The following is a 56,651-nucleotide window of genomic DNA, read 5'->3' as shown; positions in this document are numbered from 1 at the left end:
AACAGCGTGATGGCGATCCCCAGGTCAGCGCACATCTGCCTGATTTCCCGCGGACTGCCGTCGTAATACAGAAGATCGTTCTCGAAAATCTCGACGCCGTCGAACCCGGCGGCGGCAATGGCTTCGAGCTTTTCCGGCAGGGTGCCGCTCAGGGAAACGGTGGCAATGGAACGCTGCATGTTGCTACTCCCGGACTTCGCCGCGCTTATCTTTAAGGTAGGAGCTGCCGAAGGCTGCGATCTTTTGATCCTGGTCCTGAAAAGCAAATTCAAAAGATCGCAGCCTTCGGCAGCTCCTACACAGGATGTTTTTTATCGTTGGGAAATTATTGGCTGCATGACTGCGCACAGCAATTTAAAGTGTACCAGCCGGTTAGTTTTGCGTGCGATTATCGAACACTATGGCGTTTCGACGAATTGACGATTTTTCGTCCACTGCCCACCATCGACTCCACATTGAGTCCGGATATGAACCTTCGGTCGCAGTGCGTGCAAACAACACCACATAACAAATTCAAAAACGGGTGGAACAATGATTCCTTCACAGACTTCCCGCATGGCTCCGGCCATGAGCACTGCCACGGGTGGCATCGGCGACAAGATCCGCGGCGCCATGGCCGTCGGCAAGACCCGTTGGGGCATGCTGGCGCTGGTGTTTTTCGCCACGACCCTGAACTACATCGACCGCGCCGCCCTCGGCGTCATGCAGCCCATTCTTGCCAAGGAAATGAGCTGGACGGCGATGGATTACGCCAACATCAACTTCTGGTTTCAGGTCGGCTACGCGATCGGCTTCGTCCTGCAGGGACGCCTGATCGACCGGGTCGGCGTGAAACGCGTGTTCTTCTGCGCGGTGCTGCTCTGGAGCCTGGCCACCGGCGCCCACGGTCTGGCGACGTCGGCCGTCGGCTTCATGGTCTGCCGGTTTATCCTCGGCCTGACCGAAGCGGCCAACTACCCGGCCTGCGTGAAAACCACGCGCCTGTGGTTCCCGGCCGGCGAACGCGCGGTGGCCACCGGCATCTTCAACGCCGGGACCAACGTCGGCGCCATGTTCACGCCGATGCTGCTGCCGCTGATTCTCCACGTCTGGGGCTGGCAGGCAGCGTTCCTGTGCATGTCGGCACTGGGCGGGATCTGGCTGCTGTTCTGGGGCTTGAAATACTTCAACCCGGAAGACCATCCGAGCGTCAAACAGTCGGAGCTGGAATACATCCAGAAAGAAGTCGAACCGGAACAGGCCCGCGTCCCGTTCTCACGCATCCTGCGCATGCGCGGCACCTGGGCGTTCGCCCTCGCCTATTCGCTGACCGCGCCGGTGTTCTGGTTCTACCTGTATTGGTTGCCGCCGTTTCTCAACCAGCAATACAACCTGGGCATCAACGTCACCCAAATGGGTATTCCGCTGATCATCATCTACGTGACGGCCGACTTCGGCAGCGTCGGTGGCGGCATTCTGTCTTCGTTCCTGATCGGTCGCGGCATGAACTCGATCAAGGCGCGACTGCTGTCGATGTTCCTGTTCGCCTGCTGCATCATCGGCGTGATCATGGCCGCCGGTTCGGGCAATCTGTGGGTCGCCGTCGCGGCAATCTCCCTGGCGATCGGCGCGCATCAGGCCTGGACCGCGAACATCTGGAGCCTGGTGATGGACTACACGCCCAAGCACATGATGAGCACAGTGTTCGGTTTCGGCGGCATGTGCGCAGCGATTGGCGGGATGTTCATGACCCAGATCGTCGGCCATATCCTGACCGTCACCAACAACAACTACACGGTGCTGTTCACGCTGATCCCGGCGATGTACTTCATTGCGCTGACCTGGATGTACTTCATGGCACCGCGCAAGATTCCAGACGTCACCGAATAACCGGCCTACCCTGTAGGAGCTGCGGCACGCTGCGATCTTTTGATCTTGATTTTGAAGATCAAAAGATCGCAGCGTGCCGCAGCTCCTACACAGGAATTTGTGGATCCTTCAGCGACGGCTCTGCTGCCACGCCGCCGCCAGGCCGCTGCAACAGATCACCACAATGCCGATCACCGTCAACAGGCTTGGCGTATGATTGAACACCACCCAGCCCAACAGCCCGGCAAACACGATCTGACAGTAACCGAACGGCGCCAGCAATGCCGGCGCGGCGTGCCGAAACGCCTGGGTCAGAAACAGGTGCGCGGTCATCCCGCAACTGCCCAGCGCCAGCATCAGTGCGGCGTGCGTCAACGTCGGCACCTGCCAGAAGAACGGCACCAGTGCACTCATCACCAGCGTGTTGCACAGACCGGCGAAGAAGTTGCTGGTGGTCGGGCTATCGACCTCACTGAGCTTGCGCGTCAGCAGTTGATAGAAGCAGAAAAACAACGCCGAGCAGAACGGCAGCAGCACCGCTGGAGTGAACAATTCACCGCCCGGGTGAACGATGATCAGCACGCCGATGAATCCACAGATCACCGCAATCCATTGCCCGCGCGTTACCCGTTCCTTGAGCAACGGCACCGACAATGCCGTCACCAGCACCGGCGCGAGAAAGTTGACCGCCGTGGCCTCGGCCAGCGGGATATACAGCAGCGCCGTGGTGAAAAACAGACTGGTGCCGAGCAGACACAGCGCCCGCGCCAACTGCCACAACGGCCGTTTGGTACGCAACACCCGAAGCCCCGATTGTGGCAGGAAGATCCCCGCCATCAGCAAGGTGTGCACCAGATACCGCGCCCAGACCACCATGACGATCGGGTAGAAACCCGAGAGGTATTTCGACAGCGCATCGTGGCTGGAAAACAGGAAGGTCGCCACGACAATCAGCAAGATCCCCTTGAAGGGTTGGTTGACACCGGAGAGCGGGGTGCTGACGGTCATTGGATATCTCTGAAGGAAAAATAAACAGTGGTGGGGACGCTGGCGCCCCGCCACCCACACTGACTTACAACTGCGCCAACAATTCCCGCGTCCTGTCGAGCGCCATCTGCGCTCGTTGCAATCCGCTGACGCCCTGCTCCAGCAGTTTTACCGTGGGGATCTCCAGGCTCAGGGGAATATTAGCTGGCAGACTGCGCAACAAACCGTGCAGGTCGCAATCGCCCTCGCCGGGAAACCGCCGCTCGTTGCGAGCCTGACGCAAGATCTCGGCCATGTCCGCCGGTCTCGGCCCCGCCACATCGCACAATTGCGCATAACGCAGGCGCGCCGGTGCGACGCTGGCCAGATCCTCCAGCCGTGAGCCGGAGCGATCGAAATGAAAGGCATCGACCAGCACCGCGGCATTTTCCCGGTCGGCATTGGCAACAATGCGCAACGCCTGTTCGAGGTTGCACGCATCGGTCCAGGGCATGAACTCCAGATGCGGATGCAAACCGTAAGGCGCCGCCAGATCACACAGCGCGGCAAAGTTGTCGGTGAGTCGTTGCTCGTCAGGATCATTGCCGGCGACGAGTAATTCACTGGCGCCAAACTCCGCGCCGACGGCCAGCAGCTTGTCGAAATCGGCAACCACGGTGTGCGGTTTCAGGCGCAGGATTTCCACGTCGAGCACCGCGATGCCAGTGCCGCGCAAACGCCTCAACGTCTGACGCCGCAGATCACCATCGGCCACCAGCGGAAAGTGATATTCCTCCGCCGTCGCCGGTTCCAGGCGCAGGCCGACATGGCTGTAACCGGCACGCGCCGCGACCTCGACCATTTGCGGTGGCGACAATTCGAGTACGGTGAGACTGGCCAGAGAAAGGATTCGTTTGTTCATGCTCAAGCCTCGACCGCTGCCGGGGAACAGGCACGGCCGCTGGCCGCCGCTTCACGAATCGCCTCGACCAGCGCCAGGGTTCGCGCGGCATCGGCGGCACTGACCAAGGGTTCGACTTCACGCCGCGCGACCTGCACAAAATGTTGCAGCTGCAAACGCAACGCGTCCCCGCCCTCACACTGTTCTTGCAGCGCGATCAGCGGTTCGTGCCAACCGGCATCGACTTGATCGGCAGCGTAATGCCAACGCTTGAGTTGCGGAATGCTTAACGCTCCGGCAGTGCCCGCCAGCAAATAACACGGCTGATCGGCCTGACGCGGGTAAACCGGGTTCTCTGCGGAGTTCAGCTCCCAGCTCCACGGCGCGGCGACCGCATCGGAACCGCTCAGCGTCCCCAGCGCACCGCTGGCAAATTGCAGTAACACCGCGACGCTGTCTTCGTTGGCAAAACCCCGCACCGCGTTGTCGGTGACGGCCTGCACCGACTGCACCTCCCCGCACAGGTGACGCAGCAGATCGAGGTCGTGAATCAGGTTGGTCAGCAACAGGCCCGCGCCCGGCTCACGGCGCCACGGAACCTCGAAATAACGGTCGGGTTTGCGTAACTGGAACAGCGCGGTAACCGTGGTCAGCCGCCCGAGTGCGCCGCTACGCAGCAATTGGTGGGCACGCACGATCAACGGATTGTGCCGCCGATGATGGCCGACCAGCACCGGCACGCCACTGCGTTTGACTGCCGCCACCAGTTCGCGTGCCTCATCCAGATGCACGCCCACCGGTTTCTCCAGCAACACCGCAACCCCGGCGGCGAGGCAATCCAGCGCCGTGCTGACGTGCTGATTATTCGGGTTGGCCACGATCACCGCATCGGGCCTCACCTGCTCCAGCATCTGCCGGTGATCGGCGAAATTCGCCACGCCCCACTGCGCCGCCAGCGCGGGAGCCTGCGGGCCGGGATCGGCCACTGCACACAACCGGGCTTCATCGAGGGTTTGCAAGTGCTGGTAATGCTGTTGGCCCATGTTGCCGGCGCCGATCAGGGCGATACGAAGGGGCGGAGTCAAGGCGCGATCCTCTTGTGATTGTTGTTGGAAATGTCACTCCAGTAACAATTTAGAACCGCGTTCCACAATCAAACACCCAGTGATGGGAAAACCGTGCGAACACCGCACAACTTTGTACTTGACGCTCAACCTGTAGGAGCTGCCACAGGCTGCGATCTTTTGACTTTGATTTTCAAGATCAAAAGATCGCAGCCTGCGGCAGCTCCTACAGGGGATCGGTCAGACAAACAATTCAGACGCCAGGCTCGCCGCCGACAACTCCTCGGTGAACTTCATCAGCAACGGCGCCAATTCATGCAGCCGCGCGCCGGGCATCCGTGCGCTTGGCCCGGCAATGCTCAGTACACCGATCACCCGCCCGTCAACGGGATGCCTGACCACCGCGGCAATCGCCGAAGTACCCACCGCCGAACTTTCCTCGACACAGGCATAGCCTTGCTCTCGCGCCAGCCGCAGGCGCTCCAGCAGTTCGATATTGGAGCGCGGCGCATTCGGCCCGACGCCCATCGGAACTTCCGCGCCTTGGCGCTCGACCAGCGACAAGGCTTCGGCGTCGCTCATGCAGGCCAGCCACGCGTGCCCGGAAGCGGTGTAGAACAGCGGCGCATCGCGGCCCATGTCCGGGTCATAACGCAAGCCCGTCCGTGCGCCCTGCGCCTTGGCGATCCAGGTCTGGCGCTCGCCATCGATCACCCCCAGACGCACCAGCTCACCGGTTTCCTGCGCCAGTCGATCCAGCACCGGTTGCACGATGTCGGCACCGCTGCTCGCCAGATACTGAAAACCCATCGCCACCAGTTTGGTCGACAAGTGATAGCGCAGAGTGTCTGCATTCTGCCGCACATAGCCCAGGCGAATGAGCTCAGCGAGCATGCGGTGGGTGGCACTTTTCGGGATGTCCAGTTGTTCGGCCAGGGTCTGCATCGGCAGCCCGCGCGGCTCACTGGTGAGGCTTTCCAGCACACTGAAAACCCGTTCGATCTGACTGCCGGCCATGGGAAGGTCCAAGTGAAATTTTGCCGATTCTAGAAGACATCCGAGACAAAGCGAAATCCGGAACTGGCAGTGCGATAACCGCCCACTTTACTGAAACAGGTCTTGTGGCAGATGCGCTGCATTCGCTAATTTCGGAATCCAATTCCAATAAAATCCAGTTGCGGAGCTTTGTTTGATGCCTGCCGAACTTCCCGAAATCGACTGCGACGTGCTGGTCGTCGGCTCCGGCGCTGCCGGTTTATCCACAGCGGTCACTGCCGCATGGCACGGTCTGAAAGTCATCGTGGTTGAAAAGGATCCGCTGTTCGGTGGTGCCACGGCGTGGTCCGGCGGCTGGGCGTGGGTACCGTGCAATCCACTGGCGCGACGCGCCGGCATCGTCGAAGACATCGAGCAACCGCGCACGTACCTGCGCCACGAACTCGGCGAGCATTACGACCCTGCCATGGTCGACGCCTTCCTCACTGCCGGACCACACATGGTCGCGTTTTTCGAACAGCAGACCGCTTTGCAATTTGCCGACGGCAACGCCATCGCCGACATCCATGGCGATACGCCGGGCGCTGGCACGGGCGGGCGCTCGGTCATCGCGGCACCTTACGACGGACGACAAGTCGGACGCCTGCTCAAGCGCCTGCGTACAACGATGCGCGAAACGTCCTTCATGGGCATGCCGATCATGGCCGGCGCCGACCTTTCGGCGTTCCTCAATCTCACCCGTTCGCTGAAAGCGGCTTGGCATGTAACCCGTCGTTTTACCCGACACTTGCTGGATCTGGCGGTACACGGCAGGGCCATGCAACTGGTCAACGGGGTGGCGCTGGTCGCAAGGCTGGCGAAATCCGCCGAGGACCTTGGCGTCCTGTTATGGGAGTCGGCGCCGGTGAGCGAGCTGCTGCGCGATGAATCAAGGGTTTACGGCGCCGTGGTCAACAGCGCAAAAGGCCCGATTCGCGTCCATGCACGCAAAGCCGTGGTGCTGGCCGCCGGCGGGTTCGCCAATGACATCGAGCGGCGCAAGGCCTTGTTTCCGCGCACGCCCACAGGTCATGAACACTGGGCACTGCCACCGCTGGCGGTCAACGGCGATGGCCTGCGTCTGGGCGAAAGCGTCGGTGCCACGGTCAACACCGACGTGGCGTCGCCCGTGGCCTGGGCGCCGGTCTCGCAAGTGCCGCATGCTGACGGCAGCATCGGCCATTTCCCGCACATCATCGAACGCGGCAAACCGGGAATCATCGGCGTACTGCGCAACGGCCAGCGCTTCGTCAACGAAGCCAATGGTTACTTCGACTACGTCAGCGCCATGGTTGCCGCCACCCCGGAAGGCGAGGAAGTCGCCTCGTGGCTGATCTGCAGCCGCGCCTTTCAACGGCGTTATGGCCTGGGCATGTCGCGGCCATTTCCCGTTCCGCTGTCAGGATTTATCCGCAGCGGCTATCTGAAAACCGGCAACACCCTTGAAGAATTGGCCAGCGCCTGCGGCATCGACCCCGGCGGATTGCGTCACACCGTCGATCACTACAACCCGCATGCCCGCCTTGGCGAAGACCCGCTGTTCGGTCGCGGCGCAACGCCCTACAACCGCAAACAGGGCGATCCGGCGAACCTTCCCAACCCTTGCGTTGCCCCAATAGAGGCCGGCCCCTTCTATGCCGTGAAAGTGCAACCGGGCTGTTTCGGCACCTTTGCCGGGCTCAAGGTCAACCCGCAGGCACAAGTGCTCGACGCCCATGCCCAGCCCATCGCCGGGCTCTACGCCGCCGGTGGCGACATGGCCAGCATCATGGGCGGGCACTATCCGGCAGGCGGGATCAACCTCGGCCCGGCGCTGACGTTCGGCTACATCGCCGCCCGGCATATCGCCGGTATCACTGCTTTCGAACAGGAGATCGACCATGCAGCACATCGTTAACGCCCAGGGTTTGAACATGCCGAAACTCGGCCTCGGCACCTGGCCGATGCTCGGCGACGAATGCACCCGTGCCGTCGAGCAGGCGCTGGAACTCGGTTATCGGCATATCGACACGGCAGCGGCCTACAACAACGAAGACGCGGTCGGACAAGCGTTGGCGAACACACCGACACCCCGCGAGCAGATTCATGTCACCACCAAGGTCTGGTGGGACCAGTTGCAACCCGACGCCATGCGCCACTCGATGGAACGAAGCCTCAAGGCTTTGCGCAGCGAGTATGTCGACCTGTTCATGATCCATTGGCCGAGCACTGACTGGGACTTGCCGCGCACGCTTGAAACCCTCGCATCCTTCAAGGAGCAAGGTCTGGCTCGCAACATCGGCGTGGCGAATTTTCCGCTGCCGTTGCTGCGCAAAGTCGTCGAGGAATACGCCATCCCTCTGTCAGCGATCCAGGTCGAGTACCACGTCTTGCTCGGACAAAACGCCCTGCTCGACTATGCCCGCCAACACGATCTGGCACTGACGGCCTACACGCCATTGGCGCGCAACAAGGTCTCGGAGATTCCACAGATTCAGCAGATTGCCGAAAAACACGGCGTGCTGCCGACTCAGGTGGCGTTGAAATGGCTGCTGGATCAGAACAACGTGGCAGCGATTCCCAAAGCCAGCAGCCGGGCCAATCAACTGGCGAACCTGGCTTCACTGCAGGTTGAACTGGACGCTGAAGACCGCGCACTGATCGCCGCACTGCCGAAAAATCAGCGTCAGGTCAGCCCGGATTTCGCCCCGGTGTGGGACGCCTTCGATCGCTGACGCACAGTGCGAAAGGAGAAATCCGCCAACGGATTGAATTAGTCGCGCACACGCTCGTCAATAACAGGCCCGCCCTCGTCACCCGAGGCCGGGCCTGCTTGCGTGTGCGCCAATGGACGGACGACCGGACTGGCGCCACACTCACACACCAGCAACACTCATCACCACGTACAGATAGAGGATTCCCACATGCTATGGAAAAAAGGCCGACGCAGTGACAACGTCGTCGATGCCCGTGGCGATGATAGCGGCGGTGGCGGCGGCATGCGTTTCGGTGGTGGCAAAGGCCTGAGCCTCGGGGCGATCCTGCTGATCGTCGGCATCGGCTGGATCACCGGGCAGGACCCGCTGCAGATCCTCGGCCAGCTCACCGGGCAAATGACCGAACAATCGGCACCGGCCTCGACGCAAACCCGTCAGGCGTCACCGGCCAACGACCAGCAGGCCGAATTCGTGCGTTCGATCCTCGGCGATACCGAAGACACCTGGGGCGCGATTTTCCAGCAGGCCGGCCGCCAATATAAGGACCCGACTTTGGTGCTGTTCAGCAACCGGGTGAATTCCGCCTGCGGGCTGGCGACTTCGGCGACCGGCCCGTTCTATTGCCCGGCGGATCAGAAAGTCTATCTGGACATGGCCTTCTTCCAGGAAATGGCCCAGCGCTTCAAGGCTGCCGGCGACTTCGCCCAGGCCTACGTGATCGCGCACGAAGTCGGCCACCATGTGCAGACGCTGCTCGGCGTCTCGGCGAAAATTCAGGCGGCCCGTCAGCAGGGGCGGCAGATGCAGGGCGACGGCGGTTTGCTGGTGCGTCAGGAATTGCAGGCTGACTGCCTGGCCGGCGTCTGGGCCTACCATGCGCAGCAGCGCCTGAACTGGCTGGAACCGGGTGACGTCGAGGAGGCCTTGAACGCGGCCAACGCCATCGGTGATGATCGCCTGCAACAACAGGGTCAGGGCCGAGTGGTGCCGGACTCGTTTACCCATGGCACGTCGGCGCAAAGGGTGCGCTGGTTCAAAACCGGATTCGCCCAGGGCCAGGTCGGCCAGTGCGATACCTTCGCGGCGAAAAACCTGTAAATGCACAAATGGCTTTTGGCTTTACTGATCATCGGCGGCAGCGCGCACGCGGCGGGCGTCGATGCCATCAGCTCCGGGCGTCTGCAATTCAAGGCCGGCGAAATGGCCGTGGGCATCGGCCCGGCGCCGGAAAAGATCGAACGGGTGCTGATCGTCATTCACGGTCGTCTGCGCAACGCCGAGACCTATCGCAAGAGTGCCGAGCGCGCCACCGAACTGGCCGGACAAACCGCGCACACGCTGGTGATCGCGCCGCAGTTTCTCAATGAAAGCGACGTCGCCCTGTACTCGCTGCCCAACACGTTGCTGCGCTGGAAAGGCAACGAGTGGATGGGCGGCGGGTTATCCACAGGGCCGAATCCGCTGAGTTCCTACGCCGCGCTGGATGAAATCGTCGCCCGGGTCAGCGACCGCAAGCAGTTTCCGGATGTGAAACAGATTGTGATTTTCGGCCATTCGGGTGGTGGCCAGGTAGTGCAGCGTTATGCCCTGCTGGCCAAGGATCAACCGGCGCTGAAGGCCAATGGCATTCGCCTGCGGTACGTGGTGGCCAACCCGTCGTCATACGCGTATTTCAACGAACAGCGGCCAGTGGCCTTCGATCACGCACAGTGCCTTGGGTTTAATCGCTGGAAGTACGGCCTGAGCGACATGCCGGTGTACGCCGGCGGGCAAACGCCGTTGCAGCTTGAAAGCCGTTACATCAAGCGCGAGGTGATTTATCTGCTCGGTCAGCAGGACATCGACCCGCAGCATCCGGCGCTGGACAAGAGCTGCGCCGCCGAAGCCCAGGGCGCGTATCGACTGGAACGCGGCAAACTGTTTTTCGGCTACCTGCTGCGCCGGCATCCGGAAGGGGTGAATCAGCGGCTGGTTGAAGTGCCCGGGGTCGGGCATAACGGCGATGGGATGTTGACGTCGCCGGAGGGGCAGAAAGCGCTGTTTGATCAGTAAACTGTTTGGCGGATTTTATGCCCTCTTCGCGAGCAAGCTCGCTCCCACAGGGGAATGTATTTCAAATGTGGGAGCGAGCTTGCTCGCGAAGAGGTAGCTCAGGCACCAAAGAACTTAGGCCAGAAGCATCCGCCGCAACTCGACACAATCCTGCGCATGCCAGTCGGTCAGCTCCGGCCATGGGTTATCCGGCAGATTCACCAGCACCGTCCGCGCCCCGGCCGCTCGCCCGCAATCCAGGTCGAAGCGGTAATCCCCGACCATCACCATCTCGCGCGCCGGCACGTTCCAGGCCTCGGCCAGTTTCAGCAACCCGCCGGGATGCGGCTTCGGCGGTGCTTCATCGCGGCCCAGCACATCTTCCACAGCGAAACAGTCGGCCAGGCCAATCGCTTCGAGCGTCACATGCGCCAGCTCCCGCGCGTTGCGCGTCAGGATGCCCAGGCGATAGCCCCGCCCGTGCAGATCGCGCACCAGCTCCACCGCACCGGCAGCCGGTTTCGAACCCAGCGCCAGATCGCGCTCATGCTCCAGCAGCCAGGCATGTTTCGCCGCCGCTTCGTCGGCCGGCAGCGCCGCGAGGTGGGTGAGAATGTCGTCCTCGGGCGGAATCGCCAGCGCCACGCGGATCGCCGCAAAGTCATGCACGGCGATCGTCAGCGTGCCGTCCATGTCGAACACCCAGTGCTTCACATCGCTCAGGCTCATGCCCAGTCCTTGCGGTGACGAATCAGGCCTTCCTGGGTCACCGACGCCACCAGTTGCCCGGCGCGGTTGTACACGCTGCCACGGGAGAAACCCCGGGAATTGCCGGCCCACGGGCTGTCCATCGCGTAGAGCAACCAGTCATCGGCGCGCAGATCGTTGTGGAACCACAACGCGTGATCAAGGCTGGCGACCTGCATGTCTTTCTGCCAGACCGACTTGCCGTGGGGCAGCATCGAGGTGGTCAGCAGACCGAAGTCCGAGGCGTAGGCCAGCAGGTATTTGTGCAGCGCCGGTATATCCGCCAACGCACCGTCGGCACGGAACCACACGTATTTAATCGGATCGGCCGGCTGCGGGTTGTACGGGTCTTTTTCAGTGACCGGGCGCACTTCGATCGGTTTCGGGCACAGCAGTTTTTCGCGCATGTGCTCGGGGATCAGGTGCGCGCGTTGCTGGGTCAGTTCCAGCTCCGACGGCAGGTTTTCCGGGCCGACCACCACCGGCATCTGGCTCTGATGCTCGAAGCCAGCCTCGTCGTACTGGAACGACGCGCTGCAGGTGAAGATCGGGTGGCCCTTCTGAATGGCCGTGACCCGCCGGGTGCTGAAGCTGCCGCCATCACGCACGCGATCCACCGAGTACACCACTGGCAATTTGGCGTCGCCGGGGCGCAGGAAATAACCGTGCATCGAATGCACATGGCGCGCCTCTTCAACCGTCTGACTGGCCGCCGACAGCGACTGGCCGAGCACCTGCCCACCGAACAACTGACGGAAACCCAGGTCCTGGCTGCGGCCACGGAACAGGTTTTCCTCGATCGGCTCCAGGGTCAGCAGGTCGACCAGATCTTCCAACACTTGGCTCATTCAGACTCTCCTCACACAACGCTATGCCGCGCAGTCTTGGCTGCGGCGGCCCATTCAGGTTCTGGCGCGAGCCATTGTCGCGCCATTGTAAACGTCCGTGTCGGCTTAGCCATGCAGGGTTTGCAGCCATTGCTCCCTGGTAATCCGGTACAACACATGCCGGCGCAACGGGTGATCGACGGCAACTTTGGGATGATCGAAATCATCGGCCGGATCGTGCTGCATGCCAATCGCTTGCATGACTTTCTCCGAGGGCAGATTGCTCTGGGCGGTGAAGGACACGATTTCCTTCAGCGACAACCGGTCAAAGCCGCAACGCAGAGCGGTCCATGCCGCTTCACTGGCATAGCCCAGCCCCCAATGCTCGCGGGCCAGGCGCCAGCCGATTTCCACCGCTGGCGTGAACGGGGCATCGAAACCGACCACACCCAGACCGGTGAAACCGATGAACTCGCCGCTGTCCTTGCGCTCCAGCGCCCATAATCCGAAGCCGTGTTCGGCAAAATGGCCGCGCACCCGACCAATGAGCGAAGCACTTTCCAGGCGGCTCAATGGCTGTGGAAAGTAACGCATGACCTGCGGATCGGCACACATCGCCGCAAATGCCGGCAAATCCTCGTCCTGCCATTGGCGCATCAGCAATCGCGCACTTTCCAGTTGCAGTATCGGCTCCATCATGCCCCTCCGTTTCCATGCCGCAAGTCTACATCGCTGGTAGGATCGTTCACTCTTTCCATCGTTCCTACATGAAGTCGCCATGCCACTGCCGTTGATCTACCACGAAGACTACAGTCCCGAGTTTCCGGCGGATCACCGCTTTCCGATGGACAAGTTCCGTTTGCTGCGCGACCACCTGGTCGACAGCGGCCTGACCCGCGACGCCGACCTGCTGCGCCCGGAGATCTGCCCCAACGACATCCTCGCCCTGGCCCATGACCGTCGCTATATCGAACGCTACATGAGCGGCGAGTTGTCCCGCGAAGACCAGCGGCGCCTTGGCTTGCCCTGGAACGAAGCGCTGGCGCGGCGTACGGTGCGGGCGGTCGGCGGTTCAATTCTGGCGGCAGAAAAAGCCCTGGAGCATGGTCTGGCCTGTCACCTCGCCGGCGGCACCCATCACGCCCACTACGATTACCCGGCCGGCTTCTGCATTTTCAATGACCTGGCGATCATCAGCCATTACCTGCTGCAAAGCGGCCGGGTGAACCGGGTGCTGATCTTTGATTGCGACGTGCATCAGGGTGACGGCACCGCACGCATCCTCCACGACACGCCGGAGGCGATCACCGTTTCCCTGCACTGTGAAAAGAATTTTCCTGCACGCAAGGCCGAAAGCGACTGGGACATTCCGCTGCCTAAAGGCATGGGCGATGCCGACTATCTGCAGGTGGTGGATGACACCCTCAACTACCTGCTGCCGCTGTATCAACCGGACCTGGTGCTGTACGACGCCGGGGTCGATGTGCACAAGGACGACGCCCTCGGTTATCTGCAGCTGACAGACGAAGGTGTCGCCGCCCGCGATGAAAGCGTGATGCGCCATTGCCTGGGCCGCGACATCCCGGTGGTTGGCGTGATCGGCGGTGGCTACAGCAAGGATCGCCACGCCCTCGCCCGCCGCCACGGCATCCTGCATCACAGCGCGCAACGGGTCTGGACGTCACACGGTTGTCATTAAGCTGTGCTGCGTTACCCACAATGGCTGTGGAACGGCCTGTGGATAACCTGAGCGAAAGGGACTACAGGCCGCAGCGAACACGGTGTACAGCGCGATGGTTGTTTTTTAACCAGGCCACCAGATTTACCGTCGATCCCCCTGTAGGAGCTGCCGCAGGCTGCGATCTTTTGATCTTTGTTTTCTCAAGGCCAAGATCAAAAGATCGCAGCCTGCGGCAGCTCCTACACGGATCCCGGCTGTTAGAATGCGCGCCTTATCCCGCCATACCGCAGCGCACGCCATGACCCAGACCTCCGCCCCCCTCCCCGTTCACGTCGCCATCATTGGCGGTGGCCCCGCCGGCCTGATGGCCGCCGAAGTGCTGAGCCAGGCCGGCGTGCGGGTCGATTTGTACGACGGCATGCCCTCGGTGGGGCGCAAATTCCTGCTGGCCGGGGTCGGCGGCATGAACATCACTCACTCCGAGCCTTACCCGGCGTTCCTCGCGCGCTACGCCGAACGCGCGCCGCAGATCGCGCCGTTACTGCGCGGTTTCGACGCCGACGCGTTGTGCCGCTGGATTCATGAACTGGGCATCGAAACCTTTATCGGCAGCTCCGGCCGGGTGTTCCCCACCGACATGAAAGCCGCGCCGCTGCTGCGCGCCTGGCTCAAACGCCTGCGCGACAGCGGCGTGGTTATCCACACCCGCCATCGCTGGCTCGGTTGGGATGCACACGGCGCTCTGCGCATTGCCAGCCCCGATGGCGAAATCACCGTCAAACCCGACGCCACCCTGCTCGCCCTCGGCGGTGGCAGCTGGTCGCGGCTGGGTTCGGATGGCGCGTGGATGCTGTCGCTGGAGCAAAAAGGCGTAGGACTGGTGCCGTTACAGCCGAGCAATTGTGGTTTCGAAGTGCAGGCCTGGAGCGAGTTCCTTGTCAGCAAATTCGCCGGCGCACCACTGAAAAATGTCGCCATCGGTTTGAACGACGATGTGCCGCGCCTGGGCGAATGCGTGATCACCGCAACGGGCGTTGAAGGCAGCCTGATCTACGCGTTGTCAGCGCCGATTCGCGAGGCGATCAACGCCCACGGCTCAGCCACGGTGCACATCGATCTGCTGCCCGGCCGGCCTGTGGATAAATTGCAGGTAGCGTTGGGCAAACCGCGCGGCTCGCGCTCGATGGCCAAGCATCTGCACAGTCAGGTCGGGATTGATGGGGTGAAAGCGGCGTTGTTGCGCGAGCTGAGTGACGCGGCAACCTTCGATGATCCGGCGCTGCTGGCGCGGGCGATCAAGGCGTTGCCGTTGACCCTGGTGAAAACCCGTCCGCTGGACGAAGCGATCAGCAGTGCCGGTGGCGTGACGTTCGAGGCGCTGGATGAGCGTTTGATGCTCAAGGCCTTGCCGGGAGTGTTTTGCGCGGGGGAGATGCTGGATTGGGAAGCGCCGACGGGCGGCTATCTGCTGACCGGGTGTTTTGCCAGCGGGCGGGCGGCGGGGTTCGGCTTGCTCGAGTGGCTTCAGCACAAATCCCTGTAGGAGCTGCCGAGTGAAACGAGGCTGCGATCTTTTGACCGTTAAAAACAAGATCAAAAGATCGCAGCGTGCCGCAGCTCCTACAGGGAAATGCATTCCCGACGTACCAGCGAAGGTGTCCTTAGCGATGCCACATCATCAAGGTTTGCGCTTACGCGGCCCGGTATTGAACACCGGCACTTTACGCACAGGCTTGATCGACGGCTCCGGCGCCTGGGTGTCGCCACTGTCGACCCACTTGCCCAGATTGCGCTTGCCACCGCCGCCGGATGCTTTCGGCTTTTTCGGTTTCTTCGGCTTCTTGATCACCTGACCGCTGGCATCGGTATCCGGCACGCGGTGCTCAGGTTCGAAATCCGGCTCGTTCTGACGCTTCAAGGTCTGGCGGGTGAGCATCTCGATTGCCGAGAGCATGTTTACTTCATCCGCGCACACCAGCGAGATCGCCTCGCCCGTCGCGCCCGCACGGCCAGTACGACCGATGCGGTGGATGTAATACTCGGCGACGATCGGCAGGTCGAAGTTGACCACCAGCGGCAAATCTTCGATGTCCAGACCCCGAGCCGCGACGTCGGTTGCCACCAGAATCTGCACTTCACTGAGTTTGAAACGATCCAGCGCGCGCTGACGGGTCGCCTGCGGTTTGTCGCCGTGAATACCGTCGGCGTTCACACCGAGGCCCTGGAGTTTTTCCACCAACGCGTCCACGCCGTTGCGGGTCTTGGCGAACACCAGCACCTGCTTCCACTTGTTCTTGCGCATCAGGTGCACGAACAGTTCCGGCTTGCGCTTCTTGTCCACCGTCACCACCCACTGCTTGACGGTGTTGGCCGCGACGTTGCGCGGGCTGACTTCGATGCTCAGCGGATCGTTGAGCATCTGCCCGGCCAGCAGGCGAATGTCATCGGAGAAGGTCGCGGAGAACAGCAGCGTCTGACGCTTCTTCGGCAGCGCGCGATAGATGTTCGCCAGCTCTTCGGAAAAGCCCAGGTCGAGCATGCGGTCGGCTTCGTCGAGCACCAGGGTTTGCAGCTGATTGAATTTCAACGCGTTCTGGCGGAACAGGTCGAGCAGACGGCCCGGGGTTGCCACCAGCAGGTCGACGCCGCCGCGCAGTTTCATCATCTGCGGGTTAATGCTGACACCGCCATACACCGCGTAGGTGCGCAACGGCAGGTTTTCTGCGTACTGGCGCACGGATTCGTGCACCTGCTCGGCCAGTTCGCGGGTCGGCACCAGGATCAGCGCACGCACCGAGTTGGCGGTGACTTTCGGCCCTTCCATGGCCAGCAACTGCAGCAGCGGCAAAGCGAAACCGGCGGTCTTGCCGGTACCGGTCTGGGCCGCAGCCATCAGGTCGCGACCGGCCAGCACGGCCGGAATGGCTTGCGCCTGGACCGGCGTCGGGGTCTGGTAGCCGAGCTTCTCGAGGGAGCGCAGCAAGGGTTCGATCAGGCCAAGGGTGGCGAAAGTCATGGGAGTACCGTAGGAAAAATCAGCGCGGTTGCGCAAAACAAGGGTGCAATGGCGCGCAGTTTACCCTAATTCACACGCGGTTCTGCTGGAACGGCGGTCTTCGGCGGCTCCGCGACCAGCGGCTGCGCCGGCCGCCGCCATTGCGGCAGACCGATCAGCACCACGGCACTGATGATCACCAGCATCGCCAGCGCTTCTTCCATGCCGATGGTCTCGCCGACAAACACGATCCCCAGCAACACCGCCACCGCCGGGTTGACGTAGGCATAGCTGGTGGCCGCCGCTGGACGCACGTGCTTGAGCAGGTACATGTAGGAATTGAAAGCGATGATCGAGCCGAAGAAGATCAGATACCCCAGGGCCAGCCAGCCTTCCACCGGTGGCAAGGCTTGCAGGTGTTCGCCGCTGACCGCGCTGCCGATCAGCAGGACCACGCCGCCCACCAGCATCTCCACGGCACTGGCCATCGCCCCTTGCGGCAACGGCAGGTGTTTGCTCCACACCGAGCCGAAGGCCCAGGTCGCCGCCGCAAAAATCAGCAACGCCGCGCCCAGCGGACTCGATTGCAGGTTGGAACCCATGTTGAGCATGGCAATGCCGACGATCCCCAACGCCACCCCGGCCCATTCGAGGCGGGTATTACGCGCGCCCCAGAAATAGCCGCACAACAACGTAAACAACGGCACAGTCGCCACTGCCAGTGCCGCCACGCCGGACGCCACACCCGTGTGCTCGGCGACACTGACCGCGCCGTTACCGAAGCTGAGCAACAGAATCCCGATGATCCCCGCCGCTTTCCACTGCACCCAGGTCGGCGCCGGCGCGCCACGCCAGCGCAGGAAGGCGTACATCAGGCTGCCGGCAATCACGAAGCGCACCCCGCCGAGCATCAGCGGCGGCCAGTATTCGACGCCGAGGCGGATTACCAGATAGGTCGATCCCCAAATCACATACAGCGCGAAAAACGCGGCGATCAACGGCAAGGAAAAACGGCGCAAGGCAGGCATGGGCAGCTCGACAGTCAGAGGCAGGGTGAGGATTATTCTAGAAAGGCCCGTGAGCAAAAATAAGTTACAAAACCTGTTTATCGCGCCGGTACACTTTTGAAACAACGGAGATCGACGGGATAAGCCGTGATTTCGAAAGTCTGGCATTTTCAGGAGTCCGGCCTTGGACAAATACGACCGCATGCTGCTCAGCGCTCTGTTGGAAAACGGTCGCGCGTCCTACGCCGATCTGGCGCGCAAGGTGAACCTGTCCGCCCCGGCAGTGGCCGAACGGGTGGCCAAGCTTGAGGCGTCCGGCGTGATCACCGGGTATCAGGCGAACATCGACCTGTCGAAAATCGGTTTGCCGATCCAGTGCATGATCGAATTGCGCCTGCACCAGAACGGCAGCCAGAAGGTCTACGACGAACTGGTGAAAATCCCGCAACTGACCGAATGCTTCCGTGTGACCGGCGATCCATGCGTGATGATGAAGGGCGCGGTGGGCTCGATGACCGAACTGGAGGAACTGATCAATCACGTGGCGAAGTTTGGCTTCAGCAAGACCTCGATTGTGTTGTCCAGCGCAATCGAGAAGCGCGTGCCGCTGAGCCATATAGAAGCCAACGGCAAATAGTTCGGGCCAACCACAAATCCACTGTAGGAGCTGCCGAAGGTTCGGGCCGCGTTCGGACGATCTTTTGACTTTGACTTTTAAAAGCAAGATCAAAAGATCGCAGCCTTCGGCAGCTCCTACAAAGGTTCTGTGTCGGGCTGGGGATCAGCGGTAGCGCTGCAGGTGTTCGCTGACTTTGGCCGCCGGGACTTTCTGCAGTTTGCACAGCAAGTCATGGTTCAGCTCACGCACGCCATGCTTGTGCCGCAGCTCTTGCGCCAGATGCGCCATCAGATTGGCCGCCATCTCGGCATCCGCCATGGCCCGGTGCGCCTGGCCGGTGTGCGGCAGGCGCGCAAATGCAGTGAGCGTACCGAGCTTGTGATTGGGTGCCGCGGGCATCAGGCGCCGGGCCAGCAGCAGTGAACAGGCGAAGTTCTGCAGACGGGTGCGTTTGATCCGTCCCAGTTCAAAGTCCCAGAATTTCTGGTCGAACGAAGCGTTGTGCGCCACCAGCGGGGTGCAGCCGACGAATTCGTTGACCTCTTCCATGACCCGCTCCGCCGCAGGCGCGGTACGCAGCATGGCGTTGCTGATGCCGGTCAGTTGTTCGATGAAGGCCGGGACGCGCACGCCGGCATTCATAAGGCTCTGGTAACGCTCGACGATACGGCCGTTTTCCAGCATGACCACGGCGATTTCCGTGGCGCGACAGCTGCTGTTCGGCGACAGGCCGGTGGTTTCAAAGTCGATGACTGCAATGCGTTCCAAACCGGGTTCAACTCCGTTCAAATCAATTTTTCAGCTTAATTCTTCAGCAACAACGCGCCTTCGATCGGCACGTAACGGCTGGCGGCGCGGATCAGCGAGTTGGCGGTCAACCCGGGCACGCCGTAGGCGACTGCCTGTACGCCGTGCTTGCTGATGATGCGTTCGAGCAGCATGTCGAAGTCGCCGTCACCGGAGGCCAGGACGATTTCGTCGACGTGGTCAGCGGCGTCCATGATGTCGAGGGTGATGCCCACGTCCCAGTCGCCCTTGGCCGAGCCGTCGCTGCGCTGGATGTAGGGTTTGAGTTTCACGGTGAAGCCGAGGTTGCGCAGGATCTGCTGAAACTGCTGCTGCTTGCTGTCGCCGCGATCGATGGCGTAAGCATAGGCCTCGACGATCTGCCCGTGTTTGCTCACATCCGCCCACAGCGCGGCGTAGTTGAAATGGCAACCATAGGCCTGACGCACGGTGTAGTAGAGGTTCTGCACGTCGGCGAACACTGCGATTTTTTTCACCGGGATTCCTGTGAGCGCATAGCGCACGAAGCGGGATCAGGCGCCTGGCCCGAAAAAGGCGCTCAGTATGCCAGTCCACAGGAAGGTGGCGCGAATAATCGACCCACCACTCCAGACGGATGGTGGACTGTGGCGAGGGGATTTATCCCCGATTGGCAGCGCAGCGGCCCCGAAAATGGGACTGCTGCGCACTCCATCGGGGATAAATCCCCTCACCACAGGTTTGATACTGGCGGGCTGATCAGTCAGACAAACGAATCGTCGTCATCGAAAAACGACGAGCTGTCATCGCTGTAGTCCGTGTCGGTAAACCCGCCCTGGTCATTGCCAGAGAAACCGTTATCGGCCACACGCTGGTCATTGCCCCAGTCATTGCCGCTCTGGTCGGCCACCTGCGCCGGCTCTTCCTTGATCACTTCAACGATTTCTTCAGGCTGCTGGTTGTGATGGAACAGGCTGCTGATGCCCTGTGCCAGCATCACGCCACCGGCCACGCCAGCGGCGGTTTTCAGGGCGCCGCCGAGGAAGCTGCTGCCCGCAGCCGGGGCGGCTTGCTGCGCGTAATTGGGCGGTGGTGCGGCATAGTTCTGTTGTGGCGCTGGCGCCGCATAGTTCTGTTGCGGTGCCGGTTCACGCCAGCCGCCGGTGGAGGCCGGAGCGCTCTGGGTCGGCGTCGGACGCGAGCTGCTGCCGCCGAAGATGCTCGACAGGAAACCGCCACCGCCGCTTGGCGCCGGGGCCGCACTCTGAGCCTTGGCCGCTTGCAGTTCAGCCTGCAACTGCTGGACTTGTTGGGTCAGTTGCTTGTTCTGTTCGTCGAGGCTCTTGATGGCCGCCTCTTGCACCAGAATCGCCTGGGTCATGAAATAACCTGCCGCCGGCTGGCGGGTCAGGTGTTCCTTGATCCGCGCCTCGGCCTGGGCGTCGCGCGGGGCTGCCTCCGTTTCGGCCTGTTGCAGCCGGGAAAACAGTCCATCGATCAGGGTTTGCTCTTCGCTGTTCATGGCGACCTCGTAGATTGCCGGGGATAACGTTGCCTGTGCCCACTGCGGACATGGCGCACCTCTGTAATGGAGGCAGTGACAGGATGTTTCAACGACCTTTACCGAATGTTTACGTTTGTGTCGGCCCACGCATCATCGGTTAAAGTGAGCCACTGTTTTCCACCTGCGATACCGACTGATGAATGCCTTCGATGTACTGCGCGACTCTCTGTATTTTTTCAAACGCCACCTGGGCAGCATCGTGCAGCTGTGCCTGCCGCTGGTGATCTTCGAGGCGGCGCTGCAGCAAGTGGTGGATCACGTCACCGACCCGGACAGTTTTTCCGCCGCCAGCGTGGTGGTCGGTCTGCTGGTGTATCCGCTGTACACCGCCGCGCTGATCCTGTTCCTCGACGCCCGCACCCGTGGCGAAGCCCCGCGCACCGTCGACCTGCTGGCGATGTCCGCGCGTCTGTGGCCGCGTTTCGCCCTGCTCACGGCGCTCAATACCCTGCTGATTCTGCTGGGGCTGTCGTTGTATTTCCTGCCAGGCTTGATGTTGATGGTCATGCTCGCATTTGGTGAGTACCTGCTGGTGCTGCGTGGCATGGGACCGCTGCAGGCGATGAAGGAAAGCCTGCGTCTGACCCGCGGGCATTTCTGGCGAATTCTGCTGTGCATTCTCTGCGTGATGGGGCCGTTGTGGCTGCTCAAGGGCGCGACCCTGGCGGCCTACCCCGACCCGCAGAATCCGCTGATCGCGGTAATGATCGACAGTGCGCACAGCTTCCTGCAGCTGTTCACCAGCGTGGTGCTGTTCCGTCTGTTCATGCTGATCAGCGAATTGCCTGACAAACGTAGCGGAGCAGTCTGACTTCAGGAGACTTGGGCCAAGCGTCTGCGGTCGGGTATGCTCGCAAGCACTTTTGTAACGCGATAAGCCGAGCCATGCCCCGTCTGCTGCGCTACACCCTATTGTTGATCGTGCTCGCCATCGCCCTGATCGGCGGGCTGATCTACAGCCTGACCTGGCGCCCCGGCGCGCGCGAAACCTTGCCGGTCACCTGCACCGGCACCCCACCGACACTGGTGCCGGGGCAAGCCCTGAAAGTCATGACCTGGAACGTGCAGTACCTGGCGGGCAAGCGCTACGTGTTCTGGAACGACCTCGCCCAAGGCACCGACGAAGCGCCAACCCCGGAAGACATGGCTTTCAGCCTCGACGAGGTAGCAAGGGTGATCCGGGACGAGCAGCCCGACGTGGTGCTGCTGCAGGAACTGGATGACGGCGCCAAGGCCAGTGATTACCAGAACCAGCTCAAGTTGCTGCAGGAACGGGTCACCGACCTCTACCCGTGCAGCGCTCACGCGTTCGACTGGAAGGCCGATTTCGTTCCCGACCCGCACATTTTCGGCAGCGTTGGCCGGCAATTGGCGACCCTCAGCCGCTACCGCATCGAACACGCCGAACGCCTGCAATTACCGGTGCCGCCGGCGAATGTCATTGCTCGCCAGTTCGCCCCCAAGGATGCGTTGCTCGCCACCAAGCTGCCGCTGAGTGACGGCGGGCAACTGACGGTGTTCAACACCCATCTGGATCGCGCCAGCCAACCCGACGACACCTTGCACGCGCAAGTGACGGCGGTGGCCAAGGTGCTCGACAAGTATGAGAGCCAAGGCCTGGCGTGGCTGATCGGCGGCGATTTCAACCTGTTGCCGCTGGGCCAGTATCAACGCCTGCCCGCTGAACAGCGCACGCCCTACTCCGTCGACAGCGCCCTGCATCTGTTGTGGGACAAGTACCCGATGATCCCGACCAACAACGAAGCCAGCGGTATCGACCGCGCCCACTGGCTGACCCACTACCCCAACGACCCCGGCCTTAATGGCCCGGATCGCACCGTCGACTACCTGTTCTACAGCCCGAAGATCAAACGGGTCGAAGCGAGCGTGCGCCAGGACGATACCTTGCGCATTTCCGATCATCTGCCGGTGATTGCGCGGTTCCTGCTGCCCGCGGCTCCCTGATCACCAATTACCGCTGTAGGAGCTGTCGAGTGAAACGAGGCTGCGATCTGTTGATCTTCAAAAAACAAGATCAAAAGATCGCAGCCTGCGGCAGCTCCTACAGGGGACTCATGTGATCAATGGACTTCTTCCAGGTCGTCATGCAGCAAGCCGAAAATCTCCCGCTTCATGTCGATAAACGAGCGCTCCATCACCATGTCCAGTGAGCGTGGACGCTCGATCGGCACGTCGAGGATCTGCTTGATCCGCCCCGGTTTGGCGCCCATGACATAGACCCGGTCGCCCAGCAGGATCGCCTCGTCGATATCGTGGGTGACGAACAACACGGTCTTCTTGCTGTTGCCCCACACCCGCAACAATAACTGCTGCATTTGCAGGCGGGTCTGGCTGTCGAGGGCGCCGAACGGTTCGTCCATCAGCAGAATCTGCGGGTCGTTGGCCAGCGCCCGGGCAATCGCCACGCGCTGCATCATCCCGCCCGAGAGCTGCTTGGCGTAATTGTCAGCAAACCCGGCAAGCCCGACTTCGTTGACGTAGTAATCGACAATTTCCTTGCGCCGCGCCGCCGGCATGCCACGCCGCTTGAGGCCGAACTCGACGTTCTGCCGCACCGTCAGCCACGGAAACAGTGTGTAGCTCTGGAACACCATGCCGCGATCGGCACCGGGGCCCTGCACTTGCTGGCCGCCGACGTAGATCTCGCCGGAGGTTGGCTCGGCGAGGCCGGCGGTCAGGTACAACAGGCTCGATTTGCCGCAACCCGACGGCCCGACCAGCACCGCGAACTGCTGATCCGGCACCTCGAACGACACCTGTTCCAGCGCCGTGAACGTACCGCCATCAGGCTTTTTGTAGCGCAGGCTGACCTTGTCCACTTGCAGGCGCGGGGCAGCTTGCGGCGCCGCAGCACGCGATTCGGTAAAGCGATGATTGGCGGCAGTTACTGAGCCCATGCGGCAACCCTCAGGCGGAGAAAGCGGAACAGTTGATCGGTGACCAGCCCCAGCAGGCCGATGATCGCGATGGCGAGGAAAATCACGTCGACCTGAAAACCGCGCATGGCTTTCAGGCTCAGGTAACCGAGGCCACTCGACGCGGCGACCAGTTCGGCCACCACCAGATAGGTCCAGGCCCAGCCCATGGTCACGCGCAAGGTGTCGAGCACGCCGGGCACCGAGGCCGGGGCGATCACATGCAGCACCGCGTCGCGGCGGTTGGAACCGAGCGTGTAAGAGGCGTTGATCAGGTCCTTGGAGATGCCCTTGGACACATCCGCGATCATCACCAGTTGCTGGAAGAACACGCCGAAGATGATCACCGATACCCGCTGCTCCAGACCGATGCCAATCCACAGGATGAACAGTGGCACGAACGAGGTCACCGGCAGGTAACGGATGAAATTGACCAACGGTTCGAGGAACGCCTGGACGATGCGAAAGCTGCCCATCAGCAACCCCAGCGGTACCGCCACCAGCGACGAGACGATGAACCCGACCATCACCACTTCGACACTGGCCCACACATGGGTGCCAAGGGTGCCGTCGCGGCTCAGGCGCACGGCGGCTTCAACCACCGCGCCGGGCGTCGGCAGAAACATCCCCGGGACGATGCCGCCGTAGGACAGCCCGGCCCACAGCCCGACCAGCAACACCCAGGCCAGACCACTGGCGCTCCATACCACCGGCACCGGCAAGCCGGTCTTCGGTGTGATGCAGCGACTCAGCCATGAATTGCGCTTGAACATGACCAGTCTCCTAGAGCGGGCTGACGAAACGGTTATCCACCAGATCATCGTTACTGACGTTGTAGGGTTTGCCCTGCAATTCGCTGGCGGTTTCGTTGGCCAGTTTGATCAGCGGTGCGCTGTCACCCGGCGCGCCCGGTTTGCCCAGCAGCTTCTCGCTCATGGCCTGATCGTAGAAACGCACGCCTTGTGCTGCAGCAGCCAGTTCCTTCGGATCGGACAGATAACCGCCGACGCCCCTGGCCATGATTTCGTAGGCTTGCTGTGGATGGTCCTTGGTGTATTGCACCGCCTTGTAGAGACCGGCGACCAGCGCCTTGACGTCTTCGGGCTGCTTCTCGATCACCGTGCAGTTGAGCGCCACGACATCGACAATCACCCCGGGCGTGCTGCTGCTGTCGATCAGCACTTTGCCCTGCTGCTTGTCGCGCACCATCGACAGGTGCGGTTCCCAAGTCACGGCCGCCGGCACGCGACCGGCAATGAACGCGGTGGCAGCATCGTCGGCAGTCATGTTCTGCACGGTGATGTCGCTCATTTTCATGCCGTTCTTCTTCAGCAGATAGGAGAGCCAGAACTGCGAGGTCGAACCTTCGTTGACGGCCACGGCCTGGCCCTTGAGTTCCTGCAACGACTTCACGTCCTTGCCCACCAGCACGCCGTCGCCACCATGGCTGTCATCCAGCGCCGCCACGGCTTTGAAGCAGAACTGCGGACGGTACTTGAGCACTTCGTCGATGGTCGAGGCCGAACCGGAGAGTTGTCCGGAAGCCTGTGCGGCCATGTACATCGAAGCTTCCTCGACCACCGGCAACTCGACGGTAAGGCCGTTTTCCTTGAAGTAGCCCAGGTCCTGAGCCAGATACAGCGTGCCATAACCCACCCAGGTGGTATGGCCGATGGACAAGGTACCGGCCTGCGCGCCGGTCGCGACCGTGGCCGCCAGGGCGGTGATCGCCAGTGGATGGGTGAGACGGAGACACAAGGACTTGATCATGGAGCACTCCCGACGCTGTTGATTTAGTTTTGTCATGGGCAGTACGGCCAGCACCAATGATGTGAATCCACGCTGCGGTCTCTGCTGGACTCTGGCGTGAACCACCGGGCTGGCAAGATCGATGGTGGCCCATGTGCGGGCTGAGGAAAATCAGGAAATTGTTGGCAGCAAATGATGAAAAAACTGCTTAGCGTGCACCGCAAAAGCGCGGGGTTTGCGGGGATGCTCACGGTCGGTGCAAGCCAGGAATTTTCACTGCCTGGGGGAATGCCATCGCTGGCAAGCCAGCTCCCACAGTAATCGTTGGTGTACCCGGAATGGGTGGACACCACAAAACCTGTGGGAGCTGGCTTGCCAGCGATAGGGTCTACGCGGTCTCAGCGCAACTGAAACCAGGTGGTTTTCAGCTGGGTGTATTTGTCGAACGAGTGCAGCGACAGGTCGCGGCCGAAGCCCGATTGCCTGCCGCCGCCGAACGGCACGGTCACGTCCAGCGCATCGACGGTATTGACCGATACCGTGCCCGCCCGCAGCCTTCGCGCCACGCGGTGCGCGCGATGCAGATCATCGGTCCACAGCGACGCCGCCAGCCCATACACACTGTCGTTGGCCAGGCGCACCGCCTCGTCTTCATCATCGAACGGCACCACCGCCAGCACCGGGCCGAACACCTCTTCGCGAAACAACGCCATGTCGGCACTCACGCCGGTGAAAATCGTCGGTTCGATGAAGTTGTCCGAGCCGTTGAAGCGCCGTTGCTGACCGCCACACACCAGGCTCGCACCCGCCTGCTCGGCCTCACGGATGGCGCGCATGATGCTCACTGTCTGCCGCTGATCGACGATCGCTCCGGCACGGCTTTGCGGGTCGAGCGGATCGCCCGGCAGCCAGCGTTCGGCCTGGGCTTTGAGGCGCTCGACAAACGCATCATGAATCGAACGCTCGACCAACAATCGCGAGTTGGCCGAACACACTTCGCCCTGATTGAAAAAGATCCCGAACGCGGCTTTTTCCGCCGCCAGATCCAGATCCCGGCAATCAGCGAACAGCAGATTGGCACTCTTGCCACCGCACTCCAGCCACACCTGTTTGAGGTTGGATTGCGCCGAGTACTGCATGAAATATTTGCCGACCTGCGTCGAGCCGGTGAACACCAGACAATCGACATCCGGGTGCAGGCCCAAGGCTTTGCCGGTCTGCTCGCCCAGCCCCGGCAACACGTTGAGCACGCCCGGTGGCAGGCCCGCTTCCAGTGCCAGCTCGGCCAGACGCAATGCCGAAAACGGTGATTGCTCGGCCGGTTTGAGGATCACCGAATTACCCGCCGCCAACGCAGGCGCGAGCTTCCACGCGGCCATGTCCAACGGAAAATTCCACGGCACCACGGCAGCCACCACGCCCAGTGCTTCACGGGTGATGGTCGCCAGTACATTGGCGGCGCCGGGGGCGATCTGGTCGTAGAGTTTGTCGAGGCTTTCGGCGTACCAGCGAAACACCCCGGCGGCGCCCGGCACATCAATGTTGTAGGCGTCCATCACCGGTTTGCCCATGTTCAGCGAGTCGAGCAGGGCCAGCTCCTGACGATGTTCCATCAACAGCTCGGCCAGGCGCAGCAGCACTTGCTTGCGCTCGACGGGCGGGCGTTGCGCCCAGCTGCCAGCCTCGAACACGTGTCGCGCGTTACGCACCGCCACGTCCACATCCGCCTCGCCACAGGCCGCGACATTGGCCAGCAACTGGCCGGTGGCGGGGTTGATCGCGGCGAACGTCTGCCCCGATTGCGCGGTGCAGTGCTGGCCGTTGATCACGGCTCGATCGGGAAACTTCAAGGCACCGGCCTGGCGCTGCCACTCTGCAAGTTCGAACACGTCGAATGCTCCTTGGACGTTATTGTGCAGTCGATGGTGGCGCAGGCCCGGACGGGCGAAAATTAGTAAAAATGTCTTCGCAGGCAATGAAAAAACTGCTCAATCGGTTTCCCCAAAACCGCTGTGGATGACTAAGGTTCAAGGATAAAAACAACGTCGCGCAGCGGACGCGGCGGCGCACAAATTGCTTGGAAGTCGAGTCCGCTCGTCCTGAGGTTTGCCGTGGCCGCCTACAATTTGCGTCAGTTGAAATACTTCATCACCACCGTCGAATGCGGCAGCGTTGCCGAAGCCTCGCGCAAGCTGTACATCGCACAACCAGCGATCTCTACGGCGATCAAAGGTCTGGAAGACAGCTTCGCGGTGCAGCTGCTGATCCGCCATCACGCTCAGGGCGTATCCCTGACGCCGAGCGGTGCACGGTTCTTTCGCAAGGCGCAGGAGCTGTTGCGCATGGCCCGGGAGTTCGAGCAGAACGCCCTCGCCGACAACGACATCGTCGCCGGGCAGATCGACATCGGCTGCTTCGAAACCGTCGCGCCGCTGTACCTGCCGCAATTGATCGCCGGGTTTTCTGCGCTGTATCCGGGCGTGAAAATCCGTATTCGCGACGGCGAGCAACAGGAACTGGTGCAAGGCCTGACCTCGGGCAGTTTCGACCTGGTGATCCTCTATGAACACGAACTCGATGCCACCATCCAGACCGAGCCGCTGATGCCGGCGCAACGGCCGTATGCGCTATTACCGGTCGACCACCGTTTCGCCCAGTACAAGCAAGTGTCGCTGCGCGATCTGTGTCTGGAGCCGATGATTCTGCTCGACGTGCAGCCGAGCCGAACCTACTTCGTCAGCCTGTTCGAAGAACTGGGCCTGACCCCGCGCATCGAGTTCAGCTCGCCGTCGATCGAGATGGTCAGGGGCATGGTCGGGCAGGGTTTCGGTTTCTCGATCCTGGTGACCCGGCCCCACTCGGAATGCACCTATGACGGCAAGAAAGTGGTGTGCGTGGACATCGTCGAAGACGTCACCGGCTCAGGTCTGGTCGCCGCGTGGCTCAAGCGCGGGCAACTGACCAAACCGGCACAGCTGTTCGCCGACTATTGTCGCGAACAGTTGACCGCCAAGACCGCTGCCTGCCGCACCGAGCCATCAGGAAACCGGGACTGAGCGCTGTTCCACATCGATGCCGATCAACGGGCGTTTGAGCGCAATCGATACCCAGGCGCCCACGGCGGCGATGACGCAGGCAGCAAACCCCAACAGAAACGACATGAAGCTCAGCTCGTTGGCCACTGCCAGCAGGCCGAGCACGGCGGCGGTAGCTTCGGCAGCGCCCCAGACACAGGTCTGCACGGCCATCGCCACGGAACTGCGCCCGCGCCAGATCTTCACGGCCTGAGCCTGGTACAGCGGGCCGCAGATCATCTCGCCGATCACGATAAATACCACCACGACAAACAGGATCGCCTGCGCCTGTGACGAAATGATCAACAGCAGGCAGCCCGCGCCGATCAACAGGTTGGAAACGATGACCCGCCACAACCGCGAGACTCGCTGCGCGAATGAGGTCACGTAAACCTGGCTGAAGATGATGATCCCGCTGGCCACCAGAAACAGCACGCCGACCAGTTCACTGGAAAAGCGCTCGGTGGCATAGGTAGGGAACACGTAATAAAACTGCGCATAGCCGATCATGGTCAGAAAGTTGATCGCCATGAACGCCACCACCTTGGGCGATGCCTCGGTTTCGCCCGGCGTGGAAGCACGCGCTGCAAACGCCACGCCTGCACTACGCGCGACCTGCGGAATCAGCCGCGTGGAAGCCGTGGCCAGCACGCCCAACAACAGCGGCAGGGCGACAAACCAGTAACCGGTGCCGGCGAGAATCAACGACGCCACGAACGGCGCGACCCCGGCCCCTGCGTTCGCCGCAACATTCTCGTAAGAGAGCACGCGTTCGTGCTCGCCCTCGCGAAAGTACTGCACGATGTAGGAAATCTGCGAGATCGTGGCGATCGAATTGGAGACACCGAACACCACAACCAGTACGACCCAGATCAACACGTTGGTAATGCCCATCGCGGCGGTGACCAGCATCAATAGCGCCGCCACCGCCACACAGAACAAGGCCAGGGCTATTTCCCGGCGTCGCTCGACCTTGTCCAGCATGCCCTGAAAAGCCAATGCGCCGATGCGGTTGGAGACAATCGCGAACCCGACAACGACCCCCGCCGCACTGGTACTGAGGCCCACGGACGCATTGAGCCAAATGGCCATGAACGGATAGAAACAGCTCCAGGCCGCGGACGAAAGAAACCGGACGAAGTAAATCATTTGAATACCGGGCTTCTAGGGCCGCGATCGGTCAGGACACGTACCTGGCCAATCTCGCGCGCAACGACATCGGCATAGCCGGTGAGCATGCCGACCCAGGCGTAGTCGGACGTACCGATGGGCTGGATCACGCTGCCGACGTTGGCAATGGGCGTGTGAATGGAAGCCATCGGCGGAATCTCCCAGTCATGCACGACGGCTTCGTGATCCAGGCAGTACCAGTAGCTCAGGGTCTGGCGGCAAGATTCGACCGGCTGGTATTCAAGCGCAGCCTCCAGCAAGCCCAGTGGCAGCAGCGCCACGTGTTGCAGGACAGTCGCTGGCGCCAGATCGTAGGCCAGCGCAATCTGTTCAACGATGCTCGCGCCGCCCAGGCGCCCCATGTTGGCATCGATCAGATAAGCCGTGGCGTCGTTCGCAATGAACTCGCAATGGAAGAAGCCATTGTCGAACCCTGAACGGGCAATCAGATCGCGAACCGCCTTCTCGATTTTCGCACGCACGGGCAAGGCCATGCGGGCGTCGGCCGGGAACTGGTTGGCGACTTCCGTGAATCCCACTCGGTCGCGCCTGGACAGTCCGAGGAAGACCACCCGCCCCTCCTGGGCAAAGCCTTCCAGGCTAACGAGATCACCCGTGCAATACGCCTGGACAATCCAGGCAGTGTCTTGCGGGTCGTCGATTCCGCTGTTCAGGATGGCGGCGCGGATTACTGCGCCAGGGTCAGCGTCCGGTGCAATCGAGAGCAGGGTGGTGGCCACCGCGCCAGAGCCGACCGAGGGTTTGAGCACCACATCGTTTTGTTGCCCGGGTGTCAGCCAGGGAATGACCACGTCGCCATCGCTCAGCGACACACAGGTCTCGGCGGGCACATGTTCCGGGATCAAGCGGCCGACGAAGCCCTTGGAGGACAGCCGGGCAAACACCTCAGGCGGCGCCTTGAAGCCGAATTCTTCGGCAATCGCGGATACGACCGGGAACAACTCGTCAAAGAATGTCGTGATGCTGCGAATCACGCCAACCAGTGCGGGATGGGCGTTCAGGTAAGCGGACAGCGCGACTCTGTCGGTAAAGGCAGGAATGCAGGTGACCCCTTCGAACACGTTTTTCGCCGCGCCATGAAAACCCGAGGGATCAACGGACAGTATCGGTTCGAAGCCCGCACCGCGGATCGCCTCGCACACGTACTTGATGGAGACCTTGTTGATGCCCACTATCAAAATATGATCCATACCTTTCACATCCATCCTTAAAAACAAAAATTCGACAGTTATCGAGCGTCAACCCGTAACGATTGATACATCTTGCCGGGGTTGAACAGGTTGTCCGGATCCAGGGCCGATTTGATGGCCCTCATGAACTGCAGCGCTGCGCCGTGTTGCGCCGACATCCACTTCAGTTTTCCCTGCCCTACCCCATGCTCGCCGCTGACGGTGCCGCCGAACGACAACGCGCGACTCGACAGCCGGCTGAGGAACGCCTGAATGTCCGCACTTTCGTCTTCACCTTCATCGAGCATGATCAGCAGGTGAAAATTACCGTCACCGACATGGCCGATAAGCGGCGCATCAAGACCGGAGGCAGCAATGTCGGCGGCCGTGGCGCTGATGCAGGCACTCAGACAGGACAACGGGACACAGACATCGGTGGCCAGCCCCTTGCGGCCTTTGTAGAAAGCGTGAAAGGCCCACCAGGCGTCATGTCGGGCTTTCCACAGGGCCGTGCGTTCTTCAAGGCGCTCGGAGATCCTGACCTGCCCGCCGTACTCACCGGCGCAATCCTTGAACAGCTCGACACTGCTGGCGACCGTCGACCGGTCGCCGTGGAACTCCAGAAACAGATGCGGCGTTTCCACCAGCCCCAGTGCCGCAGAATAGGCATTGCACGCACGCACCGCCGTGGCATCCAGCAGCTCGATCCGGGCGATCGAGAGTCCTTGGCCCAAGGCACTGGCCACCGTCTGTACCGCGTTATCCACCGAGTCGAACGAACAGACACCGGCAACGATGGCCTCGGGCACCGGATGCAGGCGCACTTGCAGTTCGCTGAAGATGCCCAGAGTGCCCTCTGAACCGATGGCAATCGCCAGCAGATCCAGACCCATGGCCGATTTGGGCGCGCGGGAACCAATGGCGGCGACCGAGCCGTCCGCCATGATCCAGCGTGCGGCTTTGACATTCCCGGCCATGGTCCCGTAGCGCACCGAGTTGGTCCCCGATGCACGGGTCGCCGCCATTCCGCCCATGGAAGCGTTGGCGCCAGGATCGACGGAAAAGAACAGTCCGGTCTCACGCAAGTGGCTGTTGAGTTGCTCGCGGGTAACGCCCGGCTGAACCGTGGCGGTCATGTCGGTGACGTTCACATCGACAATCGCGTTCATTTCCGAGCAGTCGACGCAGACGCCACCCTGTGGCGCATTGATCTGCCCTTCGAGAGACGAACGCGCACCCGACGGGATCAGCGCCACACCGTACTCACGGCAAAGCTTCACGACCTGAATGATTTCGTCTTCGCTGCGAACGGTCACTACCGCATCGGGGGGACTCAGCTCGATGCCGGGAGGCGCCTGGCAGAACTGTTGCCGGATTCCCTGTTCGAGCCTCAAGCGTTCGCCGAACAACTGACGGAGTTTTTCTACGACTGGAGCATTCATTCATCTCATCCCTGTTCTGACTGATGATGGCCGGGTTACTTTTCAGCGCCCCGTTCTCTGTACTGTCCGCGCACTCCTGTGAACGGTTGGTTCTTGCCGGGCCATGCCACACAGAAGCGGTGAAGCGCCCGGCAGTTGTTCACTCCTCGTCTTTTTCACCGACGCGGGCCGCGCGCCCGTCGTATTCCGGACGCCCGGAAACCACCAGCCCGAAGAAATAAGGCTGTGCGCCTGAATCCTCCAGCTGACGACCAGACTTGTTATGCACTTCGATGACCGAGAACAGGTCCACCAGACGGTCCTGAATCTGTTCTATTTCGGCGTCCTTGAGTGTCACCATCGAGCTGTATTTGAAAGAGCCTGAAACATCGAAGTATTCGCTCTTCTCCGGCTTGAGCAGCGACCGGTCCACTTCATGGCGCAGGAACTGATCCTTCAACTTCAACGCATCCACCGTCCTGGGCATCCTCAACGTGGGTGCATGCCGGACAAACGGGTCATCCGGCGTTGCGCGCGGCTTGGACACCAGGTTCAGGAACGCTTCAGTGTCCCGGTCATAAGCCAGACCGATCTGCTGGCACACCAGCTGAATCTCCGCCACTGAGGCGCTGTCGACCATGTACAGATACGTCATCAATGGCAGCAGTTCGAACTGCGCCTCGAACGCGGCGATCACCTCTTCGGTGACAATGAACTCACGCTCGTAGCGACTCAGGCTCAGGGCCCGGCGCAAGATTCTGGAGTCGTGTTCGCGCAGTTCCAGGCGCGAAGAGAGATCGGTCACCTCGACGCCTTTGCCGAACAACATTTCGTGGACGTCCGCCGGCAACAAATCCCTGAAGTAGTGCCAGAAATAATCAAAACTGGCTTTGCTGGCCGAATCGATGCCAAGGTGATCATGCAGTTCGACGGCAGCATCGATACTCAAGTATTTCCTTCCGGCCTCGACGTCGCGGTAGTAATTGGCCGAGAACGGAATATTGACCTCGTCGAGAAACGTGGAGATCTTCAGATGCCCCGCGTCGATTCGAAACTGCATGAGAAATGCGCCAAACGCACGTTTGCTATCCAAGCTCTTCCGCCTCTGCCGACAGAGTGACAAGCACTCTGGTCGTGTTTTTCTTGATCTTCATACTGGAAGTCACCACGCCTATTTCTTGCGTATTACGCACATGAACGCCCCCACAGGGGATTGACCAGTCTTCGCATTGCCACCAACGAAATCCCTGTCCCTGGCGGGTATCCGCTTCCGTACGAATCTCATGACTTGCAGAGCAAAACTCGTTCAAGGCATCTGTTGCGCGCCTCAGACTGTCTTCGTCGAACTCACCGACAAACTCGTATTGGTTCTCGCCACCCTCGTCGCTCAACGGCGAACGAACCGGATGCGCAATCGCTCGCCCGAGCGTCCGCTCGAGCATGCAATGAATCAAATGCATCGCCGAATGAACCCGCATCTGATGATATCGCAATGGCCAATCCAGCGTGGCGGTCGCCTGCTGGTCGCTGACCCGCGTCTGCAGCTCAGCGAACGTTTCGTCGTCAATACTCAGGTAATGCCTGATCTGATCGTCCCGTTTTTTCGTCGCGACGATCTCCAGCGTGCGCAGTGCCTCACCCTCCCCCGCGAGCGGAATGTTCAATACCCCCCGATCGCCCAGTTGCCCGCCTCCCTGGGGGTAGAACACGGTTTCGCCGAGGAGTGCGAAAGGCAGGCCGGCGTCGTCGCGCTCCAGTCGATCAACTCGGCAGTCCAGTTGCTTCAAGTAGGGTTCAGCGTGAAACAACGTCAGCGTCTGGCTCATTTTTACCTCAGTCAAGGTTTCACTGATCTTGCCCTGGAAGCCCTGGGCAATCGCCAAAGGCTCCCTGCCCTGCTGGCCTCAGGCAAGTTCCATGGTTTGCAGTTTTTGCTTCAGTACAGCGCGCAACCGAGTCATCTGCGCCTGGTTGCCGAAGGAGATTCGCAGACACGTCTCAAGACCATAGTCGGTCAACCGGGACGTCAGGAAACCTTCCCTCTCCAGATGCTGATGCAAATCCTGGCAGCGTGGCGCGGTGACGCATTCGACGAAAACAAAATTGACGTAGCGGCTTCTGGCTTCAATGCCGTGAGACTTGAACAGGCTCACGAGCTCCTGCCCCCACGCCTGACAATACGCCGCCGTGTTGTCCAGATGATCGCCGTCCTGCAGGACGTATTCGCCTGCCAGGGCGGAAAACGAACTGACGTTGTACGGCGCACGCCGCGCTTGCAGCGCAGGCACCTGATCGCCGCTCGCGCAAGCCCAGCCAAGGCGTAGGCCGGCAATACCGTAGGCCTTGGAAAACGTGCGCAGGCATATCGCGTTTTCCCGGCTGTTGACGATCTGAATACCAGCCGTGTTTTCCCGATCCGGCGCAAACTCTGCGTACGCTTCGTCGATGATGACGGTCGTGCCGGGTGGAATCAGCGCCACCAGCGATAACAGCTGCGAGGGCAACAGATAGTCGCCCAATGGATTGGACGGATTGACCAGCACCACGACGTCGGGCTTTTGCTCAAGAGCCAGTTGCAATGCCGCCTCATAGTCGCCGCTGGCATCCGGGGTCATCTCGCTGTAGTCGGCCCCCAGCAACGCGGCCCGGATTTTGTACATCTTGAAGCAGTGCTGTTGCGTCACGATGCGACTGCCGGGCTTCAACAGGCTACGCAGCGCAATGTCGATCAGTTCGTCCGAACCGGCGCCCACCACGACGCGCTCGGGATCAACGCGCCAGCGCTCGCCGATTGCCAGGCGCAGAGACTTGTAAGTGACTTCGGGGTATTCGCTGAGGAGCGTCGGCATCGAGGCGCACAGCTGCAGGGCCAGGCCCGATGCACCCAGCGGATTTTCGTTGGCATGCAGCCGGACCGGCTCAGTGATGGCTGTTGCCAACAGGTCACTCTTTCCCGACGAACTCATCGGCCGTGCCCTCCCAGTACCTGGGTAACGAGCGCTTCCAGGTAAGCGGTCAACGCCACATCCCGATCCAGATACGGAATGTGTTCACGCACCCGCGCATGCCAGGCGCGGCCCTTCGGCCCGAGTCTGGCGTTGCCACGAATATCGGCGGCCTGGGCTGCACAGATCAGTTCAAACGCGAGGACGTAACGCGTGTTCTGCAGCACTTCGGTCACCCGGCGCGCGGCGACTAGGCCGAAGGAAACCACGTCCTGGAAATCACCAGTGGTGGTCAGGGTCTGGATCGAGACGGGGGTGGCCAGCGAACGGTTTTCCGCCGTCAGCGACGCCGACATGAATTGCCCGCCCATGAGGCCGAAACGCAGGCCACCGTTTTCCGCGCACAGGAATGACGGCAGGCCATTGCTGTTGGCTTTGGTCAGGAAGCGATCGATCCGCCGATCCGAAAGATTGCACAGGGTGATGATGGAGATCGTCAGGTAGTCCATGGCCGAAGCGATGTATTGCCCATGAAAATGGCCATTGTGAAAAACCTCGCCGTTTTCAGGGGTGATCAACGGGTTGTCGTTGGACGAGTTCAGTTCGTTGCCGACCACGCGCTCGACAAATTCGATGGTCTCCAGCACTGGCCCGAGGATTTGCGGCGTGCAGCGAATGGAATAGGCATCTTCGATGGGCATGTCTTCCTGGCGTACCTGGTCGGTGCGCAGGGCGCTCAATTGCGAAGAGAGTTCAAGATCGTCAATCGCCAGTTCCGAGCCTTGCAGATCGGCCCAGATGGCCTCGGCAATTTTTTGCTGGCCCAGGTGCGGTTTCAACTGGTGAACATCCGGATGAAAAGGACGCACGCGAGCCTGCAGCGCTTCAAACGAGAAGGCCGAGATCGACGTGTATTGCTCGAGCAGTTCCCGGGCCTCAACCACATTCATCGCCGCCACCGCGACCATGCAGGAGGTGCCATTGATCAGCGCCAGCCCTTCCTTGTAACTCAGGTGCAGCGGCGCCAGGCCCAATTGCTCGAGCGCCTGCGCCGCCGGAATCCGGGCACCGTCGAGGTAGGCATGACCGTCCCCGGTCAGCATCCGCGCAACCGCCGCCAGCGGCCCCAGGTCGCCACTGGTCCCCAACGAGCCCTTGCTCGGGATTTCCGGGATCAGGCCGGCGTTGTAAATGGCGATATAGCGGTCGAAATTCTCCAGCGAGAGTGCCGAGTTGCCACGGGACAGCGATACGATCCGCGCAAACATGGTGGCTCGCGCCACACTGTCCGGGAACCGCTCGGCAACGTTGGTCGAGACGCCCTGAATCAGGTTCGATTGAAGCTCGTGGGCTTTGTCGATGGGCACCAGATGGTCAACGAAACCACCCATCCCGGTGTTCACCCCATAAATCACCGCGCCTTGTGCAACGAGATTTTCCAGGGCGTCTCGCGATGCCTGAACCCGTTGCCGGGTGGCTTGCGAAGCGACCACCTTTGCCCCGGGCCGGGAATACCTGATCAAGTCCTTGAGACTGACATCCACGCCGGGGGTCAGTACAAACGTGCTATCCGACGTGAAATTTCTTTCCTGAATCGTCATCTTTTCATCCCTGAGCTGCATGTGGCTGATCATCCGCCCAATCGGCGATGATCACGTTGATGGTCCTGTTGCCGGAAAAGGCGCGCCGGCCGTGGGCATACTGGAAATTGTCGAGCAGCAAAATATCGCCCGCTCGCAGATCGACATCCTGTTCCAGACGTCTGACGGTGTGGAACAACTCCAGAGTCAGGTCTTGCGGCAGTGGTTCGCCGTCACCGAAACACATGGCCTCCAACAGTTGCGGCGTGTTGCGCAGCGCCTCGGCCAATTCACTGGCGTCCTGTTCACGACCGTCGATACGCGCCCATTCGATCATCGCGGCCGCGCCCCAGAAGTGCGCCTGATTGCACCAGATGTCCGCCGCTTTGCGCGGGTGTCGGCGCATCGGGGCGATACAGTCCTGCCAGAGGATCAGGTCGCCGCCACTCCATTCGAAGTCCCAACCGCGTGTCCGGCACAGCACTTCTGCCTCGGCGGTGCTGGAAGTGGAGAACGTCTCCTGCCAGCTTTTTTTCACCCCGGGCTTGAGATTCACCCGCGCCTCGCCGGGCAGCGTGCGGCGCAACTTGAGCCCGCGATCGGTCAGTTGCTGCAGGGTGGCGCGATCAATCAACTGCTCCAGTTTGCGCATGTCCCCGACCACGGATTCACCGCCGCGCTCCGCAGGCTCGACACACACGAAAGCGATGATTTCGGGCGGATGTTGTACATAGGCCATTTCCTGATGAAGGATCACCGACCAGTCGGGCGGGGTGCGCGTCGCCTCCATGACCTTGCCCTGGATCGTCGAGCGTGGAGAGCTGCCGCCGACGTAATCGCGCGTGTGAAAACCCAGCGCACCGATGGCCCGTTCAAACACCTCGGGATCCCTGCACGGCGTGGCACCGCGAATGAGCACCGCGCCTTCACTCAGCAGCTGTGCCCGAATGTCCTGCGCCGCCACTGAAAAATAGCCCGCCGGATCGGCCTCGGCGCCGACCACAAAATCGAATGTCCCTAGTGCATTGCAGCCCGTCACCGTCATCACTCCTCAGTCCCTGGAATCGTTGGCATGTCCCTGTGCGATGCATTAGATACCATCCCCCATTTACAAATTCAACAGATAGAAATATGTTTCTTCCAATAGATTTCTCCATGGGGCGCGCACGAAATCGCGCGTAACCAAGCTGAAAACTCGATCTAACTGATTGATAAAAATAGAAATAATCTGAAGGAACAGAATCCGTATGACTGTGGAGAATTACCTGTCCCCCACTGTTGGCACCGTCGCGTCACTGCATCGGCCCGCCTCGCCCCGCGCAAGTGTCTTGCAAACACTCAAGCAACCTTGCGAGTACCCTTTCTCATGAGCGGACTCCATGCGCACTCAGGTCAACTGCAACGCAGCCTGAAAAATCGACACATCCAATTGATCGCACTCGGAGGCGCCGTCGGCACGGGGTTGTTTCTGGGCTCGGCGGGCGCACTCAAGTCTGCCGGGCCCTCGATGATCCTCGGCTACGCCATTTGCGGCTTCATCGCCTTCATGATCATGCGACAACTGGGCGAGATGATCGTTGAAGAGCCGGTTGCCGGCTCTTTCAGCCATTTCGCCCACAAGTATTGGGGCGCATTCGCCGGTTTCCTGTCGGGATGGAACTGCTGGATGCTGTACACCCTGGTCGGCATGTCCGAACTGACAGCCGTCGGCAAATACGTGCATTACTGGTGGCCCGAGATACCGATCTGGGTATCGGCTGCGGTGTTTTTTGTGCTGATCAATGCGCTCAACCTGATCAACGTCAAAGTGTTCGGCGAGGCGGAATTCTGGTTCGCCATCATCAAGGTGTTGGCGGTGATCGGGATGATCGCCATGGGCAGCTACCTGCTGGTCAGCGGTAACGGAGGGCCGCAGGCATCGCTGAGCAACCTGTGGCAACACGGCGGCTTTTTCCCCCACGGGATGGCCGGCCTGGCCATGTCCATGGCGGTCATCATGCTGTCCTTTGGCGGGCTGGAGATGCTCGGTTTTACCGCCGCCGAAGCGCAAAACCCTCGTCGCGTGATCCCCAAGGCAATCAATCAGGTGATCTACCGCATCCTGATTTTCTACATCGGCGTACTCGTTGTGCTGTTGTCATTGATGCCGTGGGACAGCCTGCTAACGTCACTCAATGCCTCTGGCGATACCTACAGCGGCAGCCCCTTCGTACGTGTGTGGTCAATGCTCGACAGCAATACCGCCGCGCACATTCTCAACTTCGTGGTCCTTACCGCGGCGTTGTCGGTCTATAACAGCGGCACCTACTGCAACAGCCGGATCCTGCTCGGTCTGGCCCGGCAGGGTGACGCGCCACAAAGCCTGGTCAAGATCGACTCGCGCGGGGTTCCTGTGCGCTCGATCCTCGCAACGGCTGCAGTGACTTTGATGGCGGTGGTGCTGAACTACGTGATCCCGCAGCAGGCCCTCGAAATACTGCTATCGCTGGTGGTGGCGACGCTGCTGATCAACTGGGCGATGATCAGCCTGGCCCACGGCAAATTTCGCCGGCACCTGAACGAGACCCGGCAGACACCACGGTTCAAGGCGCTGTGGTACCCCTACGGTAACTATGTCTGTCTGGCCTTCATGGTGTTCATCATGGCGGTCATGCTGATGGACCCCGTCAACCGGATGGCGGTCTACGCGATTCCGCTGTGGATCACGCTGGTGTGGGTCTGCCACAACATCAAGCACCGCCGCCGTGCTGCGCAAAGCCTCTACGGCGAGGCCTGATCAACCCCGGGCAAAGGCTCACTTGCGCGGTTTGATCCGCGCCGTGGCCTCGGCCACCAGCGGATCATCCGGCCAATAATGCTTCGGATACCGCCCCTTCAGATCCTTTTTCACCTCGGCATAGGTGCTGCGCCAGAAGTTGGCCAGATCCTGCGTCACCTGCACCGGCCGCCGCGCCGGGGACAATAGGTGGAGCTTGACCACTTGCCGCCCGCCGGCGATTCGCGGCGTCTCGGCGAGGCCGAACAGCTCTTGCAAACGCACCGCGAGAATCGGCGGCGACTCGCTGTAGTCCAGACGAATCGATGACCCCGACGGCACACTGATGTGATGCGGCGCCAGCTCATCAAGCTTCTGCGGCAATGGCCACGGCAGCAGACTGCGCACGATGCTCGACAGGTCCAGATTGGCGAAATGACTCAGTCGCGAGACTTTGCCCAGATAGGGCATCAGCCATGCCTCCAGGGTTTTGAGCAACGTCCCGTCGCTGACATCCGGCCATTGGCTGTCGGCCTGTGTCGCCAGATCCAATTGCCGCAACAACGCGACTCGCGCCTGCCACTGACGCAATTCCGGTGTCCACGGCAGCAACTCCAGACCTTTGCGCCGTACCAGATTGACCAGCGCCTGACTGCGCGCCGCTTCGTCAAGCCCGGTCAACGGTTCGCGGCTGAGGATCAGTTCGCCAACCTTGCGCTGACGCTCGGCGCGCAGCACGCCTTCGCGCTCGTCCCAGTCCAGTTGATCGACGGCGCGCACTTGCTCGGCGAGCACCGAGTCGAACAGCGTCGGATCGAAATCCGCCGCCAGGTAAATCCGCTCCTCGCGCTGCCCCTGACGACTGCCGAGGTCGGCGATCACAATCCACGCTTCCTTCATCAGGCTGTCGGCTTCGGCGAACAGCGCAGCGCGACCATTGGCCAGCCGATATTCGGCGCCACCGGCACGCCGCTGTTGGGCGACGCGATCCGGATAGGCCAGCGCCAGCAATGCGCCAAGCCAGCGCGGATGATCGGGATCGCTGACGGGCTCGCTGGCCTTGCCGCGCAGGTAACCGCGATACTGCCGCGCCAGTTGCCGCGCACGTTGCACGCCGCCCTGAGCACCACGCGATGCGCGCTCCTCGCCAGAGAGCAGCACCAGGCGGCTGTGCAGATCCGCCCCGGCGCCGCGCAAAATATCGCGTTCGCCGAGCAGTGCCGCGACGTCACAGGCCATGTGCGCCAGCCCCAGTGCCTGGCCGCGCAGCAACAGATGAGCGATGCGCGGATGTGCCGGCAATTCAGCCATGGCCTGACCGTGGGCGGTCAGCGCCTCGCCTTCAAGTGCGCCCAGGCGCTGCAACAGATCCTGCGCCTGTGCATAGGCTGCTGCCGGCGGAATATCGAGCCAGACCAGTTCGCCCGGCGTGACGCCCCAGCGTCCGAGTTGCAGCGCCAGACCCGCCAGATCCGCCGACAGAATTTCCGCACTGCCGTAAGCGGCGAGTTGCTCGTGCTGATCCTGCGACCACAGGCGATAACACACGCCCGGTTCCAGACGTCCGGCCCGGCCCGCACGCTGGGTGGCGCTGGCCCTGGAAATACGCTGCGTATCGAGCCGGGTCATGCCGCTGCCCGGGTCGAAACGCGGCACCCGCGCCAGCCCGGCGTCGATCACCACCCGCACGCCGTTGATGGTCAGACTGGTTTCGGCAATGTTGGTCGCCAGCACCACTTTGCGTTGGCCGGCCGGCGCCGGGTCGATGGCGGCGCGCTGGGCGTTGAGGTCCAGTTCGCCGTGCAGCGGGCAGAGCAAGACATCTTTACGCTCACCGATGGCATCGCTCAGTTGCTGATGCACACGACGGATTTCCGCCTGCCCCGGAAGGAACACCAGCAGGCTGCCGGTTTCATCGTGCAGGGCTTCGAGGACGGTCTGGGTCACGCGCTGGTCGATGTATTCGCCAGGCTGGAACGGCCGCCCCCAGCGCATCGTCACCGGGTACATGCGCCCTTCGCTGCGCAGGATCGGCGCGTCATCCAGCAACCCGGCCAGACGCTCGCCTTCCAGCGTGGCGGACATCAGCAGAATCTTCAGCGGCTGTTCAGCGCGGAACAGTTCACGACCGTTCAAACTCAGAGCCAAAGCCAGATCGGCATCAAGGCTGCGTTCGTGAAATTCGTCGAAGATTAGCAGACCGACGCCTTCCAGCGCCGGATCATCCTGCAGACGCCGGGTGAGAATACCTTCGGTGACCACTTCGATGCGGGTGTCGGGGCCGACCTTGCTGTCGAGACGGATGCGATAGCCGACGGTTTCGCCCACCTTCTCACCCAGTTCGCTGGCCAGACGTTCTGCGGCTGCACGCGCGGCGAGACGGCGTGGTTCGAGCATCAGAATGGTCTGCCCGGCCAGCCAGACTTCATTGAGCAAGGCCAAAGGCACGCGGGTGGTTTTACCGGCGCCGGGCGGTGCTTCGAGCACGGCTTCGTGGCGTGTCGCCAAGGCTTCACGCAGGGCGGGTAAAACTTCATCGATCGGCAAAGAAATCATGCTGGCTCCCAAACAGAGGCGCGAGTATAACGGCGAACTGCCAGGCGTTTGTCAGGGTCTTAATTCCACACAACGCTGCTTCGTTTTTAGATGACTCAGGAGATCCATCACATGCGCTTACCTTCTCGCCTGATCGGCGGTGTACTGGTCGCCACCCTGCTCACTCAACTCACGGCCTGCGGTTCGATTTTCTATCCGGATCGTCGCGGTCAGATCGACGGCAAGATCGACCCGGCGATTGCCGTACTCGACGCCGTCGGCCTGCTGTTCTACGTCATTCCCGGGCTGATCGCTTTCGCGGTCGACTTCACCACGGGCGCGATCTATTTCGAACCGGGCCACACGGCGCAGGTCGATCCGGCGAAACTCAAACAAGCGATCGGCCCGGACGGCCAGGTCGATAACCTCAAGTTGCAGGCTATTCTCGAAACTGAACTGGGCCGCAACCTGCCGCTGGACGATCCACGCCTGATCCAGCACAAGGGCAGCACCCAGCAACTGGCCATGTTCGGCCTGCAACCCGCCGCCTGATCCATAAGGAATTTCTGCACTCATGACCACCAGCCCCGAACACGCCCGCCTGCTGCGGCTGGCAACCCGCGCCTCGGTGGCGGTGGCCTGCACGCTGATCATCGCCAAAGCCATCGCCTGGTGGCTCAGCGGATCGGTGAGCATGCTCGCCGGCCTCACCGACTCGGCGCTGGATGGCGTCACTTCGCTGCTCAATCTGCTGGCGGTGCATTACGCACTGCGCCCGGCAGATGACGATCACCGTTACGGCCACGGCAAGGCTGAATCGCTGGCGGGCATGGCGCAGGCGCTGTTCATCGGTGGCAGTGCGGTGCTGATTGCGTTTCAGGCGTATGAGCGCATCAAGCAACCGGAGCCGTTGGGCGCACCGTGGCTGAGTATCGGTGTGATCGTTTTCTCGCTATTGCTGACCGCGGCGTTGCTGACGCTGCAACATCGGGTGATCAAGCAGACCGGCTCCAACGCCGTGCGCGCCGACTCGCTGCACTACCGCTCGGACATGCTGCTCAACGGCAGCATTCTGATCGCGCTGGTTCTCGCCGGCATGGGCTTTCATCAGCTCGATGCTTGGTTCGGTCTGGGGATTGCCGGGTACATTTTGTGGAGTGCGATCCAGATCGCCCGGGAAAGTTTTTCGGTGCTGATGGATGAGGAGCTGCCGACCGATGTCAGTCAGCACATGCTCGAACTGGCCTGCGGCGTACCCGGCGTGCTAGGTGCACATGATCTGCGCACGCGGATTTCGGGCAATCACTGGTTCGTGCAGTTGCATCTGGAGTTGCCGGGAGAGCTGACGTTGTCAGTGGCCCACGGCATCAGCGATCAGGCGGCGGACGCGATTCACACCGCCTACCCGCGAGCCGAGGTGCTGGTGCACGCCGACCCGCAGGAAGTGGTCAGGGCTGAACGGGCGCAGACCCGGCTTCAGTAAGACACCTGATAACCGCGACTGCTCAGGCAATTGCCCTGAGCCTGGCGGTAGGCCTGCACCACTTCAGGCGCTGGTTGATAGGTCGCGGTACGCGGGTCGAAACCGCTCTGCTGCACAGCGTATTGGTAGCACTGATAACCGTCCTGCTGCACCTGTTCCGGCGACTGCCCGTTGGCCGGATAAGCCTCGACGTCATAGCCCTGGGATTGTGGCTGCGGTTGCGGCGGTTGCTGCACCGGGGGTTCGACTACGACGTAATCCTGGGTGGCTTCCTGATACGCATAGTAGGAACCGGCAGCGAGGAACAGCAGCGCACCGCCGATCCACACTTCACGGGCGTAGTCCGGCAGGTACTGAATACGAATCCCGCGTGGCGGCTGCACGACGATGTAGCGCGGGCCTTGCGGGCGATACCAGTAGCCGCCGGAATAGAAGTAATCCTGACCGCGATACGGCACGCGATATTCACGATCCGGGAAGCGGTCGATCACATGCCCCGGACGGTATTGCGGGCCAGGGCCCCAACCGTTGCCATGCCCGTCCGGGCGACCCGGCCAGCGATTGTCATCGGGCCGGTTGCCGGTTTGCCATTGCTGGTTGTGGTAACCATTCTGCGGACGCTCGTCGCGGTAGTAGCCCTGACGCGGTTCCTGAGTCTGGCGCACGGTGTCGGGACGTGGCTGGATCGGCAGGTTGTTCGCCGGTGGCGGTGGCGCCTGATGAACCGGTGCAGGCTGATTGAGTGCGCGGTTCTGGTTCTGCCATTGGCCGTTATTGTGCGGCTGGCCGTTGTGCTCGAATTGGCGGCTGTTGTCGCCGCGAATGATGTCGCTGTTCTGCGGCCGCGGCGGATTTTGCGGCGGCGGATTGTTTTGCCCATGGGGCTGACGCTCACCGCCATGCCCCTGATTGCCCTGATGCTCACCGCCGTGCCCGTTATTCTCGGGGCCACGATTCTGTGGCTCGTCGGCCAACGCTTGGGCTCCGACGCTCACACACAGCAAACCAACACCGGCCAGACGCCAGATGCGCGACTTCATGCTTTTCCTCACTGCGGGTATTAAGAGGGCTTGTAGCTAAGACCGGGAATACGCACACCGGGTTCTGCGACAGGTTATCAGTCACGAAACTTATTTATTGAGGGAAGCCGTACATCGAGGCACAAAAATCGCAGACAAGAAAAAGGGAGACCCGTCGGCCTCCCTTTAGAGAACTTCGTCCTGGCTCGACGCTTTTGACGTCGGCTCACCTCACGCCGTCTTCTGGACAGTGTGCAGCTCGGGGGCCGGCACATCCCCGGTGGGGGTGGCGGCCGCGGCGGGCCTGATTGGGCGGGCCGCAGTGGACTGTGTTACCGAGCAGTGATTCTGGTGATAAGAATAGGCCGCAACGCGCGACAGATGATTGCGAAGATTGCTCAAATAAACACCGCTTGCGCAATTTTTAACCCTGGATAGATAATCCGCCGCAATAGTTACAACCAAGGACTGATTCATGAGCAAACTCGACCGTTACGACCTGAGTATTTTGGCGGAATTGCAGCGCGACGCCCGCATCTCCAACCAGGAACTGGCCGAGCGCATCGGTCTGTCGCCCTCGCCCTGCTCGCGCCGGGTCAAACAACTGGAGGATGACGGCTACATCTCGCGCCAGGTCGCCCTGCTCGATCGCAAGATGCTCGGTCTGAGCCTGACCGCCTACGTGCTGATTGGCATGGACCGGCACACCCCGGAACGTTTCGAGAACTTCGAAGCAGCGATCCGCACCTTGCCGCAAGTGCTGGAATGCAGCCTGGTGACGGGCGTGGATGCCGACTATCAGTTGAAAGTGGTGGTGCCGGACATGGATCACTATCAGAAGCTGCTGCTGGGACACCTGACCCGGATTGAAGGGGTGACCAGCGTGCGTTCGAGCTTTGTGCTGAATCAGGTGCTCAACAGCACCGAGTTGCCGCTGACACATCTGCGCAGCTAACCTGCACTCCCCTGTAGGAGCTGCCGAAGGCTCGGGCCGCGATCGGACGATCTTTTGATTTTGCTTTTCAAGATCAAGATCAAAAGATCGCAGCCTTCGGCAGCTCCTACAGGGGGGCGTGTGGTAAAGGTGCGGCACACCGACACAGGTCAATGCGTCCCCAGCCACCCCAGGCGTATAATCGCCCAGCCCTTTCAGCCCTGTGCGCGCCGGAGATGCCCGATGGATCCTGCAGTATTCGAAGAGTGGATGATGACTGGCCTGGTCAGCATCCTGATCATTTTCATGGGTTTCATCGTCTGGGATCTGGCGAAGAAGTCCAAGGCCGGGCGCTTCGGCTCGTTCATTCTGTTCTTCGTGCTGGGTCTGGGCGTGGCCGCGTTCATCATCAAGAGTGTGGTGATCGGCCTGATCGAATCCGGCGCTCTATAACCGCGCCGGCACTTCCTTCCACTGGCCCTGATCGAGCCCTTCAAGCGTCCAGTCGCCAATCCGCACCCGCACCAGCCGCAACGTCGGCAGCCCCACCGCGGCAGTCATCCGTCGCACCTGACGGTTGCGTCCTTCACGAATCACCAACTCCAGCCAACGGGTCGGCACGCTTTTGCGAAAGCGTACCGGCGGATTGCGTGGCCACAGTTCAGGCTCATCCAGTTGCCGCGCCTCGGCGGGCAGGGTCATGCCGTCGTTCAGCTCGACCCCGTCGCGCAGACGCTGCAGTTGTTCAGCCGTCGGCTCGCCTTCGACCTGCACCCAGTACGTCTTCGGCAACTTGTGTTTCGGGTCGGCGATCCGAGCCTGCAACTGACCGTCATTGGTCAGCAGCAGCAAACCTTCGCTGTCGCGATCCAGACGTCCGGCCGGATAAATGCCCGGCACATCGATGAAATCCTTGAGCGTCGCCCGCCCGCCTTCGTCACTGAACTGCGTCAGCACATCGAACGGTTTGTTGAACAGGATCAGCTTCGGCTCGGCCGGCGGCGCCTTGGCGACACGACGTGGCGCTGAGGGGGAAGGCTTCGCGCCAGGGCGGCGGGAAGGAGGACGCGGGGGACGGGACATGGCGAAAAGAACATCTGACGGTCAGGGCTGCTAATGCTAGTGCCCCGACCGCCAAATGACCACGACTAACCGTTAACGGAACGGCGGCTCGTCGAAGCTGCGCAGTTTGCGCGAGTGCAGCGAGTTGAGTTCGGTGCGCAGCAGATCCACCGCCGCGATGCCGATCTTCAAGTGCTGACTGACCGCACGCTCGTAGAACGCGTTGGCCGAACCCGGCAGCTTGATTTCACTGTGCAGCGGTTTGTCCGAAACGCACAGCAACGTGCCGTAAGGCACTCGCAGGCGATAACCCTGGGCGGCGATGGTGCCGCTTTCCATGTCCACCGCCACGGCGCGGGACAGGTTGATCAACGGACGTTCCTGGGCCCAGCGCAATTCCCAGTTACGGTCATCGTAGGTCAGCACGGTGCCGGTGCGCAGACGCTTTTTCAGCTCCTCGCCCTTCTCGCCGGTGATATTGGCCGCAGCTTGTTGCAGCGCCAGTTGCACTTCGGCCAGCGCCGGGATCGGAATATTCGGCGGCACCACACGGTCGAGAATCCCGTCGCGACGCATGTAGGCGTGCGCCAGCACGTAGTCGCCGATGGTCTGCGACTGGCGCAGGCCGCCGCAGTGGCCAATCATCAGCCAGCAATGCGGACGCAGCACCGCCAGGTGGTCGGTGATGTTCTTGGCGTTGGACGGGCCGACGCCGATGTTGACCAGGGTCACGCCATGGCCGTCGTTGGCGATCAGGTGATAGGCCGGCATCTGGTAGCGGTGCCAGACCACGCCAGCAGCAATCGCCGAGGCTTCGCCGTGATCCATGCCCTTCTCGATGATCACATTGCCCGGCAGGACCATACGCACGAAACGCGGGTCTTTGCGCAGTTGTTCCAGGCCATGGACGATGAACTGGTCGACGTAGCGATGGTAGTTGGTCAGCAGTATCCACGGCTGCACATGGCGCCAGTCGCTGCCGGTGTAGTGCACCAGACGACGCAGCGAGAAGTCGACCCGCGCGGCGTCGAACAGCGCCAGTGGCAGCGGATCGGTGTTTTCCCAGTCGTAGAGACCGTCGGCGATGCCATCGGTGGCGGCGGACAGGTCGGTACTCGGGAACACTCGCGCCAGCACCGCAGCGGTGACGCCGGAGCCGGCCAGCTCATCGCCCTGCTCGACCACGTACGGGTACGGAATGTTCTGCTGGCTGACGCCGACTTCCACGGTCACAGTGAAGTCGTGCATCAACGGCACCAGTTGTTCCAGCAGGTATTTGCGGAACGCCTTGGGGTGGGTGACGGTGACGCTGTAAGTGCCCGGCAGTTGCACCTTGGCATAGGCGCGGGTGGTCTGCGGGACTTCGCCCTGACACAGGTAGGTCAGACGCAGTTCGGGATAACGAAACAGAGCGCGCTGTTCGGCGTCGGGCTCGACGCGATCCTTGAGGTAACGCTTGAGCGCCGAGTTCAGCGCAGTGGTGGCCCGCTCATGCAGCTCGGCCAGACGATCCACGGCTTGCTCGGCGGTTTGAACGACAATAAACGCTTCGGTCACGATCAGCTTCCTGTGTTCTGACTTGCAGAGCTTCATCTTGCCTGCATCGTGGTCTCACGGGAACAGTGGCATGTTGGCAACCGCACAATATGTCGGTCACACACGGTCTCTTGTAGGAGCTGCCGCAGGCTGCGATCTCTTGATCTTGCTTTTAAAAAGATCAGGATCAAAAGATCGCAGCCTGCGGCAGCTCCTACAGGGGATTTGTGTGGGGTCAGAAACCCTGCGGGGTTGAGCGGGTGACGATGGCTTCGACGTCCAGGCCCCGCGGCAATGCGCCATAGACCCGGCCGCCACCGTTCAGACGGCTGGCAATAAACGCATCACTGACCGCCGCATTACCCGCCTCCAGCAACAACTTGGCTTGCAACCCCAGCGCTATATCTTCAGTCAGTTGCCGCGCGCGGTATTGAATATCGCTGGTGTCCTTGAACTGCGCCTGCAACTGCTGAATATGCGCGGCCAGGCGCTTGTCGCCATGGCCGTTGCCCAACTCGCTGAACAGCACATCGAGTACACCCGGCTCTTTCGACAGTGCACGCAGCACGTCGAGGCACTGCACGTTGCCCGAGCCTTCCCACGTCGAGTTGACCGGCGCTTCGCGATACAGCCGCGGCAAAATGCTCTCCTCGACATACCCGGCACCGCCCATGCACTCGGCGGCTTCGTTGATCATTGCGGGGGCACGTTTACAGATCCAGTACTTGCCCACCGCCGTCACCAGCCGGGCGAATTGTGCTTCGTGGCGGTCATCCAGATGATCCAGCGCCTTGCCCATGCGCAGGCTCAGCGCCAGTGCGGCCTCGCTTTCCAGCGCCAGATCGGCCAACACGTTCTGCATCAACGGTTGCTCGCTGAGCAGTTTGCCGCCGACCGAACGGTGCGCGCAGTGATGGCTGGCCTGAGTCAGCGCCTGACGCATCAGCGAGCTGGAGCCGACCATGCAATCGAAACGGGTCATCGCCACCATCTCGATGATGGTTGGTACGCCGCGCCCCTCCTCGCCGACCATCCATGCCAGCGCGCCGCGAAACTCCACTTCGCTGGAGGCGTTGGACTGGTTGCCGAGTTTGTTTTTCAAGCGCTGGATGTAGAACTGATTGCGCGTGTCGTCCGGACGATGGCGCGGCAGCAGGAAACAGGTCAGACCCTTGTCGGTTTGCGCCAGGGTCAGAAACGCATCGCACATCGGCGCCGAGCAGAACCACTTGTGCCCGACCAGTTCATAGGCCTGGCCCGGGCCACTGGCACCCACCGGGTAAGCCTTGGTGGTATTGGCCCGCACGTCGGTGCCGCCCTGTTTCTCGGTCATCGCCATACCGATGGTCACGCCGGCCTTGTGCGCCATACCGACATTGCGCGGGTCGTACTCGGTGGCAAGGATTTTCGGCAGCCACTGTTCGGCCAGATCCGGCTGCAAACGCAGGGCCGGGACGCTGGCGAACGTCATGGTCAACGGGCAACCGCTACCCGCCTCGGCCTGGCTGTGCAGATAGCTCATCGAGGCGCGGGCAACATGCGCGCCGTCCTGCGGATGAGTCCAGGGTGACGAGGTCAGGCCATGTTCGATCGCAGTGCGCATCAGCTCATGATAGGCCGGATGAAACTCCACCAGATCAATGCGATGGCCGTAACGGTCATGGCTGACGAACACCGGTTTGTTCTGATTGGCGAGGAACCCGGCTGCCATCAGCGGTCCGCCGGCCAGCGCACCGTAGGCATCGATCCGCGACTCGGCCCAACCGGCGCCAAAGCGGCGCGACCACTCCTGCAATGGCAGGTCGATGCGGTACAGGTTGGCACCGTCCAGCGATGGCGGCTGGTTGGTGACTTCGTGGGTTTCGGCGAACTGATGCAGGTTCATGACGGGGCTCCTTTGGTCAGCCAAGGGATTCAGTTAAGCACCGGCCCGTGACTGATCAAAGTGTCATATGCGCCGAACTGTCGGCGCTTTCACCCTATTACGCGCTGAGCACCCGACGCTCCAGCGCCGTCTGCAGGTCTTCGAATTTCACCGGTTTGTTCAGGTAATCGATGCGCGTACCCGGCGCGCAATGCTCGCGATCCGTGCCCTGCGCCAGCATGAACACCGGCAGACTGGCGCAGCCGGGCAACGCATGAATCTGGCAGCACAGCGACGCCCCTTCGTGGGAGGGCAACTGGCAATCGATCAGCACCGCATCGAAGTTTTCCCGTTGCAGACAATCGAGTGCCGCCGCGCCGTGGTCCGCCGTGCGCACGCGGAAACCGAGCTTGAGCAGCATGCCGCGCATCACCAGTTGGTTGACGCTGTTGTCGTCGACGAGCAATACCGTGCAGTCCTGCGGCGCACGGATCCGCTCCTGCAGCGGGGCCGGGCTCGGCGCCGCTTCGACCGCCGGCAGTTCGAACTCGACGTCCAGCTGAAAACGGCTGCCACGCCCGGGTTCGGAACGATGGGTGAGCTTGCCGCCGAGCAACTCCACCAGTTGCCGACAGATCGCCAGCCCCACGCCCAGGCCGCCGTATTCGCGGGTCATCGAACCGTCGAGCTGGAAGAAGCGCTGATACAGCGTCGCCTCGCCCAGATCGGTGAAACCGATGCCGGTGTCGATCACCGCAAACGACAGCGCCAAGCGGTTTTCCGCCGCCGGCTTGCCGGTGACGCGCAGAGCCAGGCCACCGACCCGGGTGAACTTGATCGCGTTGTCCAGCAGGCACTCCAGGCACTGCGCCAGTTTTGCACTGTCGCCGTGCAAGCGATCCGGCAGGGTCGGCAGCACCTCGACCTTGAAGTCCAGCGACTTGCTCGCCGCGTTGCCGTCGAACTGCACGCGCAAGGCCTCGACCACCGCGCGCAGGCTGAAGCTGCCCGGCGTCGCTTTCAGCTTGCCGGCCTGCAATTCGGTGAGGGTGAGGATGCCATTGACCATGCGCATCATGTCCCGCGCAGAACCGGCGGCGGTTTGCTGGTATTGCTCCAGTTCAGGCTCCAGCTCGACGGTCTGCATCAGTTCCAGAGAGCCGATCACGCCGTTCATCGGCGTGCGCAATTCATGGGTCAGGGTCGCGAGGAATTCATCCTTGAGCTTGTTGCTGTGCGCCAGTTGCTGGTTGAGCACTTCGAGTTTCTGCCCGGCGTCGAACAGGGTCTGCGCCTGTTGCTCGCGCATCGCGTTGATGCGGTCGGCCAGCGCCAACGACAGCAGCGCGACTTCGATCGCCGAGCCGATCTGACTGGCGTACATGGTCAGGAACACGTTTGGCAGCAAGCCGAGGACCATCAGCGTGTTAACGATACCGCCGAGCAAAAACGCCGACCAGGCAATAATGAAGTAACGCGCCACCCGCAAGCCGCGCCACCAGGCGAGAATCCCGGCAGCGAAAATCACCACGGTGAACACCAGCGCCAACAGGGTCGCCAGGCGCAACGACAGCGCATAGCTAGTCATCAGCGACAGCCCGACCACCAGCGCACCGAACGCAATCAAAGCGATCAGCAGATAGTCGAGCCAGCGGCTGTGGGTTCGTGTCTGCAGGAAACTGCGGGCGAACTGGCTGCCGAACAACCCGGCGCAACCGATGAAAAACGGTGTGGCGGCGTTGGCCCACCACGGATTGTCCGGCCAGAAATACTCGACCGCCGCGCCGTTCACCGACAGTTGATAAAGGCCGAACGAGGCGATGTAGAAGATGTAATAGAGGTAACTGGTGTCGCGCACGCTCAGGTAGATGAACAGGTTGTAGACCAGCATCCCCAGCAGCACGCCATAGATGATCCCCAGCACATACAGGCGCACCGGTTGATCTTCGAGGTACGCGGTGCTCGACCATAACGTCACCGGCGCCTGAATCGAACCTTCACTGGCCAGGCGCAGGTACACGGTTTTTTGCTGGTCAGGGGCGAAGGTCAGGTCGAACAGGTAATTGTTCTGCCGGATTTCGCGACTGGCGAACGGCAAAGCGTCGCCGGTTTGCCGGATCAGCCGATAGTCGCCATTGGCATCGGCCATATAAAGGTCGAGGTGATCCAGCGGCGGATACGCCAGCTCCAGCAGCCAGGTGCGCTGCGCGGCCGGATTGTCTGGACGGTAATGCAGGTCGATCTTCAGCCAGAACGCCGAGCGCGAGTAACCGGCATTGAGCGTGGCTTTGTCATGGGGTTTGAAATTGCCCGCCGCCGCTTGAGCGCGAACGTCGGCGATGTTCGCCTGACCGCTCGGGTCTTCGAACACCTGCAGGGAGCGACCCAGGGGAAGGCTCTGGGTATTTTCGTCGAACTCGACGGCGCTTGCGAGGAGGGGCAAGCAGAACAGCAACATCAGCAAATAGCGCATTGAAGCCCCAGCGTGGCTCGTCCGGTTGTGTCAGGAAGCCCCCCATTCCCTTTGAGTAGACGTAAAACCGGTATTACCTGTTATTGGTTTGGATCCAGACTAGCATAGCCGTTGATGGCCATTGAGCACCATCGAAATTTTTCCTGCAAAGGCTCTAGAACGGGCGTTTCAGAGCAAAGCTGCGGACTAGAGCTGTTGAGTTGGTCAACTCGCTACAACGGCGCATGTTGTGCATACCTCTGTGGCGAGGGGATTTATCCCCGATGGGTCGCGAAGCGGCCCCAAACCATGCAACCAGATTCTTTCAGACACGATTCGTAGAATGGATTTGCGACTGCTTCGCAGCGCATCGGGGATAAATCCCCTCGCCACCATTGCTACCCGACTAATGGCCGCAATGTGTCAGACAATCTCTAGCCAAACGCTTTCAGGACTGAACCCCAAAATCAGGTTTGGTGGTAAGCTCGCGCACCATGAATATCTACAGCTCCCGCCCCGTTGTCCTCTGTCTCTCCGGCCACGACCCCAGTGGTGGCGCCGGCTTGCAGGCAGATATCGAAGCCTTGCTTGCGCAGGGTTGCCATGCGGCTCCGGCCGTCACCGCCCTGACCGTGCAAGACACCGTCAACGTCACTGACTTCCGCGTCCTCGACCGTGAGTGGGTACTGGCCCAGGCCAATGCCGTGCTCAACGACTCCGAAGTCGCAGCGGTCAAACTGGGCATGCTCGGTTCGCTGGAAATGGTCGACACTGTGGTCGAACTGCTTTCTGCACACCCGCACCTGCCGGTGGTCTGCGACCCGGTGCTGCGTGCCGGCGGCGGCGGACGACTGGGCAAGGATGAAGTCGGTTACGCGATGCGCGAGCGTCTGCTGCCACTGTCGATCATTGCCACCCCCAACCTGCCCGAAGCGCGGATCCTCGCTGAACTGCCCGAAGGCACCGCGGACGAATGCGCGGAAAAACTCCTGCCGTTCGTCAAAAACCTGCTGATCACCGGCGGCCACGGCGACGAAACTGAAATCCACAATCGCCTGTACGGCCGTGACGGCCTGCGTGAAACCTTCTATTGCCAGCGTCTGCCAGGCAGCTATCACGGCTCCGGTTGTACCCTGGCCAGCGCTATCGCCGGTCGTCTGGGCCAGGGCGAACACCTCGCCAGCGCCGTGCGTACCGCGCTGGATTACACCTGGCGCACCCTGCGCGATGCCGAACAACTGGGCAAAGGCCAGTTCGTGCCGCGTCGTCTGCCGCTGGATTTTTGCTCGTAACGCCGTGAGGTCTGCCTGATGAAACTACGTGGCCTGTACGCCATCACCGACAGCCAGTTGCTGGCGGGCAAGTTTCTGTCGTACGTGGAGGCGGCGCTGGAAGGCGGCGTCACCCTGCTGCAATACCGCGACAAAAGCAGCGACGAGGCCCGCCGCCTGCGCGAGGCCGAAGCTTTGCGTGATCTGTGCGAGCGTTACAAGACGCAGTTGATCATCAACGATGACGCCGAACTGGCCGCGCGCCTGAACGTCGGCGTGCACCTGGGGCAGACCGACGGCCCGCTGTCGCCGACCCGCGCCCTGCTCGGCTCCAAAGCCATCATCGGTTCGACCTGCCACGCGCAACTCGAACTGGCCGAGCAAGCCGCCAAAGAAGGCGCGAGTTATGTCGCCTTCGGTCGCTTCTTCAATTCCAGCACCAAACCCGGCGCGCCAAGCTGCAGCCTCGATCTGCTCGACGAGGCCAAACGCAAGCTGCATCTGCCGGTCTGCGCGATTGGCGGCATCACCCTCGACAACGCCGCGCCGCTGGTGGCCCACGGTGTCGACCTGCTGGCGGTGGTCCACGGCCTGTTCGGTGCCCAGAGCACCGCCGAAGTGACTCGCCGCGCCCGCGCCTTCAACGAACTTCTGAAAATCTGATTTGAGAGCCCGAACATGTCTCGTTCCGAAACCCTGTTTGCCAGTGCCCAGAAACACATTCCCGGTGGCGTGAACTCGCCGGTTCGCGCGTTCAAGAGCGTGGGCGGCACACCGCTGTTCTTCAAGCATGCCGAAGGCGCCTACGTCACTGACGAAGACGACAAGCGTTATGTGGATTACGTCGGTTCGTGGGGGCCGATGATCCTCGGCCACAGTCACCCGGATGTGCTCGACGCGGTGCGCAATCAACTGCAACACGGCCTGTCCTACGGCGCGCCGACCGCGATGGAAACCGAGATGGCCGATCTGGTCTGCTCGCTGGTGCCGTCGATGGACATGGTGCGCATGGTCAGCTCCGGCACCGAAGCGACCATGAGCGCAATCCGTCTGGCCCGTGGTTACACCGGTCGTGACAGCATCATCAAGTTCGAAGGTTGCTACCACGGTCACTCCGACAGCCTGCTGGTCAAGGCCGGTTCCGGCGCACTGACTCAAGGCGTGCCGAGCTCCGCCGGTGTACCGGCAGCATTTGCCAAACACACCTTGACCCTGCCGTTCAACGACATCGACGCCGTGGAGAAGATGCTCGCCGAAGTCGGTCAGGATGTCGCCTGCATCATCGTCGAGCCAGTGGCGGGCAACATGAACTGCGTACCGCCGGCACCGGGTTTTCTCGAAGGCCTGCGTTCGCTGTGCGACAAGCATGGCGTGGTGCTGATTTTCGACGAAGTGATGACCGGTTTCCGTGTTGCCCTCGGTGGCGCTCAGGCGTACTACGGCGTAACCCCGGATCTGACCACGTTCGGCAAGATCATCGGCGGCGGCATGCCGGTCGGCTGCTTCGGCGGCAAGCGCGAAATCATGCAGCGCATTGCGCCGCTGGGCCCGGTGTATCAGGCCGGGACCCTGTCGGGCAACCCGCTGGCGATGGCCGCCGGTCTGACCACCCTACGCCTGATCAGCCGTCCGGGATTCCACGCCGAGCTGACCGACTACACCACGCGCCTGCTCGACGGCCTGCAACAACGCGCCGATGCGGCGGGCATTCCGTTCGTCACCACGCAAGCGGGTGGCATGTTCGGCCTGTACTTCAGCGGTGCCGACGACATCGTCACCTTTGAAGACGTGATGGCCAGCGACGCTGCGCTGTTCGGTCGCTTCTTCCACCTGATGCTGGAAGGCGGCGTGTACCTCGCGCCGAGCGCATTCGAAGCCGGTTTCACCTCGATCGCCCACGGCGAAGCCGAGCTGAAAATCACTCTGGACGCTGCCGAGCGCGCCTTCGCCGCACTGAAGTAATCGCCGTGCCGCTGACGTTGGCCATCGCCAGCGTCAGCTTTTACCTACACCCAAGCCGTTTTTCCCACGCCCCTGCTAAAAATCGGCAAGAAAGTGGGCGATATATTCCCCGCGCAGCAGAAAAACGAGTAAAGACTTTGTAAGGTTGGCCCTGCTTATTTCATAATGCGCGCTTATTGGATCCCTCGATGGGTCCGCGTGCCCTTCAGAGGTAAGTCGATTCCCATGAACCGCACCGGCCGCACCCTTGCCTTGGGCTGCCTGTTGCTCCTTCAGCCCCTGCTCGCGCATGCACAAGCAGGCGGCAACTCGTTGTTGATCCCGGCGATGGGTCGTTGCACCCTCAATACCCAGCCGCAAGACGTCACGCAGGCACTGGCCGCCTGCCAGAAAGCGGCGGACGAAGGGGATGCACAAGCGCAATACGAGTTGGGTGAGTTCTACTACGACGGCAAGAATGCGCCACGCGATCTCAATCAAGCCCTGAGCTATTTCGAAAAGGCCTCGTTGCAAGGCCACGCTCAGGCGCAGTTCAAGCTCGGCACCATGTTCTTCCACGGTGAAGGCGTGCAGGCCAACAACATTCAGGCGTACATCGTGCTGAAGATGGCCGCGGTCAACGGCGCCGAAGATGCGCTGGACACCGCCGACGAAGTCTCCGAAAAAATGTCCCGCGAAGACCTCGAAACCGCGACCCAGGTGCTGGGGCAAATTTTCCGTAAATACCTGATGGAACTGCAGAACGCCGATGGGCGTACGCCGTTTTCGCCATTGCCATAAGAGCTTTTGTGGCGAGGGGATTTATCCCCGATGGGTTGCGTAGCAGCCCCAAAACCCTGCAATCAAGTTCCTTCTGACATACCTTGCTGAATGGACTTGCGACTGCTTCGCAGTCGATCGGGGATAAATCCCCTCGCCACAAATCATTTCAAATCCAGATCCGGGCTTACTTCTCAGGCATCGGCAT

At 61.4% G+C, this 56,651-nt stretch carries 53 protein-coding genes (2 of these 53 running past the window's edge); 21 read left to right on the top strand and 32 right to left on the bottom strand.

The window, feature by feature from the left end:
• Positions 1–179, bottom strand: the 5' portion of a protein-coding gene (quiC, locus tag KVQ82_RS05030) for a 3-dehydroshikimate dehydratase QuiC (protein ID WP_222018264.1). 1,723 nt of this gene lie to the left of the window's left edge; only the first 179 of its 1,902 coding nucleotides appear in the window; its start codon is at positions 177–179; the stop codon falls past the left edge of the window.
• On the opposite strand from quiC, the gene KVQ82_RS05025 reads away from it, so the two are divergent.
• Positions 178–420: a hypothetical protein gene (locus KVQ82_RS05025; RefSeq protein WP_086792893.1), complete on the top strand. Its 243-nt coding sequence runs from the start codon at positions 178–180 to the stop codon at positions 418–420. The two genes, quiC and KVQ82_RS05025, sit on opposite strands and share 2 nt — an antisense overlap.
• A gap of 111 nt (positions 421–531) precedes the next feature.
• Positions 532–1,869, top strand: a complete 1,338-nt coding sequence (locus KVQ82_RS05020) for an MFS transporter (RefSeq protein WP_222018262.1) — start codon at positions 532–534, stop codon at positions 1,867–1,869.
• A gap of 108 nt (positions 1,870–1,977) precedes the next feature.
• On the opposite strand, the gene KVQ82_RS05015 is transcribed toward KVQ82_RS05020, so the two are convergent.
• The 4 genes from KVQ82_RS05015 to KVQ82_RS05000 form a co-directional block, all read right to left on the bottom strand.
• A complete protein-coding gene (locus KVQ82_RS05015; protein ID WP_047296716.1) occupies positions 1,978–2,856 on the bottom strand; it encodes a DMT family transporter in 879 nt (292 codons plus the stop codon).
• A 64-nt stretch (positions 2,857–2,920) separates the two neighbouring features.
• Complete coding sequence (locus tag KVQ82_RS05010) at positions 2,921–3,736, bottom strand: sugar phosphate isomerase/epimerase (RefSeq protein WP_222018260.1); 816 nt, start codon at positions 3,734–3,736, stop codon at positions 2,921–2,923.
• Positions 3,737–3,738: 2 nt separating this feature from the next.
• Entirely contained in the window at positions 3,739–4,800 is a 1,062-nt protein-coding gene (locus tag KVQ82_RS05005) for a Gfo/Idh/MocA family protein (RefSeq protein ID WP_222018258.1), read from the bottom strand.
• A gap of 219 nt (positions 4,801–5,019) precedes the next feature.
• Positions 5,020–5,796, bottom strand: coding sequence for an IclR family transcriptional regulator (locus KVQ82_RS05000; protein ID WP_222018256.1), 777 nt, complete (start codon positions 5,794–5,796; stop codon positions 5,020–5,022).
• A 175-nt stretch (positions 5,797–5,971) separates the two neighbouring features.
• On the opposite strand from KVQ82_RS05000, the gene KVQ82_RS04995 reads away from it, so the two are divergent.
• The 4 genes from KVQ82_RS04995 to KVQ82_RS04980 all read left to right on the top strand — a co-directional run bounded on the left by KVQ82_RS04995 (position 5,972) and on the right by KVQ82_RS04980 (position 10,562).
• Positions 5,972–7,711 carry an FAD-dependent oxidoreductase gene (locus tag KVQ82_RS04995; RefSeq protein WP_222018254.1) on the top strand — a complete coding sequence of 580 codons (1,740 nt, stop codon included), beginning with the start codon at positions 5,972–5,974 and terminating at the stop codon, positions 7,709–7,711.
• On the top strand, positions 7,695–8,528 hold the full coding sequence (locus tag KVQ82_RS04990; RefSeq protein ID WP_222018252.1) for an aldo/keto reductase: 834 nt from the start codon (positions 7,695–7,697) through the stop codon (positions 8,526–8,528). The genes KVQ82_RS04995 and KVQ82_RS04990 overlap by 17 nt, the downstream gene beginning before the upstream one ends.
• Positions 8,529–8,717: 189 nt before the next feature.
• The gene (locus tag KVQ82_RS04985) at positions 8,718–9,608 is read left to right on the top strand and encodes a neutral zinc metallopeptidase (protein ID WP_222018250.1); all 891 of its coding nucleotides are present in this window, start codon (positions 8,718–8,720) and stop codon (positions 9,606–9,608) included.
• The gene (locus KVQ82_RS04980) at positions 9,609–10,562 is read left to right on the top strand and encodes an alpha/beta hydrolase (protein ID WP_222018248.1); all 954 of its coding nucleotides are present in this window, start codon (positions 9,609–9,611) and stop codon (positions 10,560–10,562) included.
• Positions 10,563–10,676: 114 nt separating this feature from the next.
• On the opposite strand, the gene KVQ82_RS04975 is transcribed toward KVQ82_RS04980, so the two are convergent.
• The 3 genes from KVQ82_RS04975 to KVQ82_RS04965 form a co-directional block, all read right to left on the bottom strand.
• On the bottom strand, positions 10,677–11,270 hold the full coding sequence (locus tag KVQ82_RS04975) for an HAD family hydrolase (RefSeq protein WP_108183877.1): 594 nt from the start codon (positions 11,268–11,270) through the stop codon (positions 10,677–10,679).
• Positions 11,267–12,136 (bottom strand): acyl-CoA thioesterase II, encoded by an 870-nt coding sequence (gene tesB, locus KVQ82_RS04970; RefSeq protein WP_095048747.1) that lies wholly within the window; start codon positions 12,134–12,136, stop codon positions 11,267–11,269. Before tesB ends, KVQ82_RS04975 begins: the two co-directional genes overlap by 4 nt.
• Before the next feature lie 105 nt (positions 12,137–12,241).
• Entirely contained in the window at positions 12,242–12,811 is a 570-nt protein-coding gene (locus tag KVQ82_RS04965; protein WP_041065149.1) for a GNAT family N-acetyltransferase, read from the bottom strand.
• 82 nt (positions 12,812–12,893) lie between these two features.
• On the opposite strand from KVQ82_RS04965, the gene KVQ82_RS04960 reads away from it, so the two are divergent.
• Together KVQ82_RS04960 and KVQ82_RS04955 are read left to right on the top strand one after the other, a co-directional pair.
• Positions 12,894–13,814, top strand: coding sequence for a histone deacetylase (locus KVQ82_RS04960; protein WP_041065146.1), 921 nt, complete (start codon positions 12,894–12,896; stop codon positions 13,812–13,814).
• A 280-nt stretch (positions 13,815–14,094) separates the two neighbouring features.
• A complete protein-coding gene (locus KVQ82_RS04955; RefSeq protein ID WP_222018246.1) occupies positions 14,095–15,339 on the top strand; it encodes a TIGR03862 family flavoprotein in 1,245 nt (414 codons plus the stop codon).
• Positions 15,340–15,474: 135 nt separating this feature from the next.
• On the opposite strand, the gene KVQ82_RS04950 is transcribed toward KVQ82_RS04955, so the two are convergent.
• Positions 15,475–16,812, bottom strand: coding sequence for a DEAD/DEAH box helicase (locus tag KVQ82_RS04950; protein ID WP_222018244.1), 1,338 nt, complete (start codon positions 16,810–16,812; stop codon positions 15,475–15,477).
• Positions 16,813–16,877: 65 nt separating this feature from the next.
• The gene (gene yedA / locus KVQ82_RS04945; protein ID WP_041065137.1) at positions 16,878–17,819 is read right to left on the bottom strand and encodes a drug/metabolite exporter YedA; all 942 of its coding nucleotides are present in this window, start codon (positions 17,817–17,819) and stop codon (positions 16,878–16,880) included.
• A gap of 163 nt (positions 17,820–17,982) precedes the next feature.
• Here yedA and KVQ82_RS04940 point away from each other — a divergent pair, with 163 nt between their 5' ends.
• Positions 17,983–18,435, top strand: coding sequence for an Lrp/AsnC family transcriptional regulator (locus tag KVQ82_RS04940; RefSeq protein WP_041065134.1), 453 nt, complete (start codon positions 17,983–17,985; stop codon positions 18,433–18,435).
• Between the two features lie 144 nt (positions 18,436–18,579).
• Here the strand turns inward: KVQ82_RS04940 and KVQ82_RS04935 are convergent, their stop codons facing one another.
• From KVQ82_RS04935 to KVQ82_RS04925, 3 genes are all read right to left on the bottom strand, one after another.
• Positions 18,580–19,185: a PolC-type DNA polymerase III gene (locus KVQ82_RS04935; RefSeq protein ID WP_041065131.1), complete on the bottom strand. Its 606-nt coding sequence runs from the start codon at positions 19,183–19,185 to the stop codon at positions 18,580–18,582.
• Between the two features lie 35 nt (positions 19,186–19,220).
• A complete protein-coding gene (locus KVQ82_RS04930; protein ID WP_041065128.1) occupies positions 19,221–19,700 on the bottom strand; it encodes an NYN domain-containing protein in 480 nt (159 codons plus the stop codon).
• 245 nt (positions 19,701–19,945) lie between these two features.
• Positions 19,946–20,704 (bottom strand): DUF2076 domain-containing protein, encoded by a 759-nt coding sequence (locus tag KVQ82_RS04925; RefSeq protein ID WP_222018241.1) that lies wholly within the window; start codon positions 20,702–20,704, stop codon positions 19,946–19,948.
• 178 nt (positions 20,705–20,882) lie between these two features.
• Between KVQ82_RS04925 and KVQ82_RS04920 the strand changes: the two genes are divergently transcribed.
• Positions 20,883–21,557 (top strand): YciC family protein, encoded by a 675-nt coding sequence (locus KVQ82_RS04920; protein WP_222018239.1) that lies wholly within the window; start codon positions 20,883–20,885, stop codon positions 21,555–21,557.
• 74 nt (positions 21,558–21,631) lie between these two features.
• Positions 21,632–22,711 (top strand): endonuclease/exonuclease/phosphatase family protein, encoded by a 1,080-nt coding sequence (locus KVQ82_RS04915; RefSeq protein WP_041065119.1) that lies wholly within the window; start codon positions 21,632–21,634, stop codon positions 22,709–22,711.
• 116 nt (positions 22,712–22,827) lie between these two features.
• Here the strand turns inward: KVQ82_RS04915 and KVQ82_RS04910 are convergent, their stop codons facing one another.
• The 4 genes from KVQ82_RS04910 to KVQ82_RS04895 all read right to left on the bottom strand — a co-directional run bounded on the left by KVQ82_RS04910 (position 22,828) and on the right by KVQ82_RS04895 (position 27,320).
• Positions 22,828–23,664, bottom strand: a complete 837-nt coding sequence (locus tag KVQ82_RS04910) for an ABC transporter ATP-binding protein (RefSeq protein WP_041065116.1) — start codon at positions 23,662–23,664, stop codon at positions 22,828–22,830.
• Complete coding sequence (locus KVQ82_RS04905; RefSeq protein WP_041065113.1) at positions 23,652–24,455, bottom strand: ABC transporter permease; 804 nt, start codon at positions 24,453–24,455, stop codon at positions 23,652–23,654. The genes KVQ82_RS04910 and KVQ82_RS04905 overlap by 13 nt, the downstream gene beginning before the upstream one ends.
• 10 nt (positions 24,456–24,465) lie before the next feature.
• Positions 24,466–25,452, bottom strand: coding sequence for an ABC transporter substrate-binding protein (locus tag KVQ82_RS04900; protein ID WP_222018237.1), 987 nt, complete (start codon positions 25,450–25,452; stop codon positions 24,466–24,468).
• Positions 25,453–25,829: 377 nt separating this feature from the next.
• Positions 25,830–27,320: an aldehyde dehydrogenase gene (locus KVQ82_RS04895; RefSeq protein WP_222018235.1), complete on the bottom strand. Its 1,491-nt coding sequence runs from the start codon at positions 27,318–27,320 to the stop codon at positions 25,830–25,832.
• A gap of 222 nt (positions 27,321–27,542) precedes the next feature.
• On the opposite strand from KVQ82_RS04895, the gene KVQ82_RS04890 reads away from it, so the two are divergent.
• Entirely contained in the window at positions 27,543–28,487 is a 945-nt protein-coding gene (locus KVQ82_RS04890; protein ID WP_108183885.1) for a LysR family transcriptional regulator, read from the top strand.
• On the opposite strand, the gene KVQ82_RS04885 is transcribed toward KVQ82_RS04890, so the two are convergent.
• The 8 genes from KVQ82_RS04885 to KVQ82_RS04850 form a co-directional block, all read right to left on the bottom strand.
• Positions 28,470–29,654, bottom strand: a complete 1,185-nt coding sequence (locus tag KVQ82_RS04885; protein WP_086792909.1) for an MFS transporter — start codon at positions 29,652–29,654, stop codon at positions 28,470–28,472. The two genes, KVQ82_RS04890 and KVQ82_RS04885, sit on opposite strands and share 18 nt — an antisense overlap.
• Positions 29,651–30,886 carry an acetyl-CoA carboxylase biotin carboxylase subunit family protein gene (locus tag KVQ82_RS04880; RefSeq protein WP_222018233.1) on the bottom strand — a complete coding sequence of 412 codons (1,236 nt, stop codon included), beginning with the start codon at positions 30,884–30,886 and terminating at the stop codon, positions 29,651–29,653. The genes KVQ82_RS04885 and KVQ82_RS04880 overlap by 4 nt, the downstream gene beginning before the upstream one ends.
• Positions 30,887–30,924: 38 nt before the next feature.
• Positions 30,925–32,307 (bottom strand): FAD-binding oxidoreductase, encoded by a 1,383-nt coding sequence (locus tag KVQ82_RS04875; protein ID WP_047296761.1) that lies wholly within the window; start codon positions 32,305–32,307, stop codon positions 30,925–30,927.
• Positions 32,308–32,446: 139 nt separating this feature from the next.
• Complete coding sequence (locus tag KVQ82_RS04870) at positions 32,447–33,346, bottom strand: hypothetical protein (RefSeq protein ID WP_260688039.1); 900 nt, start codon at positions 33,344–33,346, stop codon at positions 32,447–32,449.
• 25 nt (positions 33,347–33,371) lie between these two features.
• A complete protein-coding gene (locus KVQ82_RS04865) occupies positions 33,372–34,169 on the bottom strand; it encodes an alanyl-tRNA editing protein (RefSeq protein WP_260688038.1) in 798 nt (265 codons plus the stop codon).
• Positions 34,170–34,190: 21 nt separating this feature from the next.
• Positions 34,191–35,252: a histidinol-phosphate transaminase gene (locus KVQ82_RS04860; protein WP_222018229.1), complete on the bottom strand. Its 1,062-nt coding sequence runs from the start codon at positions 35,250–35,252 to the stop codon at positions 34,191–34,193.
• Positions 35,249–36,832 (bottom strand): phenylalanine aminomutase (D-beta-phenylalanine forming), encoded by a 1,584-nt coding sequence (locus KVQ82_RS04855; protein ID WP_041065084.1) that lies wholly within the window; start codon positions 36,830–36,832, stop codon positions 35,249–35,251. The genes KVQ82_RS04860 and KVQ82_RS04855 overlap by 4 nt, the downstream gene beginning before the upstream one ends.
• A gap of 4 nt (positions 36,833–36,836) precedes the next feature.
• Positions 36,837–37,856 (bottom strand): TauD/TfdA family dioxygenase, encoded by a 1,020-nt coding sequence (locus tag KVQ82_RS04850; protein WP_260688037.1) that lies wholly within the window; start codon positions 37,854–37,856, stop codon positions 36,837–36,839.
• A gap of 321 nt (positions 37,857–38,177) precedes the next feature.
• On the opposite strand from KVQ82_RS04850, the gene KVQ82_RS04845 reads away from it, so the two are divergent.
• Complete coding sequence (locus KVQ82_RS04845; protein ID WP_041065082.1) at positions 38,178–39,587, top strand: amino acid permease; 1,410 nt, start codon at positions 38,178–38,180, stop codon at positions 39,585–39,587.
• A gap of 18 nt (positions 39,588–39,605) precedes the next feature.
• Here the strand turns inward: KVQ82_RS04845 and hrpB are convergent, their stop codons facing one another.
• A complete protein-coding gene (gene hrpB / locus KVQ82_RS04840; protein WP_222018226.1) occupies positions 39,606–42,122 on the bottom strand; it encodes an ATP-dependent helicase HrpB in 2,517 nt (838 codons plus the stop codon).
• Between the two features lie 111 nt (positions 42,123–42,233).
• Between hrpB and KVQ82_RS04835 the strand changes: the two genes are divergently transcribed.
• Both KVQ82_RS04835 and KVQ82_RS04830 read left to right on the top strand, forming a co-directional pair.
• Complete coding sequence (locus KVQ82_RS04835) at positions 42,234–42,653, top strand: hypothetical protein (RefSeq protein ID WP_025108718.1); 420 nt, start codon at positions 42,234–42,236, stop codon at positions 42,651–42,653.
• Positions 42,654–42,675: 22 nt separating this feature from the next.
• Positions 42,676–43,584, top strand: coding sequence for a cation diffusion facilitator family transporter (locus tag KVQ82_RS04830; protein ID WP_222018224.1), 909 nt, complete (start codon positions 42,676–42,678; stop codon positions 43,582–43,584).
• Here KVQ82_RS04830 and KVQ82_RS04825 read toward each other — a convergent pair.
• Positions 43,578–44,624, bottom strand: a complete 1,047-nt coding sequence (locus KVQ82_RS04825) for a DUF6515 family protein (RefSeq protein WP_222018222.1) — start codon at positions 44,622–44,624, stop codon at positions 43,578–43,580. The genes KVQ82_RS04830 and KVQ82_RS04825 overlap by 7 nt on opposite strands.
• 454 nt (positions 44,625–45,078) lie before the next feature.
• Between KVQ82_RS04825 and KVQ82_RS04820 the strand changes: the two genes are divergently transcribed.
• Positions 45,079–45,558: an Lrp/AsnC family transcriptional regulator gene (locus tag KVQ82_RS04820; protein ID WP_007909658.1), complete on the top strand. Its 480-nt coding sequence runs from the start codon at positions 45,079–45,081 to the stop codon at positions 45,556–45,558.
• A 222-nt stretch (positions 45,559–45,780) separates the two neighbouring features.
• A complete protein-coding gene (locus KVQ82_RS04815; RefSeq protein ID WP_003228500.1) occupies positions 45,781–45,990 on the top strand; it encodes a DUF2788 domain-containing protein in 210 nt (69 codons plus the stop codon).
• Here KVQ82_RS04815 and KVQ82_RS04810 read toward each other — a convergent pair.
• The 4 genes from KVQ82_RS04810 to KVQ82_RS04795 all read right to left on the bottom strand — a co-directional run bounded on the left by KVQ82_RS04810 (position 45,985) and on the right by KVQ82_RS04795 (position 52,472).
• Positions 45,985–46,620, bottom strand: a complete 636-nt coding sequence (locus tag KVQ82_RS04810; RefSeq protein WP_041065061.1) for a pseudouridine synthase — start codon at positions 46,618–46,620, stop codon at positions 45,985–45,987. The genes KVQ82_RS04815 and KVQ82_RS04810 overlap by 6 nt on opposite strands.
• 72 nt (positions 46,621–46,692) lie before the next feature.
• Positions 46,693–48,192 (bottom strand): AMP nucleosidase, encoded by a 1,500-nt coding sequence (gene amn / locus KVQ82_RS04805; RefSeq protein WP_196302448.1) that lies wholly within the window; start codon positions 48,190–48,192, stop codon positions 46,693–46,695.
• A gap of 178 nt (positions 48,193–48,370) precedes the next feature.
• A complete protein-coding gene (locus KVQ82_RS04800; RefSeq protein ID WP_222018220.1) occupies positions 48,371–50,020 on the bottom strand; it encodes an acyl-CoA dehydrogenase family protein in 1,650 nt (549 codons plus the stop codon).
• A 97-nt stretch (positions 50,021–50,117) separates the two neighbouring features.
• Positions 50,118–52,472: a hybrid sensor histidine kinase/response regulator gene (locus tag KVQ82_RS04795; RefSeq protein WP_222018219.1), complete on the bottom strand. Its 2,355-nt coding sequence runs from the start codon at positions 52,470–52,472 to the stop codon at positions 50,118–50,120.
• Positions 52,473–52,945: 473 nt separating this feature from the next.
• On the opposite strand from KVQ82_RS04795, the gene KVQ82_RS04790 reads away from it, so the two are divergent.
• The 4 genes from KVQ82_RS04790 (at position 52,946) to KVQ82_RS04775 (ending at position 56,464) form a co-directional block, all read left to right on the top strand.
• A complete protein-coding gene (locus tag KVQ82_RS04790; RefSeq protein ID WP_222018217.1) occupies positions 52,946–53,743 on the top strand; it encodes a hydroxymethylpyrimidine/phosphomethylpyrimidine kinase in 798 nt (265 codons plus the stop codon).
• An 18-nt stretch (positions 53,744–53,761) separates the two neighbouring features.
• A complete protein-coding gene (thiE, locus tag KVQ82_RS04785; RefSeq protein ID WP_041065048.1) occupies positions 53,762–54,385 on the top strand; it encodes a thiamine phosphate synthase in 624 nt (207 codons plus the stop codon).
• 15 nt (positions 54,386–54,400) lie between these two features.
• Positions 54,401–55,684: a glutamate-1-semialdehyde 2,1-aminomutase gene (gene hemL / locus KVQ82_RS04780; RefSeq protein WP_222018215.1), complete on the top strand. Its 1,284-nt coding sequence runs from the start codon at positions 54,401–54,403 to the stop codon at positions 55,682–55,684.
• 225 nt (positions 55,685–55,909) lie between these two features.
• Entirely contained in the window at positions 55,910–56,464 is a 555-nt protein-coding gene (locus tag KVQ82_RS04775) for a tetratricopeptide repeat protein (protein WP_047296791.1), read from the top strand.
• A gap of 166 nt (positions 56,465–56,630) precedes the next feature.
• On the opposite strand, the gene KVQ82_RS04770 is transcribed toward KVQ82_RS04775, so the two are convergent.
• Positions 56,631–56,651: the 3' portion of a DUF1820 family protein gene (locus KVQ82_RS04770; RefSeq protein WP_003185742.1), read on the bottom strand. It continues 309 nt past the right edge of the window; 21 of the gene's 330 nt are visible here — the last part of the coding sequence; its start codon lies off the right edge, out of view; its stop codon occupies positions 56,631–56,633.

This window comes from Pseudomonas sp. AO-1, from assembly GCF_019775695.1.
In the GTDB taxonomy this organism is placed as follows: Bacteria; Pseudomonadota; Gammaproteobacteria; order Pseudomonadales; family Pseudomonadaceae; genus Aquipseudomonas; species Aquipseudomonas parakoreensis.
The sequence above is the reverse complement of the archived record's forward strand: the minus strand, read 5'-3'. Positions and strand labels throughout refer to the sequence as shown.

What these genes read in the sequence shown, in the direction of transcription:
- KVQ82_RS04885 (WP_086792909.1), bottom strand. Translation starts at nt 29,654, where the DNA reads ATGATTTACTTCGTCCGGTTTCTTTCGTCCGCGGCCTGGAGCTGTTTC.
- KVQ82_RS04860 (WP_222018229.1), bottom strand. Translation starts at nt 35,252, where the DNA reads ATGAGTTCGTCGGGAAAGAGTGACCTGTTGGCAACAGCCATCACTGAG.
- KVQ82_RS04825 (WP_222018222.1), bottom strand. Translation starts at nt 44,624, where the DNA reads ATGAAGTCGCGCATCTGGCGTCTGGCCGGTGTTGGTTTGCTGTGTGTG.
- KVQ82_RS04820 (WP_007909658.1), top strand. Translation starts at nt 45,079, where the DNA reads ATGAGCAAACTCGACCGTTACGACCTGAGTATTTTGGCGGAATTGCAG.
- KVQ82_RS04800 (WP_222018220.1), bottom strand. Translation starts at nt 50,020, where the DNA reads ATGAACCTGCATCAGTTCGCCGAAACCCACGAAGTCACCAACCAGCCG.
- KVQ82_RS04975 (WP_108183877.1), bottom strand. Translation starts at nt 11,270, where the DNA reads ATGAGCCTGAGCGATGTGAAGCACTGGGTGTTCGACATGGACGGCACG.
- KVQ82_RS04900 (WP_222018237.1), bottom strand. Translation starts at nt 25,452, where the DNA reads ATGATCAAGTCCTTGTGTCTCCGTCTCACCCATCCACTGGCGATCACC.
- KVQ82_RS05010 (WP_222018260.1), bottom strand. Translation starts at nt 3,736, where the DNA reads ATGAACAAACGAATCCTTTCTCTGGCCAGTCTCACCGTACTCGAATTG.
- KVQ82_RS04795 (WP_222018219.1), bottom strand. Translation starts at nt 52,472, where the DNA reads ATGCGCTATTTGCTGATGTTGCTGTTCTGCTTGCCCCTCCTCGCAAGC.
- KVQ82_RS04815 (WP_003228500.1), top strand. Translation starts at nt 45,781, where the DNA reads ATGGATCCTGCAGTATTCGAAGAGTGGATGATGACTGGCCTGGTCAGC.
- KVQ82_RS04810 (WP_041065061.1), bottom strand. Translation starts at nt 46,620, where the DNA reads ATGTCCCGTCCCCCGCGTCCTCCTTCCCGCCGCCCTGGCGCGAAGCCT.
- KVQ82_RS04950 (WP_222018244.1), bottom strand. Translation starts at nt 16,812, where the DNA reads ATGACTTTCGCCACCCTTGGCCTGATCGAACCCTTGCTGCGCTCCCTC.
- KVQ82_RS04910 (WP_041065116.1), bottom strand. Translation starts at nt 23,664, where the DNA reads ATGGGCTCAGTAACTGCCGCCAATCATCGCTTTACCGAATCGCGTGCT.
- KVQ82_RS04955 (WP_222018246.1), top strand. Translation starts at nt 14,095, where the DNA reads ATGACCCAGACCTCCGCCCCCCTCCCCGTTCACGTCGCCATCATTGGC.
- KVQ82_RS05000 (WP_222018256.1), bottom strand. Translation starts at nt 5,796, where the DNA reads ATGGCCGGCAGTCAGATCGAACGGGTTTTCAGTGTGCTGGAAAGCCTC.
- tesB (WP_095048747.1), bottom strand. Translation starts at nt 12,136, where the DNA reads ATGAGCCAAGTGTTGGAAGATCTGGTCGACCTGCTGACCCTGGAGCCG.
- hemL (WP_222018215.1), top strand. Translation starts at nt 54,401, where the DNA reads ATGTCTCGTTCCGAAACCCTGTTTGCCAGTGCCCAGAAACACATTCCC.
- amn (WP_196302448.1), bottom strand. Translation starts at nt 48,192, where the DNA reads ATGAAGCTCTGCAAGTCAGAACACAGGAAGCTGATCGTGACCGAAGCG.
- KVQ82_RS04985 (WP_222018250.1), top strand. Translation starts at nt 8,718, where the DNA reads ATGCTATGGAAAAAAGGCCGACGCAGTGACAACGTCGTCGATGCCCGT.
- KVQ82_RS05015 (WP_047296716.1), bottom strand. Translation starts at nt 2,856, where the DNA reads ATGACCGTCAGCACCCCGCTCTCCGGTGTCAACCAACCCTTCAAGGGG.
- KVQ82_RS04925 (WP_222018241.1), bottom strand. Translation starts at nt 20,704, where the DNA reads ATGAACAGCGAAGAGCAAACCCTGATCGATGGACTGTTTTCCCGGCTG.
- KVQ82_RS04790 (WP_222018217.1), top strand. Translation starts at nt 52,946, where the DNA reads ATGAATATCTACAGCTCCCGCCCCGTTGTCCTCTGTCTCTCCGGCCAC.
- KVQ82_RS04965 (WP_041065149.1), bottom strand. Translation starts at nt 12,811, where the DNA reads ATGGAGCCGATACTGCAACTGGAAAGTGCGCGATTGCTGATGCGCCAA.
- KVQ82_RS05020 (WP_222018262.1), top strand. Translation starts at nt 532, where the DNA reads ATGATTCCTTCACAGACTTCCCGCATGGCTCCGGCCATGAGCACTGCC.
- yedA (WP_041065137.1), bottom strand. Translation starts at nt 17,819, where the DNA reads ATGCCTGCCTTGCGCCGTTTTTCCTTGCCGTTGATCGCCGCGTTTTTC.
- hrpB (WP_222018226.1), bottom strand. Translation starts at nt 42,122, where the DNA reads ATGATTTCTTTGCCGATCGATGAAGTTTTACCCGCCCTGCGTGAAGCC.
- thiE (WP_041065048.1), top strand. Translation starts at nt 53,762, where the DNA reads ATGAAACTACGTGGCCTGTACGCCATCACCGACAGCCAGTTGCTGGCG.
- KVQ82_RS04995 (WP_222018254.1), top strand. Translation starts at nt 5,972, where the DNA reads ATGCCTGCCGAACTTCCCGAAATCGACTGCGACGTGCTGGTCGTCGGC.
- KVQ82_RS05025 (WP_086792893.1), top strand. Translation starts at nt 178, where the DNA reads ATGTTGCTACTCCCGGACTTCGCCGCGCTTATCTTTAAGGTAGGAGCT.
- KVQ82_RS04880 (WP_222018233.1), bottom strand. Translation starts at nt 30,886, where the DNA reads ATGGATCATATTTTGATAGTGGGCATCAACAAGGTCTCCATCAAGTAC.
- KVQ82_RS04905 (WP_041065113.1), bottom strand. Translation starts at nt 24,455, where the DNA reads ATGTTCAAGCGCAATTCATGGCTGAGTCGCTGCATCACACCGAAGACC.
- KVQ82_RS04990 (WP_222018252.1), top strand. Translation starts at nt 7,695, where the DNA reads ATGCAGCACATCGTTAACGCCCAGGGTTTGAACATGCCGAAACTCGGC.
- KVQ82_RS04850 (WP_260688037.1), bottom strand. Translation starts at nt 37,856, where the DNA reads ATGACGGTGACGGGCTGCAATGCACTAGGGACATTCGATTTTGTGGTC.
- KVQ82_RS04870 (WP_260688039.1), bottom strand. Translation starts at nt 33,346, where the DNA reads ATGCAGTTTCGAATCGACGCGGGGCATCTGAAGATCTCCACGTTTCTC.
- KVQ82_RS04830 (WP_222018224.1), top strand. Translation starts at nt 42,676, where the DNA reads ATGACCACCAGCCCCGAACACGCCCGCCTGCTGCGGCTGGCAACCCGC.
- KVQ82_RS04875 (WP_047296761.1), bottom strand. Translation starts at nt 32,307, where the DNA reads ATGAATGCTCCAGTCGTAGAAAAACTCCGTCAGTTGTTCGGCGAACGC.
- KVQ82_RS04775 (WP_047296791.1), top strand. Translation starts at nt 55,910, where the DNA reads ATGAACCGCACCGGCCGCACCCTTGCCTTGGGCTGCCTGTTGCTCCTT.
- KVQ82_RS04835 (WP_025108718.1), top strand. Translation starts at nt 42,234, where the DNA reads ATGCGCTTACCTTCTCGCCTGATCGGCGGTGTACTGGTCGCCACCCTG.
- KVQ82_RS04855 (WP_041065084.1), bottom strand. Translation starts at nt 36,832, where the DNA reads ATGACGATTCAGGAAAGAAATTTCACGTCGGATAGCACGTTTGTACTG.
- KVQ82_RS04845 (WP_041065082.1), top strand. Translation starts at nt 38,178, where the DNA reads ATGAGCGGACTCCATGCGCACTCAGGTCAACTGCAACGCAGCCTGAAA.
- KVQ82_RS04980 (WP_222018248.1), top strand. Translation starts at nt 9,609, where the DNA reads ATGCACAAATGGCTTTTGGCTTTACTGATCATCGGCGGCAGCGCGCAC.
- KVQ82_RS04915 (WP_041065119.1), top strand. Translation starts at nt 21,632, where the DNA reads ATGCCCCGTCTGCTGCGCTACACCCTATTGTTGATCGTGCTCGCCATC.
- KVQ82_RS04960 (WP_041065146.1), top strand. Translation starts at nt 12,894, where the DNA reads ATGCCACTGCCGTTGATCTACCACGAAGACTACAGTCCCGAGTTTCCG.
- KVQ82_RS04920 (WP_222018239.1), top strand. Translation starts at nt 20,883, where the DNA reads ATGAATGCCTTCGATGTACTGCGCGACTCTCTGTATTTTTTCAAACGC.